The organism is Microbacterium gubbeenense DSM 15944, from assembly GCF_000422745.1.
GTDB classification, from domain to species: domain Bacteria; phylum Actinomycetota; class Actinomycetes; order Actinomycetales; family Microbacteriaceae; genus Microbacterium; species Microbacterium gubbeenense.
This window is the reverse complement of sequence record NZ_AUGQ01000007.1, coordinates 56,506-114,176: the sequence shown is the minus strand read 5'-3', so window position 1 is coordinate 114,176 and position 57,671 is coordinate 56,506. Positions and strand designations below refer to the sequence as shown.

Annotated in this window: 49 protein-coding genes (2 of these 49 only partly in view); 27 read left to right on the top strand and 22 right to left on the bottom strand. The window is 69.8% G+C overall.

Going from position 1 to position 57,671, the window contains the following annotated elements:
* On the bottom strand, positions 1-1,369 hold the 5' portion of the coding sequence (secA, locus tag G510_RS15680; RefSeq protein ID WP_084644240.1) for a preprotein translocase subunit SecA. The gene continues 1,349 nt to the left of window position 1, outside the view; 1,369 of the gene's 2,718 nt are visible here — the first part of the coding sequence; the start codon lies at positions 1,367-1,369; its stop codon lies off the left edge, out of view.
* 224 nt (positions 1,370-1,593) lie between these two features.
* Between secA and G510_RS0106475 the strand changes: the two genes are divergently transcribed.
* From G510_RS0106475 to G510_RS0106440, 8 genes are read left to right on the top strand one after another with little or no spacing between them, the layout of a single operon-like run.
* Positions 1,594-2,922 (top strand): uracil-xanthine permease family protein, encoded by a 1,329-nt coding sequence (locus G510_RS0106475; protein WP_029152974.1) that lies wholly within the window; start codon positions 1,594-1,596, stop codon positions 2,920-2,922.
* 9 nt (positions 2,923-2,931) lie between these two features.
* Positions 2,932-4,248: a coiled-coil domain-containing protein gene (locus G510_RS0106470; RefSeq protein WP_029152973.1), complete on the top strand. Its 1,317-nt coding sequence runs from the start codon at positions 2,932-2,934 to the stop codon at positions 4,246-4,248.
* Between the two features lie 35 nt (positions 4,249-4,283).
* Entirely contained in the window at positions 4,284-4,970 is a 687-nt protein-coding gene (locus G510_RS0106465; RefSeq protein ID WP_036322208.1) for a DUF1684 domain-containing protein, read from the top strand.
* A 35-nt stretch (positions 4,971-5,005) separates the two neighbouring features.
* Positions 5,006-6,541, top strand: a complete 1,536-nt coding sequence (locus tag G510_RS0106460; RefSeq protein ID WP_029152971.1) for an ABC transporter substrate-binding protein — start codon at positions 5,006-5,008, stop codon at positions 6,539-6,541.
* Positions 6,542-6,560: 19 nt separating this feature from the next.
* Complete coding sequence (locus G510_RS0106455; RefSeq protein ID WP_029152970.1) at positions 6,561-7,526, top strand: ABC transporter permease; 966 nt, start codon at positions 6,561-6,563, stop codon at positions 7,524-7,526.
* Positions 7,523-8,347 (top strand): ABC transporter permease, encoded by an 825-nt coding sequence (locus tag G510_RS15675; RefSeq protein WP_036322206.1) that lies wholly within the window; start codon positions 7,523-7,525, stop codon positions 8,345-8,347. Before G510_RS0106455 ends, G510_RS15675 begins: the two co-directional genes overlap by 4 nt.
* Positions 8,344-9,138 (top strand): ABC transporter ATP-binding protein, encoded by a 795-nt coding sequence (locus G510_RS0106445; protein ID WP_029152969.1) that lies wholly within the window; start codon positions 8,344-8,346, stop codon positions 9,136-9,138. The genes G510_RS15675 and G510_RS0106445 overlap by 4 nt, the downstream gene beginning before the upstream one ends.
* A complete protein-coding gene (locus tag G510_RS0106440) occupies positions 9,135-9,893 on the top strand; it encodes an ABC transporter ATP-binding protein (RefSeq protein WP_029152968.1) in 759 nt (252 codons plus the stop codon). Before G510_RS0106445 ends, G510_RS0106440 begins: the two co-directional genes overlap by 4 nt.
* Positions 9,894-9,903: 10 nt before the next feature.
* Here the strand turns inward: G510_RS0106440 and hpf are convergent, their stop codons facing one another.
* From hpf to mtrA, 5 genes are all read right to left on the bottom strand, one after another.
* Entirely contained in the window at positions 9,904-10,566 is a 663-nt protein-coding gene (gene hpf / locus G510_RS0106435) for a ribosome hibernation-promoting factor, HPF/YfiA family (protein ID WP_029152967.1), read from the bottom strand.
* 118 nt (positions 10,567-10,684) lie between these two features.
* Positions 10,685-11,335 (bottom strand): ComF family protein, encoded by a 651-nt coding sequence (locus G510_RS0106430; protein ID WP_029152966.1) that lies wholly within the window; start codon positions 11,333-11,335, stop codon positions 10,685-10,687.
* A gap of 80 nt (positions 11,336-11,415) precedes the next feature.
* On the bottom strand, positions 11,416-13,146 hold the full coding sequence (locus G510_RS15670; protein ID WP_036322204.1) for an LpqB family beta-propeller domain-containing protein: 1,731 nt from the start codon (positions 13,144-13,146) through the stop codon (positions 11,416-11,418).
* Positions 13,143-14,825: an MtrAB system histidine kinase MtrB gene (gene mtrB, locus G510_RS15665; RefSeq protein ID WP_051216491.1), complete on the bottom strand. Its 1,683-nt coding sequence runs from the start codon at positions 14,823-14,825 to the stop codon at positions 13,143-13,145. Before mtrB ends, G510_RS15670 begins: the two co-directional genes overlap by 4 nt.
* 8 nt (positions 14,826-14,833) lie before the next feature.
* The gene (gene mtrA, locus G510_RS0106415; RefSeq protein ID WP_029152965.1) at positions 14,834-15,514 is read right to left on the bottom strand and encodes an MtrAB system response regulator MtrA; all 681 of its coding nucleotides are present in this window, start codon (positions 15,512-15,514) and stop codon (positions 14,834-14,836) included.
* Positions 15,515-15,597: 83 nt separating this feature from the next.
* Between mtrA and G510_RS15660 the strand changes: the two genes are divergently transcribed.
* The 5 genes from G510_RS15660 to G510_RS0106390 are packed head-to-tail and all read left to right on the top strand — an operon-like array spanning position 15,598 to position 21,126.
* Positions 15,598-16,959: a DUF7847 domain-containing protein gene (locus G510_RS15660; RefSeq protein ID WP_157560451.1), complete on the top strand. Its 1,362-nt coding sequence runs from the start codon at positions 15,598-15,600 to the stop codon at positions 16,957-16,959.
* A gap of 14 nt (positions 16,960-16,973) precedes the next feature.
* The gene (locus tag G510_RS15655) at positions 16,974-17,606 is read left to right on the top strand and encodes a DUF4129 domain-containing protein (protein ID WP_157560449.1); all 633 of its coding nucleotides are present in this window, start codon (positions 16,974-16,976) and stop codon (positions 17,604-17,606) included.
* Positions 17,603-18,784 (top strand): DUF4350 domain-containing protein, encoded by a 1,182-nt coding sequence (locus G510_RS15650; protein WP_051216487.1) that lies wholly within the window; start codon positions 17,603-17,605, stop codon positions 18,782-18,784. Before G510_RS15655 ends, G510_RS15650 begins: the two co-directional genes overlap by 4 nt.
* Positions 18,781-19,812 (top strand): AAA family ATPase, encoded by a 1,032-nt coding sequence (locus tag G510_RS0106395; RefSeq protein WP_029152964.1) that lies wholly within the window; start codon positions 18,781-18,783, stop codon positions 19,810-19,812. Before G510_RS15650 ends, G510_RS0106395 begins: the two co-directional genes overlap by 4 nt.
* 3 nt (positions 19,813-19,815) lie before the next feature.
* Entirely contained in the window at positions 19,816-21,126 is a 1,311-nt protein-coding gene (locus tag G510_RS0106390; protein WP_029152963.1) for a DUF58 domain-containing protein, read from the top strand.
* Positions 21,127-21,211: 85 nt separating this feature from the next.
* Here G510_RS0106390 and G510_RS15645 read toward each other — a convergent pair whose 3' ends face one another.
* Positions 21,212-22,525 (bottom strand): MFS transporter, encoded by a 1,314-nt coding sequence (locus G510_RS15645; protein ID WP_245563244.1) that lies wholly within the window; start codon positions 22,523-22,525, stop codon positions 21,212-21,214.
* A 159-nt stretch (positions 22,526-22,684) separates the two neighbouring features.
* Between G510_RS15645 and G510_RS0106380 the strand changes: the two genes are divergently transcribed.
* Positions 22,685-23,110: a Fur family transcriptional regulator gene (locus G510_RS0106380; RefSeq protein WP_029152962.1), complete on the top strand. Its 426-nt coding sequence runs from the start codon at positions 22,685-22,687 to the stop codon at positions 23,108-23,110.
* Positions 23,111-23,178: 68 nt separating this feature from the next.
* Here the strand turns inward: G510_RS0106380 and G510_RS0106375 are convergent, their stop codons facing one another.
* Positions 23,179-24,174, bottom strand: a complete 996-nt coding sequence (locus G510_RS0106375; RefSeq protein ID WP_029152961.1) for a stage II sporulation protein M — start codon at positions 24,172-24,174, stop codon at positions 23,179-23,181.
* 54 nt (positions 24,175-24,228) lie between these two features.
* On the opposite strand from G510_RS0106375, the gene G510_RS0106370 reads away from it, so the two are divergent.
* A complete protein-coding gene (locus G510_RS0106370; protein WP_051216485.1) occupies positions 24,229-25,077 on the top strand; it encodes an RDD family protein in 849 nt (282 codons plus the stop codon).
* Between the two features lie 10 nt (positions 25,078-25,087).
* Here the strand turns inward: G510_RS0106370 and G510_RS0106365 are convergent, their stop codons facing one another.
* On the bottom strand, positions 25,088-25,294 hold the full coding sequence (locus G510_RS0106365; RefSeq protein WP_029152959.1) for a DUF3499 family protein: 207 nt from the start codon (positions 25,292-25,294) through the stop codon (positions 25,088-25,090).
* A 23-nt stretch (positions 25,295-25,317) separates the two neighbouring features.
* On the opposite strand from G510_RS0106365, the gene G510_RS15640 reads away from it, so the two are divergent.
* On the top strand, positions 25,318-25,776 hold the full coding sequence (locus tag G510_RS15640; protein WP_029152958.1) for a hypothetical protein: 459 nt from the start codon (positions 25,318-25,320) through the stop codon (positions 25,774-25,776).
* 10 nt (positions 25,777-25,786) lie between these two features.
* Here the strand turns inward: G510_RS15640 and G510_RS17480 are convergent, their stop codons facing one another.
* The 4 genes from G510_RS17480 to manA all read right to left on the bottom strand — a co-directional run bounded on the left by G510_RS17480 (position 25,787) and on the right by manA (position 31,692).
* Entirely contained in the window at positions 25,787-27,172 is a 1,386-nt protein-coding gene (locus tag G510_RS17480) for a DUF5719 family protein (RefSeq protein ID WP_051216484.1), read from the bottom strand.
* Positions 27,169-29,958 (bottom strand): glycosyltransferase, encoded by a 2,790-nt coding sequence (locus G510_RS0106350; RefSeq protein WP_029152957.1) that lies wholly within the window; start codon positions 29,956-29,958, stop codon positions 27,169-27,171. Before G510_RS0106350 ends, G510_RS17480 begins: the two co-directional genes overlap by 4 nt.
* Positions 29,959-30,088: 130 nt before the next feature.
* Positions 30,089-30,421 (bottom strand): WhiB family transcriptional regulator, encoded by a 333-nt coding sequence (locus tag G510_RS0106345; RefSeq protein ID WP_084644239.1) that lies wholly within the window; start codon positions 30,419-30,421, stop codon positions 30,089-30,091.
* A gap of 146 nt (positions 30,422-30,567) precedes the next feature.
* Positions 30,568-31,692 carry a mannose-6-phosphate isomerase, class I gene (manA, locus tag G510_RS0106340; protein WP_029152955.1) on the bottom strand — a complete coding sequence of 375 codons (1,125 nt, stop codon included), beginning with the start codon at positions 31,690-31,692 and terminating at the stop codon, positions 30,568-30,570.
* A gap of 23 nt (positions 31,693-31,715) precedes the next feature.
* Here manA and G510_RS18810 point away from each other — a divergent pair, with 23 nt between their 5' ends.
* From G510_RS18810 to G510_RS15620, 8 genes are all read left to right on the top strand, one after another.
* Complete coding sequence (locus G510_RS18810) at positions 31,716-33,089, top strand: O-antigen ligase family protein (protein ID WP_245563243.1); 1,374 nt, start codon at positions 31,716-31,718, stop codon at positions 33,087-33,089.
* A gap of 5 nt (positions 33,090-33,094) precedes the next feature.
* On the top strand, positions 33,095-34,420 hold the full coding sequence (locus tag G510_RS18805) for an O-antigen ligase family protein (RefSeq protein WP_029152954.1): 1,326 nt from the start codon (positions 33,095-33,097) through the stop codon (positions 34,418-34,420).
* Positions 34,421-34,484: 64 nt separating this feature from the next.
* On the top strand, positions 34,485-36,398 hold the full coding sequence (locus G510_RS0106325; RefSeq protein ID WP_029152953.1) for a glycosyltransferase: 1,914 nt from the start codon (positions 34,485-34,487) through the stop codon (positions 36,396-36,398).
* Positions 36,395-37,354 (top strand): glycosyltransferase family 2 protein, encoded by a 960-nt coding sequence (locus tag G510_RS0106320; RefSeq protein WP_029152952.1) that lies wholly within the window; start codon positions 36,395-36,397, stop codon positions 37,352-37,354. The genes G510_RS0106325 and G510_RS0106320 overlap by 4 nt, the downstream gene beginning before the upstream one ends.
* 110 nt (positions 37,355-37,464) lie before the next feature.
* The gene (locus G510_RS15625; protein ID WP_084644238.1) at positions 37,465-38,430 is read left to right on the top strand and encodes an amino acid ABC transporter permease; all 966 of its coding nucleotides are present in this window, start codon (positions 37,465-37,467) and stop codon (positions 38,428-38,430) included.
* A complete protein-coding gene (locus G510_RS0106310) occupies positions 38,427-39,203 on the top strand; it encodes an amino acid ABC transporter ATP-binding protein (RefSeq protein WP_029152951.1) in 777 nt (258 codons plus the stop codon). Before G510_RS15625 ends, G510_RS0106310 begins: the two co-directional genes overlap by 4 nt.
* Positions 39,204-39,232: 29 nt before the next feature.
* Complete coding sequence (locus tag G510_RS0106305; protein WP_029152950.1) at positions 39,233-40,246, top strand: ABC transporter substrate-binding protein; 1,014 nt, start codon at positions 39,233-39,235, stop codon at positions 40,244-40,246.
* A 115-nt stretch (positions 40,247-40,361) separates the two neighbouring features.
* The gene (locus G510_RS15620; RefSeq protein WP_051216482.1) at positions 40,362-40,817 is read left to right on the top strand and encodes an acyltransferase; all 456 of its coding nucleotides are present in this window, start codon (positions 40,362-40,364) and stop codon (positions 40,815-40,817) included.
* Positions 40,818-40,921: 104 nt separating this feature from the next.
* Here G510_RS15620 and G510_RS17475 read toward each other — a convergent pair whose 3' ends face one another.
* Both G510_RS17475 and G510_RS0106290 read right to left on the bottom strand, forming a co-directional pair.
* A complete protein-coding gene (locus G510_RS17475) occupies positions 40,922-42,703 on the bottom strand; it encodes a glycosyltransferase family 2 protein (RefSeq protein ID WP_051216480.1) in 1,782 nt (593 codons plus the stop codon).
* A gap of 56 nt (positions 42,704-42,759) precedes the next feature.
* Positions 42,760-43,833: a glycosyltransferase gene (locus tag G510_RS0106290; protein WP_029152949.1), complete on the bottom strand. Its 1,074-nt coding sequence runs from the start codon at positions 43,831-43,833 to the stop codon at positions 42,760-42,762.
* A gap of 131 nt (positions 43,834-43,964) precedes the next feature.
* Here G510_RS0106290 and G510_RS17470 point away from each other — a divergent pair, with 131 nt between their 5' ends.
* Both G510_RS17470 and G510_RS0106280 read left to right on the top strand, forming a co-directional pair.
* Complete coding sequence (locus G510_RS17470) at positions 43,965-45,644, top strand: glycosyltransferase family 2 protein (protein ID WP_051216477.1); 1,680 nt, start codon at positions 43,965-43,967, stop codon at positions 45,642-45,644.
* A gap of 10 nt (positions 45,645-45,654) precedes the next feature.
* Positions 45,655-47,706: an acyltransferase family protein gene (locus G510_RS0106280; RefSeq protein WP_029152948.1), complete on the top strand. Its 2,052-nt coding sequence runs from the start codon at positions 45,655-45,657 to the stop codon at positions 47,704-47,706.
* Positions 47,707-47,792: 86 nt separating this feature from the next.
* Here the strand turns inward: G510_RS0106280 and G510_RS0106275 are convergent, their stop codons facing one another.
* Complete coding sequence (locus tag G510_RS0106275) at positions 47,793-49,577, bottom strand: SGNH hydrolase domain-containing protein (protein ID WP_029152947.1); 1,785 nt, start codon at positions 49,575-49,577, stop codon at positions 47,793-47,795.
* On the opposite strand from G510_RS0106275, the gene G510_RS0106270 reads away from it, so the two are divergent.
* A complete protein-coding gene (locus G510_RS0106270) occupies positions 49,570-49,788 on the top strand; it encodes a hypothetical protein (RefSeq protein WP_029152946.1) in 219 nt (72 codons plus the stop codon). The genes G510_RS0106275 and G510_RS0106270 overlap by 8 nt on opposite strands.
* A gap of 131 nt (positions 49,789-49,919) precedes the next feature.
* Here G510_RS0106270 and G510_RS0106265 read toward each other — a convergent pair whose 3' ends face one another.
* The 6 genes from G510_RS0106265 to G510_RS17460 form a co-directional block, all read right to left on the bottom strand.
* The gene (locus G510_RS0106265; RefSeq protein WP_029152945.1) at positions 49,920-51,965 is read right to left on the bottom strand and encodes an acyltransferase family protein; all 2,046 of its coding nucleotides are present in this window, start codon (positions 51,963-51,965) and stop codon (positions 49,920-49,922) included.
* 45 nt (positions 51,966-52,010) lie between these two features.
* Positions 52,011-52,748, bottom strand: a complete 738-nt coding sequence (locus G510_RS0106260; RefSeq protein WP_029152944.1) for an ABC transporter ATP-binding protein — start codon at positions 52,746-52,748, stop codon at positions 52,011-52,013.
* Positions 52,748-53,518, bottom strand: coding sequence for an ABC transporter permease (locus tag G510_RS0106255; protein WP_029152943.1), 771 nt, complete (start codon positions 53,516-53,518; stop codon positions 52,748-52,750). Before G510_RS0106255 ends, G510_RS0106260 begins: the two co-directional genes overlap by 1 nt.
* Before the next feature lie 8 nt (positions 53,519-53,526).
* On the bottom strand, positions 53,527-54,669 hold the full coding sequence (gene glf / locus G510_RS0106250) for a UDP-galactopyranose mutase (protein ID WP_029152942.1): 1,143 nt from the start codon (positions 54,667-54,669) through the stop codon (positions 53,527-53,529).
* Between the two features lie 124 nt (positions 54,670-54,793).
* On the bottom strand, positions 54,794-56,023 hold the full coding sequence (locus G510_RS17465; protein WP_051216475.1) for a polysaccharide pyruvyl transferase family protein: 1,230 nt from the start codon (positions 56,021-56,023) through the stop codon (positions 54,794-54,796).
* Positions 56,024-56,027: 4 nt separating this feature from the next.
* A protein-coding gene (locus G510_RS17460) for an LGFP repeat-containing protein (protein ID WP_051216474.1) crosses the window boundary here: on the bottom strand, positions 56,028-57,671 show its 3' portion. Its footprint extends 183 nt past the window's final position; the window shows 1,644 of its 1,827 coding nt (coding positions 184-1,827); its start codon lies off the right edge, out of view; it ends in the stop codon at positions 56,028-56,030.

Sequence of the window (57,671 nt, the reverse complement as noted above, 5' to 3'; positions counted from 1 at the left end):
GGATCCCCTGCTTCTTCAGCAGCGTCGACAGCTTCTCGCTCTTCTCGACGCTCACGGTGCCGACGAGGACCGGCTGGCCCTTCTCGTGCCGCTCGGCGATGTCGGCGATGAGCTGGTCGAATTTGCCCGCCTCAGTGCGGTAGATGACGTCCTGCTCGTCCTTGCGGATCATCGGCTTGTTCGTCGGGATCGGGAACACGCTGAGCTCATAGGTCGACATGAACTCGGCGGCCTCGGTCTCGGCGGTACCGGTCATGCCGGCGAGCTTGTCGTACAGGCGGAAGTAGTTCTGCAGCGTGACGGTGGCGAGGGTCTGGTTCTCGGCCTTGACCGGAACGTTCTCCTTGGCCTCGATCGCCTGGTGCATGCCCTCGCTGTAGCGGCGGCCGGAGAGGATGCGGCCCGTGTGCTCGTCGACGATCTGCACCTCGTCGTCGATGACGACGTAGTCCTGGTCGCGGTTGAACAGCGCGATCGCCTTGATCGAGTTGTTCAGGAACGAGATCAGGGGCGTGTTCGCCGACTCGTAGAGGTTCTCGACGCCGAGGTGGTCCTCGACCTTCTCGATGCCGGGCTCGAGCACGCCGATCGTGCGCTTCTTGAGGTCGACCTCGTAGTCGACCCCCTCCTCGAGCACCATGGCGATCTTCGCGAACTCCCCGAACCAGCGGTTCGCCTCGCCGGCCGACGGGCCCGAGATGATGAGCGGCGTGCGGGCCTCGTCGATGAGGATCGAGTCGACCTCATCCACGAGCGCGAAGAACGGCGCGCGCTGCACCAGGTCTTCCTTGCGCCAGGCCATGTTGTCGCGCAGGTAGTCGAAGCCGAACTCGTTGTTCGTCCCGTACGTGATGTCGGCGTTGTACTGCTCGCGGCGCACGACGGGGGTCTGACCGGAGACCACGATGCCCGTCGACATTCCGAGGGCGCGATAGATGCGGCCCATCAGCTCGGCCTGGTAGCTCGCGAGGTAGTCGTTCGTCGTGATGACGTGCACGCCCTTGGCGGGGATCGCGTTGAGGTACGCGGCGAAGGTCGCGACGAGGGTCTTGCCCTCACCGGTCTTCATCTCGGCGATGCTGCCGTCGTGGAGGGCTGCGCCGCCCATCACCTGGACGTCGTAGGCGCGCATGCCGAGCGTGCGGCGGGCCGCTTCGCGGACGGCTGCGAAGGCCTCGGGCATCAGCTGGTCGAGCGACTCGCCCTTCTCGTGGCGCTCGCGCAGCACGGTCGTCTCGTTGCGCAGATCCTCGTCGCTCAGCTTCTCGTAGCTCTCCTCGAGGTCGTTCACGGCGTTCACGACGCGCTGGAGCTTGCGCCGGAGGCGCCCCTCGCCCGCGCGGAGCAGCTTCTCGAACGGATTTGCCACGTGTCACTCCCAGGTCGATTGCGGCGAGCGCGTGGGCGACTCGCCGGATGCCCCCGTCTGGCGGCGGAAGACATACCCGCCCATGTTATCGGCCGCGGCCTATGCGCGCGCTCAAGTGCGCGGATCCGATTCGGCGAGCCTCATCGCGCCTCGCTCCGCACCGCGATCGCCTGACCGGTAACGTAGACGCGGTCGCGCGCGCGGCCCGCACGCGAAGGGGATCCATGTTCGGTTGGACGCTGCACGGAAACGGCAAGGATGTCGCACCCGATGAGGTGGTGGCTCCCGGCGAGCGCCTCAACTGGCCCGCCACGATGGCGATGGGCGTGCAGCACGTCGTCGCGATGTTCGGCGCGACGTTCCTCGTTCCGACGCTGACGGGCTTCCCCGTGCCGACGACGCTGCTGTTCTCCGGCATCGGCACGATCCTGTTCCTCCTCATCACGCGCAACCGCATGCCGAGCTACCTCGGCAGCTCGTTCGCGTTCATCGCGCCGATCACGGCCGCGACCGCGTCGGGCGCCATCGGATCCGCGCTCGCCGGCGTCGTCGCCGTCGGCGTGCTGCTCGCGATCGTCGGCATCGTCGTGCAGGTCGCGGGGATCCGCTGGGTCGACGCGCTCATGCCGCCCGTCGTGGCCGGCGCGATCGTCGCGCTGATCGGCTTCAACCTCGCGCCGACCGCGTGGGGGAATTTCCAGGCCGACCCGGTCGCCGCCTCGATCACGCTCGCGGCGACGATTCTCGCCGCCGTCGTGTTCCGCGGATTCCTCGGCCGCATCTCCATCTTCATCGGCGTCGCGATCGGTTTCGTATACGCGGTGGCCACGGGCGCGTTCGAGGTGCCGAACGCCGTGACCGGCATCACGCCCTCGCAGGCGATCTCAGACGCCGCCTGGATCGGCGTTCCGCAGTTCCACGTCCCCGACTTCGCGGCGCCCGGCACGTGGTCCACGCTCGCGATGTTCCTGCCCGTCGTGCTCGTGCTCGTCGCCGAGAACGTCGGCCACATCCGCGGGGTGGCGACCATGACGAACGATCCCTCGCTCAACGAGCACACGGGCCGCGCGCTCATCGCCGACGGCATCGCGACCACCCTCGCCGGCGCGGCCGGAGGAAGCGGCACGACGACCTACGGCGAGAACATCGGCGTGATGGCGGCCACGCGCGTCTACTCGACGGCCGTGTACTGGGTCGCCGGGTTCGCCGCGATCCTGCTCGCCTTCTCGCCGAAGATCGGCGCCGTGTTCAATTCGATCCCGCCCGGGGTGCTCGGCGGCGTCACGACGGCGCTGTACGGCCTGATCGGCATCATCGGCATCAAGATCTGGGTCGACGGCCGCGTCGACTTCTCGCGACCGGTCAATCAATACACCGCGGCGGTGTCGCTCGTGATCGGCATCGCGGGCTTCACGATGCAGATCGAGGGCTTCGAATTCGGCGGCATCGTGCTCGGCACCGTCGCGGCGCTCGTCATCTACCACCTGGGCAACCTCATTGCGCGCGCCCGGAAGACCGGTGCCGACGACCGCGGCCCCGTTCGGGCACCATAGAATCGACCCATGGCGTTCTGGGGCAAGCGAAAGCGCGAAGAGCAGGAGCGGCAGGATGCCGCGGATCACGTGCTGTCGACGAAGGCGCAGAAGGCGCTCGTCGCCGCGGATGAGCGCATCCGCACGACCCGCGACGAGCTCGCGTTCGCATCGGCCGAGCTCGGGGACGCCGCGACGAAGGATCTGCGCGACGGGCTCGACGCGGTCGCCCTGCACATGCGGGAGGCCTTCGAGCTGCACCAGCTGAACCACGACCACATCCCCGACACCGCCGAAGAGCTGCGCACCCGCAACGCCCGCATCGCGCAGCTGTGCGAGTGGGCCGAGGATGTGCTCGACGAGCGCACCGAGGCGCTGAAGGATCGCGTCGCGAAGGTGCGCGAGGCGCCGCGCGTGCGCGAGAGCACGCGCCAGGAGGCGAAGCGGATCGCGGACCGGCTGCCCGCCGCCGAGCAGACCGTCGAGCGGCTGCGCACGCGGTACGCTCACGCCGCGCTGCAGCGCATCGGCGCGAACCCCGCCGAGGGGCGCCAGCTCGTCGATTTCGCGCTGCACTCGTGCGACGTCGCCGAGCGTCGCCGCGAGGCGGGCCGCAAGGACGATGCGCTCGTCGCGCTCGAGGCCGCGATCGAGGCCGTTCGGCGCGCGCAGGCGATCCTCGACGCCGTCGACGACTTCGAGATCGAGGCCATGCGAGCCCAGAACACGCTGTCGGAGGTCGTCGCCGACTCGCGCGGCGACATCGGCGAGGCGCGCACCGAGCGCCAGACCGAATCGGTCACCCGCGCCATCTCCGAGCTCGAGCAGGGCCTGTCTGACCTCGCGCCCGTCGGCACGCCGGGCGACCCGTTCGCCGAGCTCGCCCGCGTCAGCGAGCTGAACGCCGCCCTCGACCGGGCCCGGGAGCGCGCGCAGAGGAACATCCCCTCGATCGAGCACGTCGCGCACGACGTCGAGGCCGCCGACCGCGCGATCGGCGCCGCCCGCGGCCTGCTCGACAGCCACCGCGCCCTGATCGGCGCGGATGCCCGCACCCGCCTCGCGGAGGCCGAGCGGCTGCGCATCGACGCCGGCACGCTCGTCGCCGACGAAGACACCCGCGAACGCGCGCGCGACATGGCGCACCGCAGCTCGCAGCTCGCGCACGAGTCGCTGCAGCTCGCCCAGCGCGACATCGATCAGGCACGGCGCGACGACTGGGGCGGATCCGGGTGGGGCGGCGGAATGGGCGGTCGCCGCGGCGGCGGAATGGGCGGCGGCGACATGCTCGGCGGCCTGCTCGGCGGTGCGATCCTCGGCGGGCTCATCGGCGATATCTTCGATTGAGTCTGCGCCCAGAGACCGCCCATAGAATTATTCGTATGACTGCATCGACCGCGCGCGCCGACTGGCGCGAATGGCACACGAGCCGCATGGCCGCACTCGTCGGCCCGATGGGCAATCTCGCGCTCGTCGAAACCCGCTGGCTGCCGGCGGGAGAGACGCCCGACCTCGAGGCCGAGCGCGCCGATCTCGAGCCGACGAAGACCGTCACGGCCCTCGAGCGCGAGAACATCGACACGGGCGCGGTCGAGCACGGGCTGCGCGTGTGGGACGTCGCGAGCGACGCGATCACGCGGTTCACCGCCGTCGATGTCTACGACTACGACCCCGACTGGGTGATTGAGGCCTCGTACGAGAAGAACCCCGAGGGCCACTCCGTCGCCTTCGAGCACATCCGCGACAACGGCGGATCCCGCGACAAGGCCGTGCCCGGCACGATCACCGCGACGATCGCGGGCGCCGAGTACGCGCTCAGCGCGTTCGATGACGACGGCCGATTGCTCCTCGTCTTCGGCGATCCGACCAACGGCGACGAGACGTACGGCGCCGGCCGGTTCCTGTTCGTCGACGAGCCCGACGGCGACCGCGTCACGCTCGATTTCAACCGCGCGTTCGTCCCCCCGTGCGGCTTCAGCGACCAGTTCAACTGCCCCATGCCGCCCGTGCAGAATCGCCTGCACGTCGCTTTGCACGCCGGCGAGAAGCTGCCGCGCTTCACCGACTGATCTTCCTCCCACACAACCGCAGAAATAGGATCCCGATGCGCACCCTCAAGATCGCGACAGCGACCGTCATCGTCACGGCGGGCCTCGTCCTCGCTTCCTGCTCACCGGCGGCCGAGTCGCCCGAGGGCGGCCCGGAAGAGCTTCCGGCGGGCGCGCAGGTCGACGCCGACGCGACGATCAGCATCGGGTCGATGTACGAGCCGCAGAACCTCGACAACACGTCGGGCGGCGGTCAGGGCGTCACCGAGGCGCTGACGGGCAACGTCTACGAGGGCCTGTTCCGCCTCGCGGACTCGGGCGGGGTCGAGCCGCTGCTCGCCGCCTCGCACGAGATGAGCGAGGACGGTCTGACGTACACGTTCACGCTCCAGGAGGGCGCGACGTTCGCGAGCGGCAAGGCGCTCACGGCCGACGACGTCGTCTATTCGATCGAGAAGGTCACCGCCGACGATTCGCAGTCGGCCCGCAAGAGCCAGCTCGCCGTGATCGACCAGGTCACCGCGATCGACGATTCCACGGTCGAGGTGACGCTGTCGGAGCGGTCGATCTCGTTCATCTACAACCTCAGCTACGTCTGGATCGTCAACAGCGAGTTCGACGGCGATCGCAAGACCGAGGCCGACGGCACCGGCCCGTACGCGGTCGGCCAGTGGACCCGCGGATCCGCTCTCAGCCTCGAGCGCCGCGACGACTACTGGGGCGACCCGGCGAAGAACGCGGAAGTCGTGTTCCAGTACTTCAGCGAGGCGACGGCCCTCAACAACGCGCTGCTGACGGGCGCCGTCGACGTCGTCACGAGCCAGCAGTCCCCCGACGGCCTCGCCATGTTCGAGTCCGGCGGCGATTTCGTGATCAACGACGGCGAGTCGACGACGAAGCTGCTGCTCGCCTTCAACGACGCCGCCGCGCCGTTCGACGACGTGCGCGTGCGCCAGGCCGTCTCGTATGCGATCGACGACGAGAAGCTGCTCGACTCCGTCTGGGGCGAGTACGGCACGCTCATCGGCTCGATGGTGCCGCCGACGGATCCCTGGTACGAGGACCTCACGGGGCTCGACCCGTACGACACCCAGAAGGCCGCCGACCTGCTCGAGGAGGCCGGGTACGCCGACGGCTTCACGTTCACGATCGACACCCCGAGCTACGACCCGCACCCCACGGCCGCGACGTTCATCCAGTCGCAGCTCGCCGACATCGGCGTGACCGTCGAGATCAACACGATCTCCGCCGACGAGTGGTACACGAAGGTCTACCAGAACCGCGATTTCGAGGCGACGATGCAGGAGCACGTCAACGACCGCGACCTCGTCTGGTACGGCGATCCCGACTTCTACTGGGGCTACGACAACGCCGAGGTGCAGGAGTGGGTCGCCCAGTCCGAGCTCGTCGCGAGCGAGGCCGAGCAGACCGAGCTGCTGAAGCTCGTCGCCGAGAAGACAGCCGAGGAGGCGGCGAGCGAGTGGCTCTACCTCTACCCGCAGATCGTCGTCGCCACCAACGCGGTCACGGGCTACCCGCTCAATGGCCTGAACTCGCAGTTCTTCGCGTACGACATCGAGAAGTCGGTGTGATCTCCGCCGCGCGCCGCCCATGATCCGGTACCTGCTGCGCCGGGGGCTGTTCCTCGTCGTCTCGCTCGTCATCGCGAGCGTCGTGCTGTTCCTGCTCCTGCGAGTGCTCCCGGGGGATCCCGCGAACGCGCTCGTGGCGGTCGGCGCGACGGACGAGCAGATCGAGGCGGCGCGCGAACAGGTCGGGTCGAACCTCCCGCTGTTGCAGCAGTTCACGACCTGGATCGCCTCGGTCGCGTCGGGCGACCTCGGCACGAGCTTCGTGAGCGGCCTGTCCGTGGGCGACGAGGTGGCCGCGCGACTCCGGGTCACGCTGCCGCTGACGCTCATCGCATTCCTCGTCGCGGTCGTCATCGCGGTGCCCTGCGGGTACATCGCCGCGACGCGTGCGCGCACCTGGTACGGCGCGGCGCTCAACGCGGTCGCGCAGCTCGGCATCGCGGTTCCCGTGTTCTGGCTCGGAATGATCCTGATCGTGATCTTCGCGCTGAACCTCCGGATCCTCCCCGCGGGCGGCTTCCCGCTCGGCGGCTGGGCCGACGCGCCGACCGCCCTGACGAGCCTCGTCCTGCCGATCGCCACGGTCGCGATCATCATGAGCGCGTCGCTGATCCGGTACGTGCGCTCGGCCGTGCTCGACGTGGCCGGCAGTGACTTCGTGCGCACGGCGCGCGCGATGGGATCCTCGTTCGGCCTCGCCATGTGGCGGCACGGACTGCGCAGCGCCGCCGTTCCGGTGGTCGCCGTCATGGGCATGGAGCTCGCCTCGACCCTCCTTGGCGCCGTCGTCGTCGAGCAGGTCTTCGCCCTGCCGGGGCTCGGATCGCTGCTCGTCACCGGCATCGCCGAGCACGACTACCCCGTGATCCAGGGAGTGCTCGTCATCTCGACGCTCGCGGTGCTCGTGATCGGCTTCGCCGCCGACATCGCGCAGCGCATCATCGACCCGCGCCTGCGCGACCGGCTCTCGGAGGCGAGCGCATGAGGCGCCGCGCCCTCACCCTCAGCGTCGGGATCCTGCTCACGGCGCTCATCGCCGCGATCGCGGTCGTCTCGCTCGTGTGGCTCCCCCACCCGGTCGCCGACACGTCGGGCGGCCGGCTGACGCCGCCGGGCGTCGGCGGCTACCTGTTCGGCACCGACCGCCTCGGGCGCGACCTCACGAGCCAGTTCATGATCGGTGCGCGGATCGCGATGATCACCGGCATCGGGGCGGTCGTCATCGCGGCCGTCGTCGGCATCGTGTGCGGCATCGCGGCGGCATTCGCCGAGGGGTGGCTCGATGACACGCTCGCGGGCCTGCTCGACGTGCTCATCGCGTTCCCGACGCTGCTGCTCGCGATGCTGATCGTCGCCGCCCAGCCGGCCACGATCTGGACCGCGGTGCTCGCGATCGGTCTCGCGCAGAGCGCGATCATCGCCCGCCTCACCCGGATCCTCGCCAAACGCGTGCTGCAGTCGAGCTACGTCACCGCCGCGCGCACGTCGGGCACCGGATGGTTCGGCATCGTCGTGGGGCACGTGCTGCCCAACATCTGGACGACGCTGGCGGTGAGCCTCGCGCTGCAGTTCGGGCTCGCGGTGCTCGCCGAGGCGAGTCTGTCGTACCTGGGCCTCGGTGCCCCGCCGCCCAACGCGTCGTGGGGCCGCCTGCTGCAGGAGTCGCAACAGACGGTGCTCGTCGCACCCATGGGCGCCATCGTGCCCGGAATCCTCATCGTCGTGCTGGTCATCGGCGTGAACCTCATCGCCGATGGGCTGCGCGACCGCCTCGATCCGACCTCGCGAGAAAGGGCCGCCGCATGAGCCTGCTGTCGGTCTCGGACCTCACCATCCGCGCGGACGAGAAGATCCTCGTCGACCGTCTGTCGTTCGATCTCGACGAGGGCGAGCGGATCGGCCTGATCGGCGAATCCGGATCGGGCAAGTCGCTCACTACTCTCGCGATCATGGGCCTTCTGCCGCCAGGCCTCACCGCCGAGGGATCCATCGTGCTCGACGGCACCGAGATCGTCGGCGCCCGCGAGCGCACGCTGAACCGGATCCGCGGCCGCGCGGCCGCGCCCGTCTTCCAGGAGCCGCGCACCGCGCTCGATCCGCTCATGCGCGTCGGCGCGCAGATCGCCGAGCCCCTGCGTCGCCGGGGCGCCCGCGGATCCGCCCTCAAGCGGGCCGTCGGCGACCTGCTCGCGCAGGTCGCGCTGGCCGACGAGAACCGCATCTCGCGGGCGTTCCCGCACGAGCTGTCGGGCGGGCAGCGCCAGCGCATCGCGATCGCGATCGCCCTTGCGGCCGAGCCGAAGGTCCTGCTCGCCGACGAACCGACCACCGCGCTCGATGTGTCGGTGCAGGCAGAGGTGCTCGCGCTCATCGACGAGATCGCGACGGCGCGCGAGATGTCCGTGGTGTTCGTCAGCCACGACCTCGCGGTCGTCTCGCAGGTGGCCTCGCGTGCGCTCGTGATGCGGCGCGGCGAGGTCGTCGAGCGCGGCGAGGTCGGTGCGATGCTCGCCTTCCCGCAGCACGATTACACAGCGGGGCTCATCGCGAGCGCGAAGCGCTTCGAGGACGCGCTGGAGAGGCGGATGGGCTCATGACGCTCCTGGCACTCGAGGATGCGACCGTCGCGTACGGCCGGGGCGCCGCGCCCGCCGTCGATCGCGCGAGCCTCGCGGTTGAGCCCGGCACGAACCTCGCCATCGTGGGCGAGTCCGGCGCCGGCAAGTCGACGATCCTGAACCTGCTGCTGGGCCTCCGTACGCCCACGTCGGGGCGGGTGCTGTACGGCGATCGGCCGCTCGCGAGGCGCGACCGGGCGATGATGCGCGAGTTCCGGCGCGATGTGCAGTGCGTGTTCCAGGATCCGTACGCGTCGCTCGATCCGCGCCGCCGCATCGCGGCGATCGTCGGCGAGCCGATCCGCTCGCTCGGCATCGCGCGCGGCGACGAGCTCGATCGCCGCGTCGCGAGCGCGCTCGAGCGCGTCGGTCTGCCGGCGGACGCCGCGCGCCGGTATCCGCACGAGTTCTCCGGCGGCCAGCGCCAGCGCATCGCGATCGCCCGTGCGATCGTCTGCGAGCCGCGCGTGCTTCTCGCGGACGAGCCCGTCAGCGCGCTCGATGTCACGACACGGGTCAGAATCGTCGACCTGCTGGCAGACCTCGTCGCGTCGAGCGAGATGACGCTCGTGATGGTCTCGCACGACATCGGCGTCGTCGCGGAGCTCTGCGAGGAGACCATCGTGCTCGAGCGCGGCCGGATCGTCGAACGGGGCGCGACGAGCGATGTGCTCGGCGCGCCCCGCCATCCCTATACGCGGAAGCTCATGGGAGCTGTTCCGCGGCTGCCGTAGGACCTCAGGCTCAGCCGGCGAGCTGTCGCTCCGGCGGCGCCTCGGTCTCGAGCTCGATCACGCCGTAGTCCCAGCCGCGGCGGCGGTAGACGACGCTCGGTCGGTCAGTCTGCGCGTCGATGAACAGGAAGAAGTCGTGCCCGACGAGCTCCATGCGATCGACCGCATCGGAGACCGTCATCCACTCGGGCTCGAACGTCTTCGTGCGGATCACGACCGGCGAGTAGGCTTCTTCGCCCTCGTCGTGCGCGACCGGCACCGTGCCCGTCGCGACGGCCTCGAGCGTCTCGGCGTCGACGGGGGTGATGTCGATGCCCTGCAGCGACGAGCCGGAGCCCTTCGCGTGCCGCGCGCCGTGCGGGCGCTGGCGCTCCGTGACCCTCTTGTCCTTGGCGCGGCGCAGCTGGTTCGTCAGCTTGTCGAGCGCAATCTCGAGCGCCTGGAACTTGTCCTCTGCGCGAGACTCGGCGCGCGCGAGCTTTCCCTTTCCGGTCACGGTGAGCTCGACTTTTGCCTCCTCAACGCGTCCGTGGTGGTGCGCCGACTGGGTCACCTTGACGTCCAGAGACTCGGCGCGGGGGGCGAGGTTCTCAACGCGCGCAAGCTTCTCATCCACAACGGTGCGGAACCGCTCGGTGATGCTGACGCCCACACCGACGATGCTTGTGTCCATCTTGTGCCTCCCATTCCGGTCCGCCCGGAGTGAGCGAACCACGTCGCTTCTGGCCTCCCACCGTATGCCCACTTCGCGCTCGTGTCACCCATTTGGTCATGCCGCGTTCTCGGGCGTGTCATCGGCCGTTCACATCGGACCGCAATGGGGTCCTGGCGACCACCGCGGCGCCGACGACCTCCGCCCCCGCGGCCGTCAGCGCCCGGCACGCCTCGGCGAGCGTCGCGCCGGTCGTGGCGATGTCGTCGACGATGACGACGCGCGCCCCGGGATCCGCGCCCCGCGCCATCAGCGCGCCGCGCAGGTTCTCGCGTCGCTGCTCCCGGGTGAGCTCGCGCTGGTCCGCCGCTCGCCTCGACCAGACGAGCATGCGATCGGGCCGCACGCCCGCGCCGCGCAGCAGCTCCTCGACGACGCGATACCCACGGCGGCGCGCGCGGGCCGCCCCTCCCGGAACGGGGACGGCCAGCAGGCCGCGCTCGCCCGCCGCGGCCACTGCGAGCGCGGATCCGAGCGCCGCCGACAGAGGCCGGCGGACGTCGGTTCTGCCTTCTTCCTTGTACGCGCGGACGATGCGCGCCGCGGACCCCTCGAACCGCAGGGCGGCGTGGACCCGGAGCCCATCGAGATCGACCGTCTCCACGCGCGGCTCGAGCGCTGCGCGACAGGCCGCGCACAGCGCGACGCCGGGCGCTGCGCACGACGCGCACGAGGCCGGGAGGACGAGCGCGAGCGCCGCCGCCGCGGCACGCGCGATCCGATCCCTCATGCCGCCATCGTCGCGCGGCGCCGCGCCCGGTCGCTACAGCTGTGGACAGTTCGCCGGTCGCGCGAGGGCTGTGAGCGGGGTCACTGACCGCCCGCGACCGGCGGCGCGCCGAGCTGCGTCGCCAGCACGACGACGCCCGAGCCGGCCTGCTGCCACGTCGTCGCGTTGCGGACGTAGAGCGAGCCGTCCTTTGCCAGCAGCCGCTCGCGAGATTCCGGGTTGCCGTAGGTGATCGCCGTGGCGACGAACGACGCCGTCGGGTTCTCGGCCGTTCCGCCCACCTGCTGCTCACGGATGAGGGTGCGCTCCTCGCCCGCCATCATCGCGGCCACCACCGTGTCGGAAACCCACGCCGCCGAAGTGGCCGCCTCCGGCAGGTACGACACGATGCGCGCGCCTGTGAGCGCGACCGGAACGCTGGTCGTCTCGTCGCGACGGATCCCCGCGACGATGAGGACCGACTGGTTGTCGACGCGCCCAGCGATCGCCACGCGCGCGCCGTCGCGCGCCACCTCGATCGCCGAGATCTGCGTGAGCCCGTCGACGCCTTCGATCTCGTGCGCCTCGCCGTCCGCGTCCCACACGACGATCCGCTTCGGCTTGTCGGAGCGCACCGCCCACGCGTTGCCGAACGGATCGAGAGCGGGGTGCTCCCAGTCGGTCTCGTAGCTGAGCGCCTGGAACTCGGCGGTCTCGGCATCGATGCGCCAGATCTCGCCGCCCTCGGTCTGCACCACGGCGTGGCTGAGGTCGGGCGCGACCGAGATCGACCGGGCGGGGTCGTCCTCGCTGCTCTCCGGCGTGAACCGTGCGGTGATGGCGTCTGTCAGGCCCGTGATGGGCGTGATCTCGCCGTTCGTGAGGTAGCCGAAGTCGTTCTCGGTCATCACGAGGGCGCGCGCGTCGGGCTCGACCGATACGATCGCGTCGTCGGGGGCCGTGACCCGGTGGCCGTCGACCATCATCCGCACCTGATCGACGCCGAACGTCGACAGGGTCTGCTCGAGCTGCGTCTGCATGCGCGCGCGCCGGACGGGATCCGCCTCCTCGACCTCTGCGGAGAGGTCGACCGTCGCGGATCCGTTGTCGTCGACCGTGACCCGGTTGCGCGTGACGCCGGAGAACGCCGACGACACCGCCAGGTCGAGCCAGTCGGCGGGGCCGCCCTCGACGAGCTCGTGCACGACGCGGTCGACGAGCCCGCCCGAATCGGGGAACCACCGAAGGTCCGGCACGAGTCGGTCGCCGGGGCCTGAGAACATCAGCTTCTGCGGCGTGTAGATGCTGGAGAACGTGCCGCTCTGCACGACGACGCCGTCGGGAGCGGACGAGATCCGCCACTCGCCGTCGACGAGGGCGAGCTCGAACTCGAGCGAGCGCACGGCGGATCCCGTGAGCTCGTAGCGCCCCGTCTCATCGACGCTCGCCGTCGGCGCGACCCGCACGCTGACCTGCCCGCTCTCGCCGACATCGTCCGCCAAGAAGTCGCCGATCTCGCGGTCGTTCACGCGGTCGACGGTCACGCGCGCGTCCGGATCCCACGTCGTGCGGGCCGACGGAGTGAGGAACTCGCGCGCGACCTCCCAGTCGTTCGCGGGGCTCTCCCCCGCATCGAGGAAGCCCAGCACGATTTCGATCGGTTTCGCGCCGTCCTCCGGTCCGTCGGGGCTGAACTGCCACCGGATCGTCGAGGTGGGATCGTCCGCCTTGAGGCCCGCTTGGAAGGATCCCTCGATCGGCAGCCCCGCGCACCCGGCGAGGGCGAGGGTCAGCACCGCACCGAGTGCGATCGTCCGCAGCGTGCGCCTCATCGTTCCTCCTCCGGCTTGTGCATGACCACGAGAGTCTCGGTGTCGGTGCCGTTGCCGGCCCGCAGGTCGCCGGTCGTCAGCTCGTCGACGGGCTGCGCGGCGATGGGAGGCACGACCTCCTGCTCCGGACCGGGCACGCGCGGAAGCGTCACCACGAAGTGCGTGCCGACGCCGATCTCCGACCACACGTCGATCGCACCGTCGTGGAGCCGCGCGTCGCCGAGGGCGATCGCGAGGCCGAGCCCCGTGCCGCCGAGGGTGCGCTGCCGCGACGGATCCGCCCGCCAGAAGCGGTCGAAGACGCGCTCGACGTGCTCGGGCCGCATGCCGAGGCCCTGGTCGCGCACGCCGACCGAGACGGCCGTGTCGTTCTGCGCGACCGTGATGAAGACCGGCCGGTTCTCGCTGTGCTCGATCGCGTTTCCGACGAGATTGCGCAGGATGCGGCGGATGCGGCGCGGATCCATCGGGATGACGTCGTCGCCGTCGGCCCCGCGGAAGCGCACTTCGGTGTCGTTCTGCCAGGCGACCTGGCGCATCGACTCGGCGACTTGCTCGGCGACGCCGCTGAGGCTCGTCTCCTCGCGCTCGAGCTCGACGGATCCGGCGTCGTAGCGGCTGATCTCGAGGAGGTCGGTCAACAGCTGCTCGAATCGTCCGACCTGGTCGTGCAGCAGTTCGGCGGATCGCGCCGCGATCGGATCGAAGTCATCTCGATCTCCGTAGAGCACCTCGGCGGCGAGCTGGATCGTCGTCAGCGGCGTGCGCAGCTCGTGCGAGACGTCCGAGACGAACCGCTGCTGCACGAGCGAGAGGTCGGCGAGCTCGCGGATCTGGTTCTCGATGCTGTCGGCCATCTGATTGAAGGATCTCGACAGCACGGCGAGCTCGTCCTGCCCGCTCTCGACGAGGCGGGCGGACAGGTCGCCGTCGGCGAAGCGCGCGCTCGCGCGAGCGACGTCGACGACGGGGGCGACGACCGAGCGCATCACGAGCCAGACGACCGCGCCCATGATCACGACGAGAGCGATGCCCGTGAGCGCCAGCGCCCCCTGCACGAAGACGAGCGTCTCGACGACGTCGGTCAGCGGATACGCGAAGAACACCTCGTACGAGCCGACCGGCGGCAGTTGGATCTGCTGCCCGACGATGATCCCGGGCACGACCCTGCCGTCCACGCCCGTCAGTCCGATCGGCTGCAGCCACTGCGTCTCGGGCACGGTGCGCACCTGCTCGCGCAGCCCGTCCGGCACGAGCGACGCGTCGAACACGTCGCTGCGGGATTTGAACGCCGAGGGGGCATCGTCGCTCGTGAGCCCGGGAATCGGGCCTCCGACGATCAGGTGCGTCGACGACGACGCCGACAGGTCCTCGAGCATCGACTGCCGCAGCGACTGGATCGCGGCGCGGTCGGTCGCGGGCGCGGCGTCGTACAGGTTCTGCTGGGTGAAGTCGATCGCGCGCTTGGTGTCCTCTTCGACCTGCGCCGTGCGGGCGCCGTAGAGATCGGACTGGATCGCGAGCGCGGCCCAGACGGTCGCGATGATGACCGCCACCGTCGTCGCCGCGGTCGCGATCACGACCGTGCGGAACAGCAGCGAAACGCGCCAGGCCGTCACCGGGCGCTGGACGAAGCGGATCGATCTGGCGCCGTGCCGATCCGAGCGCGCGCCGACCATGGCGCCCGTCAGGCGACGGCGCCGGCGCGATAGCCGACGCCGCGCACCGTCATGACGACCCGGGGGTTATCGGGGTCGATCTCGACCTTGGAGCGCAGGCGCTGCACGTGAACATTGACGAGGCGCGTGTCCGCCTTGTAGTGGTAGCCCCACACCTGCTCGAGCAGCTGCTCGCGGGTGAACACCTGCTGCGGCTTCGACGCGAGCGCGACGAGAAGCTCGAACTCGAGCGGCGTCAGCGAGATGAGCTCGTCGCCGCGGCGCACCTCGTGCGCGGCGACGTCGATCGACACGTCTCCGATGCCGAAGCTCGCCTGCGTGTCGGGGGTCGGGGGGCGGAGCCGCGTGCGGATCCGCGCCACGAGCTCTTTGGGGTTGAACGGCTTGACGATGTAGTCGTCGGCGCCCGCCTCGAGGCCCGACACGACGTCGGTCGTGTCGGAGCGCGCGGTCAGCATGATGACCGGCACGCCGGACTCGGCGCGGATCTCGCGACAGATCTCGATGCCGTCCTTGCCCGGGAGCATGAGGTCGAGCAGGACGAGGTCGGGCTTCTCCGCGCGCCAGACGTCGAACGCCTTCGCGCCGTCGTAGCAGAACGCCGCGCCGAAGCCTTCGCTCTTCAGGACGATGCCGATCATCTCCGCAAGAGCAGTGTCGTCATCGACCACGAGAATGTGACCAGTCATGGTATTGAGCCTATCCGGCCGCGTCGCGGTTCGCGCTTCGGCGCGCTGTGTGTGGAACGATGGGGGCGGGAGGACACTACATCGTGACAGATCGCGTTTCTCAGGGCTGGACTCCGGCCCCCCGGCAGGGACTCATACCGCTGTACCCGCTCGGATTCGGAACGATCCTCGGCAAGTCGTTCGCGGTGCTCAAGGGCAACCCGCGGGTTCTGCTGCTGTTCGTGGTCGGCGTGCAGACGCTGTCGATGCTCCTCTACATGACCGCGCTCGGGCTCATCACCTTCGCCGCGTTCTCGCGCGCCGCGACGGTTCCCGAGTTCTCACCCGAGTTCAACGAGCTCATGGCGGGCGGCACGGCGATCGTCATCCTCAGCTCGCTGGTTCTGGCGGCGCTGCTGATGGCGGTGACGGTCATCGCACAGGGGATCGTCGTGGCCGAGGTCGCGCACGCCTCCCTGTCCGAGAAGTCAGGGCTCGCCGTGCTGTGGCGCCGGGTGCGCCCCGCGTTCTGGCGGCTCGTCGGGTACTCGGTGCTCGTCGGCATCGCCTCGATGGTCGCGTTCGTGATCCTCGCGGCTCCCGCCATCGTGCTCGCGGTGGTCGGTTCGAGCGTCGCGCTCGTGTTCGCCGTCATCGTCGGCATCGCGGCGTTCCTCGGCGGGGTGGTGCTGTACGCCTGGCTCGCCACGAAGCTGTACCTCGCGGCGCCGTCGATCGTGCTCGAGGGCATCGGCCCGATCCGCGCGATCTCTCGGTCGTGGGTGCTCACGCGCGGCCGCTTCTGGTCGACGTTCGGCGTGTTCGCGCTGCTCTTCCTCATCACGAACGTCGCCTCGAGCATCATCTCCAGCGTGCTGTCGATGTTCATGCCGCTGGTGATGGGCGTTCTCGCGCCGTTCGGGGCGGCGTCGAACGACTTCACCGCGCTCGCGGTCGTGAGCATCGTCGCGACGGTGCTCGTGTTCGTTCTGATGTTCGCGATCGCGTCGATCATGACGATCGTCATGGGCGCCGGCAGCACGCTCTGCTACATCGATGCCCGCATGCGCGTCGAGGGAATCGACCTGCGCATGCGCCGCTACGTCGAATCGGGCGGCGGCGACGATCCGTACACTTTCATCGCGGATGCGAGCCCCTCACCATACGCGGACGCGCGGTCGGCGGGGTACGCGCAGCCGGGTTATGCGCAGCCCGGTTACGCGCAGCCGGAATACGGACAGCAGCCCGGATATGCACAGCCTGGATACGCGCAGCCGGGATACGCGCAGCCGGATTACGCACAGCCCGAGTACGGCCAGCAGCCCGGCTACGCACAGCCTGAGTACACGCAGCCAGGTCGCACGCAGCCCGGATACGACGACGCTCCGGTGCCGCCGCGCCCCGCGCCCCCGCAGCCGCGTCCCGACGTGACGCCTCCCGACCAGCCGCCGGCACCGCCCGTATGATCCGTCTGGTCGCTGTGCTTCCCGACCCCGACGAAGCACGGGACTGGGCGGAGCGGGAACTCGAGAAGGCCGCGTATCGCGAGGCCGAGCCGACGCTCTTCGACCGCGTCGCGCAGGCGATCGGCCAGTTCTTCATCGACCTGTTCAACCCCCAGCTCGGGGGCGCGGCGTGGAGCCCCGTCTGGACGGCAGTCATCGTGGCCCTCATCGTCGCGATCATCGTCGTGGCGTTCGTGATCTGGGGCGCACCGCGCGGCGACCACCGCACGCGCCGCCCCGCGTCCGCCGGCGTCTTCGACGCCGACGAGCGCACCGCCGATGAGTTGCGCCGCGCCGCGCGCGCGGCCGCCGATGCGGGCGATTGGGACGGCGCGATCGTGCTGCGCTTCCGCGCGGTGGCGCGCGCCCTCGACGAGCGCGGCATCATCCACGCCCCGCCCGGCATGACGGCGCATGCGTTCGTGACGGCGGCGCGCGACTTCTTCCCGGCCCAGGCGGCCGACCTGGCCGCCGCGGGCGGGGTCTTCGATGACGTGCGCTACCTGCGCCGGCCGGGAACGCAGGGCTCGTCGGAGGCGATCGCCGCGCTCGACGAGGCGGTGCGCACCTCGCGTCCCGCGAAGATCGCCGAGGCGGCGTTCGCATGAGCCTCATCGCCACGACAGACACCTCGGAGCGGGCCCAGCGCACGTCGCGTGCGCGCCGCATCTGGAGCTGGGTCGCGATCCTCGCCGTCATCGTCATCACGGGATCCGTCGTGTACTCCTTCCAACCCGAATGGAGCGCGCCGGATCCCCTGGCGGCCGACAGCCCGCGCTACGACGGCGCGCGCGCCATCACGACGATCCTCGAGGAGCGCGGCACGACGGTCACCACCGCGGATGACGCGGACGCGGCGCGTGCGGCGCTCTCCTCGCGCTCGACGCTCGTGATCACCGACACGCGGAACCTCGACATCGAGACCCTGCGCGAGCTGGCGGACGACGCACGCGAAACGGTGATCCTCGACGGCGACATCGCCTCGCTCGATGCCGTCATTCCCGGGATCGAATACGCCGACGCGGGGTCGATGGACCCCATCGCCCCGATGTGCTCCTTCCCCGCGGCGGACAACGCCGGGGAGATCATCGCCGGAACGGCATATACGGCTCCGCCGGACGCCGCCGGCTGCTACCCGGTCGGCGACGGCTACGCGCTCGTGCGCGCGGAAGCGGCGAGCGGATCCGCCGTGACGGTGTTCGACGGCAACGCCGTGCTCGCGAACGAGAATCTCGCGCAGGCGGGCAACGCCGCCCTCGCGCTCGGCGTGCTCGGATCCACGGGCGACGTCGTCTGGTACTCGCCCTCGCCCGAGGACGCCGGCACGGCGGGGGCGGCGTCTTCGATCGCCGACCTCCTGCCGGGCTGGGTGACGCCCGCGATCGTGCTCGGGGTCCTCGCCGCCATCGCCGCGGGACTCTGGCGCGGTCGCCGGTTCGGCCCGCTCGTCGCCGAGACCCTGCCCGTCACGGTGCGCGCCGGCGAGACCCTCGAGGGTCGGGCGCGCCTGTACCGCTCGAGCGGTGAGCCCGCCCACGCGCTCGCCGCCCTGCGCCGCGGCGCCGAGGCGCGCATGACGAAGAAGCTGTCGCTGCCGCGCGATGCGTCGCCGGAGACCCTCGCGCGCGCCGTCGCGGGAGCGCTCGGCCGCGATCCGCGATCCGTCTTCGATACCTTGACGACCACGCCGGCCGACGATGCGGAGTTCGCCGAGCTCGGCGCACGGCTCCGCGAGGTCGAATCCGCCCTCGAGTCCATCGATCCCTGGGAGAAACGCTCACGATGACTGACCCCACACCCGCATCCGCCGCGCCGCAGCCCGCGGCTCCCGCGCCCCGTGCGCCGCATCAGACGCCCGCCGATCCCGACGCCGCGCGGTTGCGCGAGGCCGTCGGCCGCGTGCGCACCGAGGTCGGCAAGGCGGTGATCGGTCAGGACGGCGCCGTCAGCGGCCTGCTGATCGCCCTGCTCTCCCGCGGACACGCGCTGATCGAAGGCGTGCCCGGCGTCGCGAAGACGCTGCTCGTGCGCAGCTTCAGCAAGGCGCTCGGCCTCGACACGAAGCGCGTGCAGTTCACGCCCGACCTCATGCCGGGCGACGTGTCCGGATCGCTGATCTACGACGCAAAGGCCGGCGAGTTCGAGTTCCGCGAGGGCCCGGTATTCACGAACGTGCTGCTCGCCGACGAGATCAACCGCACTCCCCCGAAGACGCAGTCGGCGCTGCTCGAGGCGATGGAGGAGCGTCAGGTCTCCAGCGACGGCGTCACGCGCGCGCTGCCCGAGCCGTTCCTCGTCGCCGCGACCCAGAACCCGATCGAGCACGAGGGCACCTACACGCTGCCCGAGGCGCAGCTCGACCGATTCCTGCTGAAGCTGATCATCCGCGTGCCGGAGCGGGATGCGGAGGTCGACGTGCTCCGCCGCCACGCCGACGGATTCACGCCGCGCGACCTCGAGCGCATCGACCGGGCCGTGACGCCCGAGGAGATCCGCGAGGCACAGGATTCGGTGGATCGCGTCGCCGCGACCGACGAGATGCTCGCCTACATCGTCGACCTCGCCCGCGCGACGCGCGAGGCGGCGTCGGTCGAGGTGGGAGCGAGCCCCCGCGCCGCCACGGCGCTGCTGTCGGCGTCGAAGGCGTGGGCGTGGCTCGGCGGATACCCCGCGATCACACCCGACCACGTGCAGGCGATGCTGACGCCCGTGTGGCGCCACCGCATCCAGCTGCGCCCCGACGCCGAGATCGAGGGCGTGTCGGTCGACGCCGTCCTCGCCTCGGTGCTGCGGCAGACGCCCGTTCCGCGATAGACCGTGTACGTCACCGGCCGCTTCCCCCTCCTCGTCGCCATCGGCGTCGTGCCCCTCGTGCTGCTCAGCGCGGCGGGGTTCGGCGCGTGGACGGTGCTCGGAGGATGGGTGCTGTTCATCGCCCTGGTCGCCGCCGTCGACGTGGTCGCCGCGCCCTCCCCCGGATCCCTCCGCCTCTCGCGCGATGTGCCCGCGCGGGCGAAGCTCGGCGACGAGGTGATCACGCGCCTGCAGCTGGTCAACACGGGCGAGCGCACGGTGCGCGCCCGGGTGCGCGACGCGTGGCAGCCGACGGCGGGGGCGTCCGCGGCGCGCCTTCGCGCGTCCGTGCCGCCGCGGGAGTCCCGCACGCTCACGATCCCGCTGCTGCCGCGCCGGCGGGGCGAGCTGCGCAGCGAGTTCGTCACGATCCGCGTGCTCGGCCCGCTCGGCTTCGCTGGGCGCCAGCGGTCGATCCCCGCGCCGGGGGCGGTGCGGATTCTGCCGCCGTTCCGCGCGCGGCGCCACCTTGCGAGCCGCGTCCAGAGACTGCGCGAGCTCGACGGATCCACCTCGCTGCAGGTGCGGGGCCAGGGAACCGAATTCGATTCGATGCGCGAGTACGTCCGCGGCGACGACGTGCGCTCGATCGACTGGCGGGCGACGGCGCGCAGCACCTCGACGATGCTGCGCACGTGGCGGCCCGAGCGCGACCGGCACGTCACGATCATCATCGACACGGGGCGCACGGCGGCCGCGCGCGTCGGCGACGAGACGCGGCTCGATGCGACGTTCGAGGCGGCCATGCTTCTCACGGCCCTCGCGAGCCGCGCGGGAGACCACGTGCATGTCCTCGCCTACGACCGCGTGGTGCGGGCCCGGGTGACGGGCGTGGACGGAGCGCGCCTGTTGCCGGCGATGACCGACGCGCTTGCTCCGGTCGAGGCGCAGCTGATCGACACCGACTGGGATCACGCGTTCGGCGAGGCGCGTCGCCTCGCTCGGCGGCCGAGCCTCGTAGTGATCCTGACGGCGCAGGAGTCGCTGTCGAGCTCGCGCGACTTCGTGACGCGACTGCAGGGTCTGCCGGACGCTTCGACAACGGTCCTCGTCGGAACCGTCACGGACGCGGCGCTCGCGGAGACGGCGCGCTCGGACGGATCCGTCACCGACCTCTACCGGGCCGCCTCGGCGGAGGCGACGGTGCGCGACGCGGAGATCGTCGCGCACGCGATGCGCCGAGCGGGCGCCGAGGCGGTCTCAGACACCCCGGAACAGCTCCCGCCCCGCATCGCCGACCGCTACCTGCAGCTGAAGAAGGCCGGCAAGCTCTAACCCAAACCCTTCATTTCTGGCACATTTCCGTATGCAATTAGACGAAGAATCGTGCCAGAAATGAAGGGTTGTGCAGGGGGGAGGTTCAGGAGATGTCTTGGCGGGCGGTTTCCTTCGAGAACAGGGCCGCGGCCGACGAGATGACGCAGAGCACGAGCGTCACGACGCCGATGATGAGCGGCACGTGGTCGCTCGACGGCGGTGCGATGATCGCGAACACCGAGGGCATGAGGCCCGTGAGGAACAGCGCGATGTTCTGCGACAGCGCGAAGCCCGTGACGCGCGTCTCGGTCGGGAACATCTCCTGGAAGAAGCTCGCGTACGTGGCGTTGAACATCTGGTACATGATGCCGAACACGAGGATCGCGAGCACGAAGGTCAGCGCCACGTTGTGCGCCTGCACCACGAACAGGTACGGCACCGCGACGATGCCGCCGAGCAGCGGGCCGACGATCAGGAACGGGCGGCGGCCGATCTTGTCGGACGCCAGGCCGAACACCGGGATCAGGATGATCGCGACGATGTTCGCCACGACGGGGATCCACAGGTAGACCGCGGCGTCCATCTTCACGCCGTACGCCTCCTGCGTGGCGTAGGTGGTGCCGAAGACGACGACGGTCGTGCCGATGACGTTCGCGAGGCCCATGCAGACGGCCCGGAACACCGCGCCGCCGCTCGTGCGGAACAGCTGCACGATCGGCATCGTGCGGTTCTTCTTGTCGGCCTTGTCGACGAAGATCGGCGTCTCATCGAGCTTCGAGCGGATGATGAGCGCGACGATCACGACGACCGCGCTGAGGAAGAACGGGATGCGCCAGCCCCACGCGAGCAGGTCTTCGTGGGACAGGAACGTCGACAGCGGAATGAAGCTCGCCTGCGCGAGGATGCTGCCGAACTGGGTTCCCTGCAGCGCGAAGCTCATGAGGAATCCGCGCTTCTCCTTCGACGCATGCTCGGCGATCATCGTCGTCGCACCGCCCAGCTCGCCCGACACGGCGAAGCCCTGGATCAGGCGCAGCACCACGAGCATCGCGGGCGAGAGGACGCCGATCTGCGCGTAGCTCGGCAGGCAGCCGACGAGGAAGGTCGACACTCCCATGAGGAGCATCGCGAACACGAGGAGCTTCTTGCGGCCGTACCTGTCGCCGAAGTGGCCGAGCACGAACGCGCCGAGGGGGCGCGCGACATATCCCACGCCGTAGGTCGCGAGCGAGGCGATGATCGCAACGGCGGGGTTCTCCGACGGGAAGAAGACCGTCGGGAAGACCAGTGCCGCGGCGGAGGCATAGATCGAGAAGTCGTAATATTCGAGGGTGCTTCCCAGCCACCCGCTCACGGCGGCGCGGCCGCCCTGCCCCTTCTTCGCCTTCTTGGGGGCCCTCACATCGGCAGACGTCATCGTTCTCCTCGGCATCATCATCGACAAACGCAGGGTAAGCGCTTTCCCCATACGGTACGCCTCCGATCCACGATCGTCAAAACGTTTCATTTTCTCCCAGCTGGCGCACAGACAGCGACTCACAGTCATGAATCGTTCAGAACAAGTTAGAATCGGTTCATGCTCACTGCCATCGATGCGCCCGCTCGGCTCCGCGGCGCGGGCCTTCGGGTGACGACGCAGCGCACCGCCGTGCTCGAGGCGCTCGCCGAGACCGCGCACGCGGCCGTCGACGAGCTGCACGAACGCGTGCAGACGCGGATCCCCGGGGTGGCGCTGCAGACCGTGCACGGCATCGTCAACGACCTGACGAGCGCCGGGATCGCGCAGCGCGTGTCGCTCCCGGGCGCGACGAGCGCGCTCTACGAGATGGCGCGCGGCGACAACCACCACCACGTGCAGTGCGTCGTGTGCGGCCGCGTCGAAGACGTCGACTGCGTCGTCGGAGCCGCCCCCTGCCTCACACCGAGCCACACCCACGGTATGCGGGTGCTCGAGGCCGCGATCACCTTCCGCGGCGTGTGCGCCGACTGCGAACAGCGCTGAACCTGCCGCAAACTGCTCTGAATCGCGCCGAATAGAGCATCTTCCGGAAGGTTGAGGCGTCGGCGGGCTCAGCCCGCGACGAGCCGGGGCGTGCCGGCCTCGTACTCGGACAGGTCGCCGGTCTCCCCCAGCGCCGTCGCCCGGCGGCCGAAGAACAGCATGTAGAACAGGAAGATCCCGAGCGCGACCGCGCCGATTCCGATCTTCACGGCATGGGGCCAGGGCTGGCGGGTGACGAAGCCCTCCACGATTCCGGACAGCGCGAGCGCGAAGACGAGGCCGACGACGACCGTCGCGAGGGCGCGCCCCTCCGCCGCGAGCGCCGCCGCTCGGGTGCGCGCGCCGGGCGCGATCCAGGCCCAGAAGATCCGCATGCCCGCCGCACCGGCGACGAAGATGCACGTCATCTCCAGCAGGCCGTGCGGCAGGATGAACAGCAGGAAGTCGTCGCCGTGGCCGAACCAGTTCATGACGGCCGCCGAGACGCCGAGGCCCGTCGCGTTCTGCATGATGATGTAGACCGGCCAGATGCCGGTGATGCCGAACATGATCGCCTGTGCCGCGATCCAGGCGTTGTTCGACCAGACCATGCCCGCGAACACGCCCTCCGCGTGCTCGCTGTAGTACGCGACGAAGTCCTCCTCCGCGTACTGCTTCAGATCGGCCTCGTCGCCGAGCGCCGCCATGTACGCCGGATCCTGCTGCGCCCACCAGCCCACGAGCGCGACGATCCCGATGAACACGGCGGCGATCACGAGCGTCAGCCAGCGGATCCGGTACAGCGCCGCGGGGAGCTGCCGCGCGAAGAAGCGCGGGATCTGGCGCGCGACGTTGTCGGGCGCCCCGGTGAGCTTGAGGCGCGCGGTCGCGAGGATGTTCGAGACGTAGTCGCCGGCCGCGGTGCGCCCGACGGACGTCTTGATGTCGGCGAGGTCGGCCGACGCCGACCGGTACAGGTGCACGAACTCGTCGGTCTCGGGCCCCGTGAGCCTCTTCCGGCGCGCGAGCGCGTCGAGCCGATCCCACTCGGGGCGGCGCTCGTCGATCATCGCGTCGAGATTCATCGGCTCCAGCCTAATGTCGCCTGCCGCGCGCGGGCGGTCTGATTAACTGGTGGCATGTCGGAGACCACGCTCACGGGGCCGCGCGGACCTCGCGCGCTGGCGCTCGACGGCGAGGTGCTCACGGGCGAGGCGGTCGCCCTCGACCTCCAGCCGATCGGCCTCGGGCTGCGCGTGCTCGGCGGGCTCATCGACGCGGTGCTCGCCTGGCTCGTCTACCTCGCGATCATGATCTGGGGCGTGGGGTCGCTCTTCGACGCCGGCATCCTGACCGAGGGCACGCTCCAGATCTTCGCGATCGTGTTCCTCGTCGTGTGCTTCGCGGTCCTGCCGATCACGGTCGAGACCCTCACGCACGGCCGCAGCCTCGGCAAGCTCGCCGCGGGCGGCCGGATCGTGCGAGCCGACGGCGGCGCGACCGGGTTCCGCCACGCCTTCATCCGCGGCCTCGTCGGCGTTCTCGAGGTGTACATGTCGTTCGGCGGGATCGCGCTGCTCGTCGGCATCTTCACGCCGCGCGCCGAGCGCCTCGGCGACCTGGTCGCCGGCACGTACAGCGAGCGCGCGCGCCGTCCCGCGCTGCCCGCACCGGCCGCCTTCCTCCCGCCGGAGCTCGCGGGGTGGGCCGAGGTCGCCGATGTCGCGCGCCTGCCCGCCCGCCTCGACGCGCAGGTGACGCGCTTCGCCTCCTCCGCCGCGAAGATGCACGCGGGCGCCCGCGCGCGGATCGCCGCCGACCTTGCGCGCGATGTGACGCCGTTCGTCTCCCCCGTTCCGTCGGCCCCGCCGGAGGTGCTGCTGGCCGGCGTCGCCGCCGTGCGCCGCGAGCGCGAGCGCACGGTGCTGCGGACCGAGCGCGAGCGCGCCGCGCTCCTCGGCGGTCAGGATCCGTTCACGGGCGCATGACGCGCGCGGGTCAGTCGCGCAGGGACTCGTGCTTCAGGACCGCCCAGCCGGTGGGCACCGACATGCGTTCGGTGTGCTCGGCGCACAGGTCGTGGGCGTGCGGGTCGTTGTCGGCGCCGAGCGGCCCGAGCGCGGCCATGCGGCCCTCGTAGTCGAACGTCAGCGTCGCAACCGCCTCGCGCTGGCAGCTCACCTTCGAACAGATTCGATCCTCCACGCGTGCGAGCATATGCTGAATCCATGAAGTGGTCAGGTCGCGCGCGCCGCGAAGCGGAGGATCCGCCGGTTCCTCGGCTCGCCCGACACGGCCGACACGGGCGCGTCAATCGCAGCCAGCTGACGCGGCCGCCGCTGCCCGCCGTCGGATCGCGCTACGACCGCTTCACGGTCATGGTCACGGCGACCGCCGACGCCCTCAAGCAGACGTGGCCCGAGCTGCGCGACGTGCGCTTCGAGATCGGATCCATGCCGATCACCGCCGCCGAGGACGCCCTCCCCCGCTGGACGATCTATCGCGACCGCCAGCTGATCGTCATCCACCGCGTCGTGATCGAGCGGCTCGACCGCGCGCACGGGCTGCCGATGCACCGCGCCGACGACTTCCACAAGCGCCTGCTGACCGAGGGCGCCGTCTTCCGCGCGGCCGCCGACTACCTCGGCCGCGACCCGTGGGATCTCGGCGCCGACCCGTTCCACTGAGGAACGCTCCCTACGGGACGATCGTCACCGGCTCGGGCAGCGCGGGATCGGGATCGATCGGGAACCCCCCGATGGATCCGTCGACGCCGACGCTCGCGAGGCCCGACACCGAACCGCTCACGACGTTCACGGTGTAGGTCGCCTCGGCGGGCACGCTGATCGTGTCGGCGCGCCCCGCTGCGAGCTCGAGGGTCTGTGTGTCGCCGCCGCCGGTCGCGGTGATCTCGACCAACGCGCCCTCGTCCCCGAGCGCCGCGAAGCTCAGCGCCACGCTGCCGATGGGGCTCGCGGGCGCCGCGACGAGGGCGGATCCCTCGAGCGGCTCGCCCGGCGCGAACCACGCGTAGTCGTCGCTCGCCGCTTGGCGCACCGCCGAGACGAACGGGACGTCGCCGGACAGGCGCACGGCGTAGTTGCCGGCCTCGAGCCCATCGAACCCGACGCTCACGGGAACATCGGCCGTGAGCTCGGCGGTCGTGGAGAACACGGACTCGCCGGAGTCCTCCTCGACGACGTCAATGTCGACTGATCCGGACTCGCCGGAGGTGCCGAGCACCCGCACCTGGGTGGGATCCTCCCCTGCCTGCGCCGCCCGCTGGGTGACGTGCACGTGGGGAACGACGGCCTCCCGGGCCGGGAGCACGCCCGGCTGCAGGTCGACGCCGTACGGATCGAGCGTGCGCATCGTCGACGATTGCAGGCTCGTCCGGACGGGCGCGCCCTCGGCGATCACGCGGATGACGGGAGTCTCCTCCCCGCCCGCGATGCTCGCGACGGGCACGGCGCGCTGCTCGTGGGCCGGCACGGCGATCTCCCCGCCGGCCGGCGTCGTGCGCCCGTCGACGCCGTACACCGACAGCTGCACGGTCGCCGTGACGTCGCTCGGATTCGCGATCACGAGCACGTCGGTCGTGCCGGTCTCCACGGCCGAACCGGCGATCCACGACTCGGGGCTTCCGGGGCGGCAGGACGAGGCCGCGAAGCCGCGCAGGTCCGCCTCCTCGAGCGACGCCGAGGTCGCGGCGGCGACCGATACGGGGGCGCCGTCGACCGGATCCTGCGTGACGCTCGTGGCGGTTCCGACGTCGGGCAGCCCGATGTCCGCTTCCTGGACCGGGCCGTCGCCGGCCGCGGCGCCCGATGTCACCGCCGTGTCGGCGGCGGAGGCGAGCTTCGAGGCGTCCGCGGCGTCGCGGCCGAGCGCGAGAAGCGGTCCGTCGCACGCGAGCACCGTCTGCCCCGCCGCGGGCGTCACCTCGATCTGCGGCGCGGCCGGCGTTCCGGGCCCCGTCGCCGACACCGTGGGCCAGGGGGCGAAGCTCGCCGCGACGGCGGCCGCGGCGAGGACGACGCCCGCGGCCGAGCCGGCGACGATCCTGATCGTGCGGCGCGTCATGGTGTCTCCTTCCGCTCGTCGCCGATCGTGCGCGGCACGAGTTTCGCCTCGTCGCGCGTGCGGCGGGTCGAGATCGCCAGCAGCAGCGCGGCGATCAGGATCGCGACCTGGATGGCGCCGACGGTCCACGCGGTGGTCGTGTCGGATCCCGTGAGCCCGCCGCGCTCGGTGAGCTCGCCGTCGACGCGCCAGAGCACGCCGCGCTCGGTCTCGCCGACGCGCACGAAGCCGGCGCGCTGATCCATGGACGCCTGCGCGGTCAGCGCCATCACGCGCTGGTCGGTGTTCTGCGATCCGACGCTCTGGCGCAGCAGTACGAACGACACCCCGGCGTCGGCGAGGGGCTGCGTGATCGCCTCCGCGCTGCCCGAGATCACGCTCGCGGCGACCTCGGCGAGCCACTCGTCGTCGCTCGACACCGTAACGGCGGAGTTCGCGAGCACGGACGAGCCGCCGAGCGTCTCGCTCGATCCCCAGACCACGTGCGCCTCGGCGGATCCGTTCGTGAGCGGCTCGACGACGAGGGTGCCGATCTCGCGGTCTCCCGTCGCCTCGGCCGCGACGTACGCCGGAAGCGTCGTGAATTCGCCGGACGCGAGCGGCGTCGCCCCGCGATGCAGCGACGTCACCTGCGGCGCGATCGCGACGATCACGGCGACGACCGCGATGATCCCCGCGAGGCGGCGCACGGCCGTGCGGCGGACGGCGTCGATCGTGATCGCCGCGGCCAGCGCGAGACCGAGCCAGCCGAGGCTCAGGGCGCTGCCGGGCCACACGGGCACGGGCTCGCCCTCGGCGAACACGAGGCCGGCACCGACCGCGGCGACCGCGGTGATGCTGCCCAGGGCGGCCGCGGCGAGCGCGCCGACCGCGGCCCAGGAGCGCCCGGTCGCGGGGGCGACGAGCGCGATGACGGCGACCGGCACGACGAGCAGCGGCACCCACGAGGCGCCGTCGGCCGTGATGCCGAGGTCGGCGAGCAGCCGCGGCCACGCCGACAGGTCGACGAATCCGGCCGCGATCGACCACGCGTCCCCGTGCGCGAACGGCACGGGGGCGCCGGGATCGGCCAGCAGCGCCCACCCGGTGCCGCGCTCGACGTGCGCCGCGGCGACGGGGAAGAACATCGCGACGGTCGGCACGATGATCCACACGATGCGCGCGATGCCGCGGCGCCAGACGCAGATGGCGGCGACGAGCGCGGCGAGCCACAGCACGATGGCCGCGGGCCCCAGCGAGGGCGCGCACGCGAGCACGGCGGCGAGCAGGAGCGAGGCGGCCCCGGCCGTGGTCCAGGCGCGGTGCGCCGCGCTGGCGCAGTACGCGAGCCACGGCAGCAGCAGATGCAGGATCACCGCGGCGGGGCGACCCTCCGCGAGGGCGGACCACAGCGGCGGCGCCGCTCCCCAGAGCAGGGCGAGCGTGATGCGGGCGGCCGCGCCGTCGGCGACGCGCGTCGCGGCGAACCATCCCCCGAGCACGGCGAGCGGCGCCGCGAGGAGCCACAGGAGCACGAGGGCGTACGACGGGGCCGCCGGCCAGGCGGATCCGAGGATCGCCACGATGACCGAGAACGGATCGGCCGGCGCGACCTGGTCGATGCCCTCGGGGCGGAGGCCGTAGAACGCGTCCGACCACAGCCCGGCGACCGTGCCGCGCAGCGGCAGGAGCGCGCCTCCCGACATCGCGGGCCAGGTGAGGAGGGCGATGAACGCGCCGATGCTCGCGACGAGCGAGGCGAGGACGACCCACGCCCCGCCGCCCGAGAAGAAGCGCAGCGGCGCGCGAACGGGCGTGCGCGTGTCGTCGGAGGCGTGCTGGTGCGCGCGCAGCTCGGCGCGCGTTAAGCGCAGCGGATCGACCTGCGCCCAGGATCCGGTGCGGAACCGCCGCAGGCGCGAGCGCGAACGGGCGATAGACGGGATCCGCACGAGAACGGTGACGGCGGCCATCCACTCGGGCGCGACGCGGCCGGGCAGCTTCGCGAACAGGGCCACGATGGTGGCCCAGAGCGCGAGCGGCAGGAGCAGGAGCCACTGGAAGAAGACGAGCGCGGGGTGCGCGTAGGCGAGCCGGCGGTGAAGCCGTGCGACCCGCGACGCGTATGCGTGCGCGAGCGTCGGACGGTGCGCGGGCCACACCGCGACGCGGGCACGGGGGGCGAGTGCGAGGCGTCGCCCTGCGAGACGCGCGCGCACGCCGATGTCGAGGCCCTCGTCGATGCCGGAGAGGGCGCGGTCCGGCACGAGGTCTGCCACGACGTCGTGGCTGAGCAGCATGCCGCGGGCGTCGGCGCCGAGCACGTCATCGGCGTGGTCGTGCTGTCCTTGGTCGTACTCGCTGCGGGCGAGATCGACCGTGCGCCCCCACCGCGTCATGGTCGTGCCGAACGACTCGATGCGGCGGCGATCCGCGGCCTGCACGAGCTTGGGCGCCGCGACGGCGACCGACGGCTGACGCTCGAGCGCGGCGGTGAGGCTGGCGAGCGCATTCGGCTCGGGAATCGAGCCGTCGTCGATCAGCCAGGCGTGGGATCCCTCGGGAACGCGGTCGATCGCGGCCTCGATCGCCGCGGCGAAGGTCGCGCGCTCCGACACCGTGACGGCGGTCATCGCTGACGACGCATCGACGGCCTCGCGCACGGGAGATGGGTCGCCGCACACCACGATCGACATGCTGTCGACGGGCCGGGTCTGGGCGTCGAGCGCCGCGAGGGCGCGCGCGATCCGGGCCGCGGCCGAGGGGGAGGATCGCGTGACGAGAACGGCGTGAACTGGGGCGGGCATGACTCCGCAAGCCTATGACCGCACGAGCGCAGTACCGCTCACTGACACACCTGAGATGTCGCTGACAACGTGCGGCCGAGCACGACCGACGCCCGGGGGCGGCGCGGCCTCGATGCCCGGCGGCAGGCCGTCAGGACGCCTGCTGCTCGCGCTTGAGGCGGCGGCGTTCCCGCTCGGAGAGGCCGCCCCAGATGCCGAAGCGCTCGTCGTTGGCCAGCGCATACTCGAGGCACTGGGCGCGCACATCGCACGTTTCGCAGACGCGCTTCGCGTCCCGAGTGGATCCGCCCTTCTCTGGGAAGAACGCCTCCGGATCGGTCTGGGCGCACAGCGCCTCTGTCTGCCACGAGAGCGCGCCGTCGTCTTCGACGCCGCCTGCCATCGGGGCGCCGGGTACTCCGCGCTCGGCGGGGTCGACGAACCAGTCGGACGGCGCCTCTGGATTGTAAAACGGTGCGGTCATGGTGCTACTCCCCCTCGGTCGGCCTCGGATCAATGCCTTCCCTGGGTAATTACACCCGTGTGATTCGTTAATTTCAAGTCGATCATCGTAAGGGCCTCATCCCCGGATTGAAGGTTAGCGGCCCTTCGGCGTGTCTCGAGGAGGCGTCATACTCCCGAAAGAGCGACGAAAACTTCGCCTGACCCGGTGATTTCCAGCGCCGACTCCTCCGTGACGAACGCCGCGCGGCCCGGCATGATATCGATACTCCCCGAACCCGCCGTGACGCTCGCCGTGCCCGACACGCTGAGCACGATCGCGGTGCCGTCGAGGTCGGCCGCGGCGGATCCGCCGTCGCCGAGCGTCGCGCGCAGCAACCGGAAGTCGTCGATCTCGACGGGATACTCGTCGAATCCGCTCCCAGCGGAAACGGGCCGAACGAGCGCGACGGGCCCCGATTTTCGCTCCAGAACGCGCATCAGCTCGGCGACGTCGATGTGCTTCGGCGTGAGGCCGCCGCGCATGACGTTGTCGCTCGCGGCCATGATCTCCACGCCGATGCCGGATTGGTAGGCGTGCAGCTGGCCGGCGCGGAGGAAGAGCGCCTCGCCGTAGCCGAGCGTCATGAGGTTCATCAGCAGGCCGACGACGACGCCGGGGTCGCCCGGGAAGTCGGCGGCGTTGCGCCGCGCGTTGTCGAAGTCGGCGGCGAAGGCGTCGGATCTCGCGTCCGCAAGCGCGAGCGAGATCGCCTCGACGGTCTCCTGCGCGTCGCCCGACAGCAGCCAGGCGATGGCGTCGGCGAGCGAGGCGTCGTCGCGGATCCTCTCGAGAAGCGGCGATGCCGCGTCGCCGAGCTCGGCGAGCAGTTCGCGGGTGCGCTCGATGTCGCGCAGCCCGCAGAGGGCGACGAACTCGTCGCACAGCGACACGATCATCTCGGGCTTGTGGTTGTCGTCGGCGTAGTTGTGCGGCGCAGCCTCGGGCAGCTCGCGCTCCGCGGCCCAGCCCTCCTCGGCCTGCCGCTTCGTCGGGTGCGCTTGGATCGACAGCGACTGGCGGGCGGCGAGGATCTTCAGCAGGTACGGCAGGCGCGCGCCGTCCGTCTCGTCGCGGATCCACGCGTCGAGGGTGCGCCCGGATCCGTCTTCGACGTCGGCGGGGTCGGCCGGGTGGTCTCCGAACCAGACCTCGGCCTCCGGGCCGGATGCGGGGCGCCCCTCGAGGTCGGCGATGAGGTGTTCCGAACCCCAATCGAACGGGCGGGGGGCATTGCTCAGTCGCACCAGCATGCCTAAAGAATAGAGTTGATCACATGGCCCGCCTGACCCGACACCCCGTGGCGCACCCGCCGGTCGCGCCCGAACGCGAAGCGACGAGCCATCTCGCGATGCGCGCGTATGCCGCATTCGTGCTGTTCAGCGGCCTCGCCTACTCGTGGTGGTACAACCTGTTGGGCGCGATCGGAGCCGCGATTCTCATCGCGCTCGTCGTCGCGGGCTCGCTCGCCATCTGGATCCCCCGCGTCGCCCGACGCGGGTTCGCGTGGCAGCGCCTGCCCTGGGCGGCGCTCGGCTACGTCGCCCTCGCGGGCGCCTCGACGGCGTGGTCGGACTGGCCCGGCGCGACCGTCGCGACGTGGGTCGTGCTCGTGGCCTTCACCCTGCAGGGCGTGATCATCGCCGACATGCTGTCGTGGCGCGAGATCGTGCGGGCCCTCGAGGCGGCCCTGCGCTGGATCATCGGCGGGTCGATCGCCATCGAGGTGTGGGTCGCCGTGATCCTGCACCACCCGATCATGCCGAACTTCTTCCCGGTCGACGGCGACCCGGATCCGCACTGGTACTGGGTGCGCGGCAACCTGTTCGATTCGTGGCTCGTGGGCGAGAGGATCCAGGGCATCGTCGGCAACTCGAACCTGCTCGGCATGCTCGCGGTCATCGCGATCATCGTCTTCGCCGCCCGGCTGCGGCTCGCGGTGATCGAGCGGCTGCCGGCCGAGCGCATCGTCGCGCGGTCGCTGTGGCTGCTCGCCGCCGTGTGGATCCTGCTGCGCGCGGGATCCGCCACCAGCATCGTCGCGGGCGCGCTGGCGGTCGCGGTGCTCTGTGCGGCGCTCCTGATGCGCCGCGAGTCGTCGCCGTCGGGCCGCACGCGGATCTACGTGCTGTGCACGCTCGTCGCCGCGGGAGGAGCGGCGATCGCCGTGTTCGGCTACAACCGCATCGTGGCCCTGCTCGGCCGCGACGGAGGCCTGACGGGGCGCAGCGAGATCTGGGACCAGGTGATCGACCGCGCGCGGGACCGGCCGGCGTTCGGCCACGGGTTCTCGTCGCCGTGGGTGCCGTGGGACCCGGCCTTCGACGGGTGGATCATCGACCACGGCATCACCGTCTTCGAGGCGCACAACATGTGGCTCGACGTCTTCCTGCAGCTCGGCGCGGCCGGCATCCTCGTCATCGCGATCGTGTACGGATCCGCCGTGTGGCGCGCGTGGTTCCACGCTGTCGACCGGCCGCGCGGCGTCGGCGTCGAGACGCTGCCCTTCTCTCCCCTGTCGCTCGTGCCGCTGCTGATCCTGTGGGCGCTGCTCGCCCAGGGCATCGCCGAGTCGAACCCGATCATGCTGTGGGGCTGGATGCTCGTCGTGCTCTTCACGAGCAAGCTCCGGCAGCGTCGGACGCCGTGAACTCCATGCGCCGCGCGGCGCGCAGCGCGCTCGCCGACCTCCTGAGGTCGGCGCCGTTCGCGCGCGCTTACACGCTTGCGGCGCTCACGCTCGGGTTCCTCGCCGGGTCGATCCAGCGCGTCAACGGCCTCGTCACGGTCACGACGATCATCGGGGGCCTCGCGGTGATCGGCATCGCGATCCTGGCGGCGCGGCGCGACGAGCTCTCCCTGATCGGATTCGCCCCGACGAGCCTGTTCCTCTTCCTCGTGTGGTCGATCGTGAGCCTCGCGTGGGCGCTCGACGGCGCGTACGCCCGCACGATGGCGGCGTGGCTGGCCCTCGTCGGATGGGCCGCGATCGCCGTGACCATCGCGCACGTGCGCGACACCCTGCAGGTGGCGCGCGCCGTGGGCGACGTGTTGAGATGGCTGCTCGCGGCATCGCTCGCGATCGAGGTGTTCTCGGGCATCATCTTCGACGCCCCGCTCGAGGCGCTCGGAGTCAAGGGGCTCATCGCGTACGGCGGCCCCATCCAAGGATTGTTCGGATCGCGCAACATGCTCGGGTTCGTCGCCGTCCTCGCCCTGATCACCTTCGTGATCGAGTGGCGTGCGCGCGCGGTCGCCCGCCGCGTCGCCGTGTACTCGCTCATCCTCGCGGGCCTGCTCGTCGTGCTGTCGGGCTCGCCGACCGCGCTCGTCACGATCGTGGTCGTCGTCGTGGCGGAGCTCGCGCTCTCCTACGCCCGGCGCACGCCCCACGCCCGCCGCCGCGGCGTGGACGCGGTGATCGGCGGCGCGACGCTCGTCGGCATCGCGCTCGCGCTCGTCATGCACCGCCAGATCGCCGCGTTCTTCGCGAGCAGATCCGGCTTCGGCACGCGCACCCAGCTGTGGCAGGAGACGATCGAATGGATCGGGCGCCGACCAGTGACCGGGTGGAGCCTGTTCGGCACGTGGCATAACGAGCCGTTCCCGACGAACGTCATCAACCTCGCCCTGTCCTCCCCCAACTTCTCGGGCCTGAACGCCTATCTCGACGTCCTGCTGCAGCTCGGCTGGGTGGGGCTGCTGCTGTTCGCGCTGCTCGGCGGCGTCGCTCTCGTGCGCGCGTGGCTGGCGGCGGCCGATCGGCGCTCGGTCGTGCACGCGTGGCTGCCGCTGACGCTCGTGGCCCTGCTCGTCACATCCGTTTTCGAGAGCTATGCGCTCACCGGAATCGGCTGGATGCTGCTCGTGATGTGCGCGGTGCGGGCCGGACGCGAGCGGTCCTGGCGCCTGTCGATCGATCCGCGGGCGCCCGAGCCTCCCCCGGCTCGCCCTCAGGGCGGGAATCGATCCGCCAGGTAGGCTCGATTCGGTCGTTGCGCGAGCCGCGGCGCCGCCCCTCACGATCCCGACGGAGCACTTGTCTATGCCGTTCGTTCTGCAGAACGTGGTCTTCCCCACTGATCGCGACCCCGACCTCCTGCCCCTGTACCTCGACGCCGACTCCTGGTCGACGATCGACGAGAAGCCGGTGCGGGTCGCGACGGGCGCCCACATCGGGGACGTGCTCGGGCGCGAGAGCGTGCGCGTGCGAAAGGGGCGCCGCACGTCGTTCGCGAGCTACTTCAACGCCTTCCCCGCCTCGTACTGGCAGCACTGGACGGCGATCCGCTCGGTGACGCTGACGGTGCGGACGACGGGCGAGGCGACGGTCCTCGTGTACCGCTCGAACGGATCCGGTGTGCAGCAGCGTATCGACACGGCCGAGGTGACGGGCGAAGCGACGACGTCGTCGTTCGAGATCCCGCTCACGCAGTTCTCGGACGGCGGATGGATCTGGTTCGACATCGTTTCGGGCCGGCAGGACGTGATCCTCGACGGCGCCGAGTGGACGACCACGCAGCAGCCGGCGCGCGCGGGCAAGGCCTCGCTCGGCATCACGACCTACAACAAGCCGACGTACTGCGTCGAGACGCTCGAGGCGCTCGCCGCGAGCCCGGGCGTGCTCGAGGTCGTCGACCGCATCTTCCTCATCGATCAGGGGAACGATCGCGTCGACGCGCAGCCGAACTTCGATGCGGTCTCGGGTGCCCTGGGCGATCAGCTCCAGCTGATCACGCAGAAGAACCTCGGCGGATCCGGCGGGTTCGCGCGCGCAATGCACGAGACGCTCCAGCGCCCGGAGAGCGACTTCGTGCAGCTGCTCGACGACGACGTGCGGATCGAGCCCGAATCGATCCGCCGCTCGGTCGTGTTCGGCCGCTTCGCGACGAAGCCGGTCATCGTCGGCGCGCACATGTTCGACCTGCTCGATCGTCCGAAGCTGCACGCGTGGGCCGAGGTCATCGACGAGGCGCCGTTCATGTGGCGCACGCTCTACCAGGAGCAGATGCCGCACGACTTCGGCGAGCAGAACCTGCGGCAGGCCAAGCAGCTGCACATGCGCATGGACGCCGACTACAACGGGTGGTGGATGTGCCTCATCCCGACCTCGGTGATCGCCGAGGTGGGGCTGCCGCTGCCGGCCTTCATCAAGTGGGACGACGCCGAGTACGCGGTGCGCGCACGCGCGAAGGGCGTGCCGACCGTGACGCTGCCGGGCGCGGCGCTCTGGCACGTGTCGTGGGTCGGCAAGGACGACTCGATCGACTGGCAGGCCTACTTCCACGCGCGCAACCGCATTGTCGCGGCACTCCTGCACTCGACGGTTCCGAACGGCGGCACGCTGCTGCGGCACAGCCGCCGGATGGACCTCAAGCACCTGATGATGATGCAGTACTATCCGACCGCGCTGCGGAACCTCGCGCTGCGCGACGTGCTGTCGGGCCCGGATCACATGCGCAAGACGCTCGCGACCCGCATGCCGCTCGCGCGCAAGATGGCGCAGAAGTTTCCGGAGACGGTCGTGCACAAGGATCCGGACGAGGTGCTGCACTCGCGCCGCGGACGCCAGGTGTTCCAGCTGCACCGCCGGCACGAGTTCGACAGCCCGACGGGCATGCGCCTGAGGATCTTCACGGCGCGCGCGCTTCTCAGCCACCTGATCCGGAAGCCGGCCCCGGAGAACGTCGCGACGCCCGAGGTCGAGTTCGGCAAGGAGGACGCGCACTGGTGGCGCGTGCCCGCGTTCGACTCGGCGCTCATCTCGGCGGCCGACGGATCCGGAAAACAGATCTACACGCGCAACCGCGGCACGTTCCGCGGCATGCTGTACGACTCGATCCGCCTGCATCGCAAGCTGAAGAAGCAGTGGCCGCGGCTCGCCAGGGAGTACCGGGAGGCACTCCCGGAGCTCGTGGCGGACAATGAGTGGGTGGAGAGTTTCGAGGCAGACGCATGAGCACTTCGTTCGACCCCGCATCCGCGACGATCGTGATCGTCACCTTCAACCGTTCGGCGCTGCTCGGCCGCGCCCTGGCATCGATCGGCACGATGGATCCGAAGCCGGGCCACGTCGTCGTGATCGACAATGCCTCCCCCGATGACACGCCGGAGGTCGTCGAGCGCCTGTCGCCGGAGACCGGAACCGAGGTCGTGTACCGCCGGTTGGAGACCAACACGGGCGGTGCGGGCGGCTTCAGCGCGGGCATGGAGACGGCGTACGAGCTCGGATCCGAATGGATCTGGCTGATGGACGACGACGTCGAGGTGCTGCCCGACGGGCTGGAGCGGATGGGCGCGTGGGCGCCGAAGTTCCGCCACATCCAGGGCCGCCGCTACGACTACGACGGCTCGGAGTTCTACTGGCAGTACCGGGTGTCGACGTCGCTCGGCATCCCGATCCCGTTCGCGCCGGCCGGATTCGACGACTCCGGATACCGCGAGATGAACTCGGGCTGCTTCGAGGGCATGTTCATCCACCGCTCGCTCGTGAAGGAGCTGGGGCTGCCGGATCCGCGGTTCTTCATCTACTGGGACGACACGATCTACGGGTACCTGGCCTCGCGCCGGACGCCGTGCGTGATCGTCGACGAATTCGTGCTGCAGCGCACGCGCGAGATCAAGCAGTGGGACATGGGCACGCGCCACCTCAATGCCTCGAGCGACATGTACCGGTACTACATCATGCGCAACCGCGGCATCATGGCCCACTACTACCGCGCGCACGGCGACTACCGGCCCCTGATGTTCGCGATCGGCACGGCGGCGACCTTCTCGAAGGAGCTGATCCGCCTCGCGTTCGTCGAGCGCAGGATCACGAAGAAGGGGTGGGGAAACCTGTGGCGCGGCATGCGCGATGGGTTCGCTCTCGCGAGTGACAAGTCGTTCGAGATCATGGCGCCGCTGGCCGACTGATAGGCGGTTCGTCGCGACGCACTTCGCAATATGCGGCAATACGTCGTCACGGCGATTCTTAGTTCGTCACTGACTTAGGCGGCGCGGCGGGCGGCCCTTAGATTTCAGGCATGCCCCCGCTGACCCGCACCGAACCCGCGCACCCCGGCGCCCTCGACGTCGTCCCGCTGCGCCACTGGTGGCGGTGGGTCTTCAGCGCCATCGCCGTCTTCCTGCTCGCGCAGCTCGTGTGGACCTTCTTCACGAATCCGCAGTGGCGATGGCCGGTGTTCGCGGATCACTTCTTCAACGAGGCGGTGCTGCGGGGACTGTGGCTGACGCTGTGGCTGACGGCGGCCTCAGCCGTGATCGGCTTCGCGCTCGGCGGTCTGCTCGCGCTCGCAAGGCTGTCGGGATCCCCCCTGCTGAACGGTTTCGCGTGGGGCTTCATCTGGTTCTTCCGTTCGGTGCCGCTCGTCGTGCAGCTGGTGGTCTGGTACAACCTCGGCTACCTGTTCCCCACGCTCGGCATCGGGTGGCCGTTCACGTATGACTTCTGGGTCGTCGAGTTCGACACGGTGCGGCTGCTGTCGTCCACCGTCGCCGCGATCCTGGGGCTCTCGCTGCACCAGGCGGCGTACTCGGCCGAGATCATTCGCGGCGGCCTGCTGTCGGTCGACCAGGGTCAGCTCGAGGCAGCGCGTGCGCTCGGCATCCCGCAGCTGCGGCGGTTCCGGCGGATCGTGCTGCCGCAGGCGGCGCGCGCGATCCTGCCGAACGCCTTCAACGAGGTCATCGGCCTGCTCAAGGGAACGTCGGTCGTGTTCATCGTGGCGCTGCCCGAGCTGTTCTACACCGTGCAGGTGATCTACAACCGCAACCAGCAGGTGATTCCGCTGCTGCTCGTCGCGGCCGTCTGGTACACGATCTTCACGACGCTGCTCAGCATCGCCCAGTTCTACGTCGAGCGCAGGTTCTCCCGGGGCGCGGCGCGGGAGCTGCCGCCCACCCCATTGCAGAAGCTGCGGCGCGCGTTCCGAACGGCGACGGCCCGCGTCCGCTCTCAGACCCCACAGACCTCGGGAGAACCCGCATGACCGCTTCCGCCCGGGCCGGGCTCGTCGAGATCACCGGCCTCCACAAGTCGTACGGCGAGCACGAGGTGCTGCACGACATCACCCTGCGCGTGGAACCGGGCCAGGTGGTGGCGCTGCTCGGGCCGTCGGGATCGGGCAAGTCGACGCTGCTGCGCGCGATCAACCACCTCGAGACGATCGATCAGGGCTCGGTCACGAGCGACGGCGCGCACATCGGATACGAGCGCCGCGGCGACAAACTGCACGAGCTGCCCGAGAAGAAGGTGCTCGAGCGGCGCACGCGCGTGGGGATGGTCTTCCAGAACTTCAACCTGTTCCCCCACCTCACGGCGCTGGAGAACATCATCGAGGCGCCGATCGCGCTGAAGCGGGCGAAGCGCGCCGCGGCGATCGCCCGCGGCCGGGAGCTGCTGGAGCGCGTGGGACTCGCGGATCGCGCGGGCCACTATCCGCGCCAGCTCTCGGGCGGGCAGCAGCAGCGCGTCGCGATCGCGCGGGCGCTCGCACTGGATCCGGATGTGCTGCTCTTCGACGAACCGACGAGCGCGCTCGATCCGGAGCTCGTGGGCGAGGTGCTGCGCACGATCCGCAGCCTTGCGCACGGCGGCACGACCCTCATCATCGTCACGCACGAGATCGGCTTCGCGGCCGAGGTATCCGACCACGCGGTGTTCCTCGACGGCGGCCGGATCATCGAGCAGGGCCCGCCGTCGCGGGTACTGCGCACCCCCGAGCAGACACGCACGCAGGAATTCCTCGACTGGGTCATCTGATCCCTCTCACCGAACGCAAAGGACACGCCATGACCCTCACGATCCGCCCGCGGCGCGCGGCAGCCGCCCTCATCCTCATCGGCGCCGTCGCCAGCCTTGCGTCCTGCGACGCCGTGGTCACCGACGGCGACGCGGCGTCGGCCGACGCTGCGAAAGCGCCGGCAGCGAGCGAGGGCGAGAGCCCGTTCGACCTGACGACCGCGAACGCCGAGAACCGTCCGCACATCGACCCGGTTCCGGAGGCCGTCGCGGCGCTCGAGGCGAGCGGATTCGAGCCGATCCAGGACGACAAACTGACGGTCGCGGTGAGCGCGGGATCGACGCCGCTGGGGTTCCTCGCCGAGGACGACAACCGCACGATCCTCGGCATCGAGCCGGACATCGCCTCGCTCGTGGCGGACGGACTCGGCCTCGAGTTCGCGCCCGAGAACGTCGCGTGGGCCGACTGGCCGCTCGGCGTCGAATCGGGCAAGTACGACGCCGTCGTCTCGAACGTCACGGTCACGGAGGAGCGCAAGGATCTGTTCGACTTCGCCACGCACCGCAACGACGTGATCGCGTTCCAGGTGCAGGCCGATAGCGGCATCGATTCCATCTCCGAGGCGAAGGACGTCTCGGGTCTGCAGGTCGTGGTCGGCAGCGGCACGAATCAGGAGAAGATCCTGCTCGACTGGTTCGCCGAGAACGAGGCGAACGGCATCGATCCGGGTGAGCCGGTGTACTACGACGACAACGCCGCGGCGCAGCTCGCACTTGCATCCGGACGCGTCGACGCGATCTTCGGGCCGAACCCGACGGCCGCCTACGCGGCGGCGGTCAGCGGAGAGTCGAAGGTCGTGGGCACCATCAACGGCGGTTTCCCCGAAACCGCGCAGATCGGCGTCACCACGGCGAAGGGCAACGGCCTGATCGACCCCGTCGCGATCGTGCTCAACTCGATCATCGACGACGGCACGTACGACGAGGCTCTCGAGCGCTGGGGCCTCGAGGATGAGGGGGTCGAGGAGTCGCTGGTCAATCCTCCGGGGCTTCCGCGCCCATAGCGTGCGGGACCGGGGCGCGCGGGGCCGCGGAGCAAGCCGCTCGCACGACCCGCGCGACTCGCCGCGCGAGTCCGCCGACTCTGCCCGGGGCCGCACGCGCTGGCAGACTATTGCCATGCTGAACATCGCGGACGACGCGAAGGTCGACTCGGACGTCGTCTTCAACCACTCCGATCGCGTGACGATCAGCGTCGGGGCGGGCTCGCGCATCTATCGCGGCAGCGAGTTCACGGGCGACATCTCGATCGGTGCGGACGTGTTCATCAATCGAGATTGCTACGTTCGCCCCAACACGACGATCGGCGATCGGGTCAACATCGGCCCGTTCGTGAGGCTCGTCACCGACACCCACGACATGGGCTCGCACGAGCGCCGGGCGGGCGCGGTGCGTCACGACGCGATCAGCGTCGGTGACGGATCGTGGATCGGTGCGAGCACGACCGTTCTCGCCGGCGTGACGATCGGTGCAGGGTCCGTGGTCGCCGCGGGATCCGTCGTCACCGGAGACGTGCCGGACGACGTCGTCGTCGCGGGCGTTCCTGCAAAGATCGTGAAGCGGCTCTCGACATAGCAGCGGCCCGATGAATTCGTCGCGTAGGACGAGGTTCCCGCGGTCGCGTACTTACGCGCCGTCATCCTGATGACGACGCGTCGCACGCCGTGTGCATCACCTGGTCAGGAACCCACCTCGGGATACCGCCACCCGCGCCACTGCTCGAACGCGCCGTTCACGAGCTGCGAGGCCGTGCGCTCCCATGTGTGCTTCGATGCGTGTCGGATATAGAGGTACCCCAGGCTCTGGGTGCGGTACCCGATGCCGCCCTGCGTCTCGACGCGGATCAGCACCGAGCGGTCCGTCGAGTTGGGCGTCGGGCGCCAGCCGCCGAGTGCGTCGAAGGCCGCGCGTGTGAGAAGCATCGCTCCCCCGGCGAGCTGATCGTGGTACCGCTCGGTCGCGAACGTGCGGTGCACGGTCTGGCCGACCTCCTCGAAGAAGAGGTACTCGGTCGTCTTGCCGACCACATCCGCGCGCGAGTAGAGGTGCGCGAGCACGAGGTCCGAGATGTGGTGCTCGCTGTACCAGTCGTCGTCGTCGAGCTTCGTGATGAGGTCGCCCGACGAGCGGCGCACGCCCTCGGCGAGCGCGCCGCCGAACAGCACCGTGTCCGGCACCTCGACGATCGTGTAGTCGAGGCCCGCCAGGTCCACGCCGTCGAGCGCGGGCGCGGGCACGCCGTGCACGACCACGATCACCTCGAAGTGCGCGTAGGTCTGCTGCGCCATCATCTTCAGCACGCCCGGAACCAGCTCGCTGCGCATCGTCGAGAGGATGACGCTGACGCGCGGCAGGTACCGTTCCCCCGTCGTGCGGGTGATCGCCGAGGCGAGCCGGAAGAACCCGGCATGCTCGCGCATCGCGATGCGCCGCGCCTCGACCTGGCGCAGCTCGCGCTCGAGACCCATCGTCTGCGCGTACGGGCGGCGGATCACGTCGACGAGCGCCGGCGCGAGCGCAACGGGTGCGATCTCGACCGACGCCGGAAGCGAGTGCAGGATCGTGTCGGTCGCCGCGATCTCCGCGAAGCGCGCCGCAAGACCCTCGGGAACGACGGCGATTCCATCCAGCGAGATGCTCTCCACCCCGCGGAGCTCGCGCACCGTCGCGGCCGTCAGCGGCCGGCCGAGGTCGAACTCGATCGGCGCACCCCTGTCGTCCTCGATCGCCACGATGAGCGCGCGGTCCTCGAGCAGCACGAGACGCCGCGCCGGCCGCGACCGCTTGAACAGCAGCTCGCGACCGATGGGGTTGTGCACGTTCAGGTCGAGCGTCGGGAGCTCCGTGCGCGGGTACCCGCGCGCGGCCTCGTCGGTCGTCAGGTGGTGCGTCGCGATGTCGTCCGCCAGGCGGCGCGGTCCGCCGATGAGCAGATCCGCCCGCTTCAGGCCGACGCCCTGCAGGCGCTCGATCATCGGCTCGATCGGCGGCACCGAACGCGTCGGCAGCAGCGAGAGCACCTCCTCGTCCGCTCCCGCGGCGACCGCGACGAGCGGGAAGCCCGCGCCCGCGAACGGGGTGTTCGGCATGAACAGCGGGATCAGTGCGTTGGCGATCTCGTGCACCGGCGTCGCGCGCTCGAGCGCGACGACCGCGCTCGAGCCGCCCTTCGACTGATCCGCGTCGAACGAGAAGCTCTTCAGGCCGCGCACGTGTCCGAGCCTCCCGCGCCAGCGCGGCGACGGCGCGTCCCAGCGCTCGATCCTCAGCCGGAGCTCGCTCGTCTTCTGCGCGGGATTCCGCGGCAGTGCCAGCGCGCGCAGCAGGTCGGCGTCCGGGATCTCGATCGTGAACACGTCGACGGGTGCCGCTTCGACACCGATCCGCTCGGCGACGGCGACCGGCGAATCGAGCCGCACGGCGTCGGTCGCGGTGGAATTGTGACGATCGGCTCGGCGCATCCGATTCTCCCTGGATTGAGGCGGTCGGGGCGCCCACAGGCTACCCCGCGATAATGTTACGAACGCTCAGCCAGGCGCTCGATGAGGTCGGCATACTGCGCGGCCATGCGCTCGGGCGGGCGAGAATCGGCGAAGGCCCTCGCCGCGGACCGTGCGACACGCGAGCGGTACCAGTCGTCCGCGAGCAGCTCCGCGAGCGAGGCGTCCGCGTTCGACCGGTCGAAGAACCGGATCCACGCCTCCCCGCCGAACTCCGCAACGAGATGCGGTTCGTCGGGCAGGATGACCGGCAGCGAGTACGTCGCCGCCAGGAACATGTTGCCCGAGTTGAGGATCGCGCGGTACGGCAGGACGAGCACGTCCGCCGCACCGAACCAGGTCGCCACGTCCTCCGGGAACACCCGCTTGAGGTGCGTCGTGAGCGGCACGGGTCCGTTTTCGAGCGCGTCGAGGATCTCGTCGACATCGCCCTGCGGGCGTCCCGCGAGCAGCAGCTGCAGCTCGGAGCCCGATTCCGACGCGATCCGGGTCGCCGCCGCGAGGTGCTCGAGGCCCTTGTACGGCCGGATCCATCCGAAGAACAGCGCCGCGGGACCCGTGCCCTCGACGCCGAGCGCCGCGCGGGCGGCCGTGCGCTCCACGGGATCCCCGTAGACGCCGTCGTAGCTCGCGTGCGGGATCTCGACGATCTTCTCGATCGGCAGCGCGTACGACTGTGCGGCGATCTGCGCGGTGTGCGGCGAGATCACGTGGATCGCATCCGCGAGCAGCCCCAGCTTCTCGTGCAGGTAGATGTTGGTCTTCGGGTACAGCGTGTCGTGCGGCAGCACGTTGTGGATCGTCCACACGACCCGCCGCCCCCACTGCTTGGCGCTGTAGAGCGCGTCGAGGAACAGATCAGTGCGACGCCGCGCGTCCACGGCGTTGACCGCCCATTCCGTCACAGGGCTCGTCCACTGCACGTGGATCACGCCGCGGCGCTCCGGCGACGTCAGCTCGATCACGGCCTGGTCGAAATCGGGGATTCCTGCCATCTCGTATCCGCGCGCGATGACCTCCGACTGGAGGATTTGCACGTAGGGGTTGTCGTGCCACCCGGGAAAGTTGAAGACACGTCGATCGACAGGCATGGCCACGAGTCTATTCGGCGACCCGCGGCCGCATCCGTAAGCCACGCGATGCGCCTGAACGATCCCTGAGCGTCCGCGCGCTTCGAGTGTTCTCATAGCCCTGTCAGAACGCGCTGGCTAGACTGCGGAACGTGACTGCCGCCGATTCTCAGACCGCCACGCCCCCGATTGTCTCCCGCAACCGCTGGCGAGACGTCTTCGACGGCACACTGCCCGAGGGCTGGGAGCCGACGCTCACGGTCTCCGTCATCATCCCGTCGTTCAAGAGCAAGACGCTCGAGTTCACGCTCGCGTCGCTCGCGGCACAGGACTACCCCGAGGACCTGCTCGAGGTCGTCGTGCTCGACGATGGCGGCGGCGAAGAGCCGGTCGAGCTCGGCGAGTTCGTGCCGAAGAACACGCGCGTCATCCGCATCCACGAGGTGAGCGACGGCTGGGGCCGCTCGAACGCGACCGACATCGGCATCAAGTCGACCACGGGCGACATCATCTACTGGTGCGACTCCGACATGATCCTCTTCCGCGACAACGTGCGCCAGCACGCCAAGTGGGGGCACTTCATCCCCGAGGCCGCCACGATCGGCGAGAAGGGCTTCATCGAGGACTGGACCTACACGCCCGAAGAGGTCTACGAGAAGGTCAAGGCCGGCACGATCGGCGATGACTACGACCGCAGCGACCTGCACGAGCACTGGTCGAAGCAGATCTACCGCGACACCGACGACCTGAACACGTCGGACGGACGCAACTACTCGACGCACATGGGCGCGTGCGCGACCGTGACCCGCGCCGTCTACGACCGCACGTTCGGCCAGGACACGCGCCTGCACCTCGGCGAGGACACCGAGATCGCCTACCAGCTCTGGCAGGCGGGCGCCGTCTTCATCCCCGCACACGACGCCGTCGGCTGGCACATGGGCCGCGGCACGATTCAGGATCACGCGGCCAAAGTCGCCTGGCACAACGACGTCCATTTCGCGCAGCGCATGGCGATCCCCCGCTACCGTCGCAAGGCCGACAACCGCATCTGGGAAGTGCCGCTGATCAAGGTCGTCACCGAGGTGACCGCCGAGAACGCCGTGTACGCGCGCCCCGCGATCGACCGGATCCTCAACAACACGCAGACCGACGTGCACGTCGTTCTCGTCGGCCCGTGGTCCGAGCTGCACGACGGGCGCCGTCGCATGCTCGCCGACCCCATGAACGAGCTCTATCTCGTCAAGGAGTGGTTCCAGACCGATAACCGCGTCATCTTCGCCGAGGAGAGGCCCGAGAGCGTCTTCCCCGCGCCGTTCCGCGTCGACATGCCGATTACGGTCGAGCTGTCGAGCGAGAGCCTGCAGGAGATGTACGTCATGATGGACAAGCCCTGGATCGGCGCCATCCGCTTCTTCACTCCGGGCCACGACAACGACGAGGCCGTCACCGTATGGAACTCGGCCGTCGTCGAGCGCGCGCGGCCGTACGTCGCCGATGGCCGCAGCCTCGAGGACGTCGTCGCGCAGATCGCCGGCTTCGAGTGGCGCGCGAGCGAGTCGGCCCACATCTCCGACATCCGCGAGAACGACGACCTCGGCGCCCGCGTCGTGCGCGTCGAGCCCCGCGTCGCGCAGCTCGAGAACGAGCTCGCCGACATGCGGATCCGCGCGGAACGCGCCGAGGAGTCCGTTTCGACGACGCGTCTGGTCGCGCGCGGGCTCAACGCGCGCACCGGCGGACGCGCGGGACGCGCGGTGCGCGGCATCAACGGCAAGCTGGGCGGGATCCCCGCCCGCGTGGTGCGGAAGTTGCGCGGGCTCCTCGCCCGCTGACCCGGAGCGCATGACGGAGACATCCGTGCGCGCGCGACGCGACGCGCGCAGCGTGACCCGAGGGTTCCGGCCCGACATCCAGGCGCTCCGCGCGCTCGCGGTGATGAGCGTCATGCTCTATCACCTCTGGCCGAACCGCCTCACCGGCGGCTTCGTCGGGGTCGACGTCTTCTTCGTGATCAGCGGATACCTGATCACCTCCCACCTCATTCGCGAGCGCGCGAAAACCGGCAGGATCGCGCTCGGAAAGTTCTGGGCCCGTCGCGCCGCCCGATTGCTGCCCGCATCCCTGCTGGTGCTCGCGCTCGTCGGCATCGCCACCCTCATCTGGGTGCCGAACGCCCTGTGGCCGCAGTTCTTCGGCGATGTCACCGCCTCCGCGCTGTACGTGCAGAACTGGCACCTCCTGTTCGCCAGCGTCGACTACCTCGCAGCCGACAACATCGCCTCCCCCGTGCAGCACTTCTGGACGCTGTCGGCGGAAGAGCAGTTCTACGTGATGCTGCCGCTGCTGATGGTGCTGTCGATGTGGCTGTTCCGCAAACTCCCGTGGCGCACGGTCACGCTGGTCGCGATCGCCGTCGCGACCATCGCCTCCTTCATCTACAGCGTCGTGCAGATGCAGGTCGCCCCGAGCTCCGCCTACTTCTCGACGTTCACCCGAGCGTGGGAGTTCGGCGCCGGCGCCTTGCTCGCGTTTGCGCCCGCCGTCACGCGCTCTCGGCCGGGCACCGTCATCGCGGGCATCGGCGTCGCGATGATCCTCATCTCGGTCGTCGTGTACACGGGCGAGACGCCCTTCCCCGGCGTCTCGGCACTGCTGCCCGTGTTCGGCACTGTTCTCGCGATCTGGGGCGGCGCCCCGTCGCTGCTCGCGCCGTTCGGCCGGATCACGCCCATCTCGATGCTGGGCCGCGTCTCCTACGCCGTGTACCTCTGGCACTGGGCCTTCATCGTGATCGTGCCGTACGCGACCGGCGTGCCGCTCACGACCCTGCACAAGCTCGCGATCGCCGCCGTCAGCATCGCGCTCGCGTGGCTGTCGACGAGGTACGTCGAGGATCGCGTGCGCACGTCCGACAAGCTGCTGCACGGCCGCCGGCCGCGCACGATCGCGATCTGGAGCGCCGCCGGCATGGCGTGCGTGCTCGTCATCTCGCTCGGCTCCACGGCCCTCCTGCGCCAGAGCGAGCAGAGCACCCTCGAGGCGCAGGAACAGCTCATCGAACAGCAGCCCGACTGCTTCGGGGCACAGGCAATCGACCCGGAGCTCGCCCCGTGCGAGAACCCCGAGCTCGATGACGCGCCCCTCGTTCCCGCGCTGAGCGAGATCGAGCAGGACGACGCGAACACCGCCGAGTGCTGGGCCGGGCCGGAGATCGCCGACCTCAACATGTGCTCGTTCGGCCCGAAGGACGCCGACATGCACCTCGTCGCGATCGGCGACTCGCACAACAACGCGATGCTCACCGCGTACGAGGCCGCCGCCGACGAGCTCGGCTGGCGCATCGACGTCGCGGGGCACGCGGGCTGCTCGTGGACCGACGAGGATCTGAGCCTCGCGACCGACGAACAGACCGCGTCGTGTGCGTCGTGGCGCCAGTCGGTGAACGAGTACGTGCAGACCGCGGACGACGTCGATGCATACATCGTCGCGAGCCGCGGGGGCGAGACCGACGCGGATGACGACAAGGTCGCCGGCATGGTCTCCGCGTGGGCCGCTCGCCCCGACACGAGCGTTCCGGTGCTCGCGCTGCTCGACAACCCGTACTTCGGCGAGTCGCCCGTGACGTGTATCTCCGAGGATCCGTCGACGGCGGTCGAGCGCTGCGCGAAGCCCCAGGACGAGGTGCTGCTCGACGATGGCAAGCAGCGCGCGGTGGATGAGGATCCGAACGCCACGCTGCTCGACCTCACGCGGTACTACTGCGCCGACGGCGTGTGCCCGCCCGTGATCGGCGGCGTCGTCGTCTACCGCGACTCGCACCACATCACGGCGACGTACGCCTCGACGCTCGGCCCGTATCTTGCGGCCGAGCTGCGCTCCGCGCTCGGGCGCTGATCGGTCACCGCCACGAGAACTGTCGTCGCGTCGGTCAGCTCTGCGCGAGCAGGTTTTCGCCGTCTGCCTGAATAAGGCCGCACCGATCAGGGCAGAACGTCGACCAGCTCGCGCTCGAGGTACGGCCTGAGGGTCCCGATGAACGTCGCCGTCATGTGTGCGTTGTCGCGGTAAACCGCAACACCGCCGACGACCGGGTTGCACCGGTCGGGCGCGCAGATGAAGTCGTTGACGTCGATCGTCACGGCGTTCGGATCCTGTGCCACGGCATCGTCGAGGCCCGTCGTGTCGGCGATCGCCTCGTCGCGCGGAACCGAGCAGTCGCCGTCGTTGAGGGCGCGCGCGTTCCCGAAGCACGGCGACTGCACCGACGAGAGGATCATCGGATTGTCGTGGAGGGCGATGATCGGCACGTTCTCGGCGTCGGGACGCTTCGACCACGCCTCGAGCAGCTTCTCCGTCTCGAACTCGGCCTGGTCCGTGCCCTCCAGCACGGCGAACGCCGAGTGCGACGCGGCCGCTACGAAGATCGCGTCGTAGCCGCCCTCGTCGACCACGGCGTCAGCCTCTTCCCGCCAGGAGGTGCACCGGTCCTGCAGCATCTGGGAGAGGTCCGCGAGCTGCGCGTCCTCGCCCATCCAGCGGCACCAGCCGCGCGCGGCCATGTCGACGCGCCAGCCCTGATCCTCGGCGATCTGCTCGATCGCATCCGTCATCACGGCGAGGTGCGAGTCGCCGAGGGCGAGGATCCGCATGTCGCTGTCAGGATCGCCGAGCGTGCACATGTCGAACGCGTCGTCGCCCATGTCGCTCCAGCATTCGGAGCGCGTCGCGTCGTCGGTGCGCCGCAGCGCCTCGACGGGCAGGACCCCCGTCGGCGGCATGCGGCTCGCGTGCGCTGTGAAGTCGTGGCATTCAGGGCGGTCCGGATCCAGCGCCGCGGCGCCCGAGCAGGCCTCGAGCGGCACGTCGGCGCTGCGCATGATCGCCGCGTGGCTCGTCGTCGCGGGCACGACCGCGATCGCGATCGCCACCACAATGGCCGCGAGCTGCGTCCAGACGCCGCGGTTGGCGGCCCACCGAGTGGGAAGCCGCAGCAACCAGGTCGTGAGCATCGTCGCCACGTACGCCGCCGCGAGCACCGCGATCGCGCCGAGCGGGCCGATCACGCCATCGGTGTTGCCACGGTAGGTGAGGTACGCGATCAGGATCGGCCAGTGCCACAGGTACAGGCCGTACGAGATTCGGTCGAGCTGGACGAGGCTGCGGTGCGACAGCACGCGCGAGGCCGAGGCCCTGTGGGTCGAGCCGGCAGAGAGCAGGACGACAGCGGCCCCGAGCACCGGCAGCAGCGCGGCCGGACCGGGATACGCTTCCTTGCCCTCGAACACGAATCCCGAGGAGATGATCATGGCGAGCCCGATCCAGCCCGTGATGCCGCGCCACGCGGCCGGGATCACGATGCCGCGCTTCCACAGGCCGGCGACAATCCCGCCGAATCCGAGCTCCCATGCACGGGCGAACGAGTCGAAGTATGCGCGGGTCGGATCGAACGCGTTCAGCTGCCACGCGTAGACGAACGAGCAGGCCGTGCCCACGATGACGGCGACCCAGAAGATCCGCACGCGCGTCGCGCGGCGCCGGCTGAGCAGCGTGACGATGACCGCGATGAGCGGCAGCACGACGAAGAACTGCGCCTGCACCGACAGCGACCAGAAGTGCTGCAGCGCGCTCGTCTCGGATCCGGCTGCGTCGTAGGTGAGCTGCTCGGAGATCAGGTGCCAGTTCTCGTAATAGAGAGCCGTGGCGATGACCTCGCGGAGCGTGCCGAGCTGCGCCCACGGCTCGTATACGACGAACGACATGACCACGACGGCGACGAGTACGACAGCCGCGGGCGGGGTGAGCCGGATGAAGGTGCGGGCCCACCGCGCGACGACGCCGAGCGGCCGTCCCGCCCCGAGCGAGCGGGCGGGCGAGGGTCAGGGTGAGCAGGAATCCCGAGACCATCAGGAAGACGTCGACCCCGCCGGAAACTCGCCCGTGACCGAACAGGTGGAAGACGACGACGAGGGTCAGTGAGACGCCGCGAAGGCCATCGATCTCCGTGATCCGAGCTGGCTTCGTTCGCGCGCGCCTCGTGGTCTGCTCAATTGTCACCGTCATAAGTGTCGCGCAGAGTCGGTGGGAGAACCATCAAGAACGCTCCGTTCTCACCGGATCAGTCGCGCGAGCTCGCCGTCGAGATAGGGAGCGAGGGTCGCCGCGTAGGTGCGGGTGAGATGCGCTCCGTCGCGCGTCACGACCACCCCGCCCTGCACCATCGAACACACATCCGGGGTGCACTGCAGGTCGCTGAGATCGATCAGGTGGGCGTTCTCGGTCATCTCGACGGCCTCGTCGACGCCCGTGTCGAGCAGCGCGCGCGTGCGCGGCAGCGCGCACTCCCCCGCATCGATCGCTTGCCGATCGGTGAGGCACTCGAGCATCTCGCTCGGGAAGATCGGGTTGTCCCGCAGCGCGATGATCGGGGTCGATGTCGACGAACGGTGCGACCAGGCCGCAACGAGCACCTCCGCGTGATATTCGTCGTCCGTCACGCCGGCCGACGTCGACGCGAACCTCGACTTCGACGAGGCGGTCGTGAAGATCGCGTCGTACTCGCCCGACGTCGCGCGTTCGTCGATCGCCCTGCGCCAGTCTGCGCAGGCCTGCTGATCCGCATCGCTCTGCCCGTAGACGGGTGCGTCGGGCGATACCCACTGGCATCCGGCCCGCCCCGCCGCATCGATGCGCCACCCGCGCGCCGAGGCGATCTCCTCGTAGACGTCGAGCAAGACGTTGTTATGCGAGTCGCCGACGGCGAGGATCCGCTTCGCGTACCCGTGCTCGTCGCCGAGCGCGCAGACCGCCACCGTGTCGCTGCCGAGGGGCGCCCAGCACTCTCCCCTGTTCGCGTCGTCCGCGCGCAGGTTCTCGAGCGCCGGCTGCAGCTCGCCGTCGTACATCTCGTCCGCGCAATCGGTGCGGTCGGGATCTAGCGAGGCCGCGCCGGCGCAGCCGGCCACGGCGACGGGCGACCGCTGCGTCGCCGCGTGCGCCAGGAGGGCGCCCGCGGGAGCCGCAGCGACGATGATCGCCACCAGCGCGAGCGCGATCGACCGCCGCGGATCCGTCGCCCACGTCGTGGGCGCCCGCAGCAGCAGACGCGTCAGCATCGTCGCGGCGAGCGCGCTCGCGAGCACGACGAGCGCGCCTTGCCAGTCGATCGCCTCGCGCCCCTGGAGCGTCAGCAGCGCGATGAGGATCGGCCAGTGCCACAGGTACAGCCCGTACGAGATGCTGTCGAGCCAGCGCAGCGGCCGGCTCGTGAGGAGCGCCGAGGGCGAGCGCCGTCCGCCCGCGGACGAGAGGATCACGAGGAGCGCCCCGCCGACAGGCAGCAGCGCCGCCGGCCCCGGGTACATCGTCCCGCCGTCGAACACGAACCCGCTCACGATGATCATGGCGAGCCCCGCCCACCCCGCGAACGCCTTCATGCTCGCCGGAAGCGCGCGCCCCGCCATCGCGATGCCCGCGACGAGTCCGCCGAGCCCGAGCTCCCAGAAACGGGCGAACGAGTCGAAGTACGCACTCTGCGGATCCGCCAGATTCTCGCGCAGCGCGTACGCGAACGACGCGGCCGTCGCCACCGTCAGGAGCGCCCAGAATGTGATGACCCGAGCACGCACCGACCGGATGAGAAACACGATCGCAGCGACCACGATCGGAAAGACCAGGAAGAACTGCGCCTGCACCGACAACGACCAGAAGTGCTGCAGGGGGCTCGTCTCGGGGCCGGCCGCACCGTACTCCAGCTGGGAGGTGATCAGCTGCCAGTTCTCGACGTACAGCGCGGTGGAGACGACCTCGATGAGGTTCTGTTCGCGCAGCCAGGGCGAATAGACAGTGAACGAGAGGATCGTGACGGCCACGAGCACAACGGCCGCGGGCGGGGCGAGCCGCGAGAACGTGCGCCCCCAGCGCGAGGCGATGCCGAGTGGACGATCCGCGCCCAGGGCGCGCGCGAGCGACAAGACGAGCAGGAACCCGGAGATCGTGAGGAAGACGTCGACGCCGCCCGAGACGCGGCCGTGGCCGAACAAGTGGAAAACGACGACGAGCGTCAGCGCGATTCCGCGCAGCCCATCGATCTCGCCGATCCGCGATGGCGCGGATACGCGCGACCGCGGCGGCGGCGCCTCCACGTCAATGATCACCGTCGTAGTCTGCCAGTACAGCGAGATTCTGGCGCGGAACTGCCCTCAGATGTCGCTGTTGTACGTCGTCAGCACCTCGCCGATCGACGCGTCCATCGCCAGCCGGTGGTCACGGATGTACAGTCCGCGCTCGCAGAATCGGCGCAGGTCGGCCTCGCGGTGGCTCACGAAGAACAGCGTGCGGCCCGCGGCCAGCATCTCGTCGATGCGCCCGTAGCACTTCTCGCGGAAGGCCTTGTCTCCGACCGCGAGCACCTCGTCGACGAGCAGGATCGGGTGATCGAGCCGCGACACGACCGCGAACGCGAGGCGCACCTTCATGCCGTTCGACAGGTGCCGGTAGGGCGTGTCCTGGAAGTCGTGCAGCTCGGAGAAGTCGATGATCTCGTCGTACCGCTCGGCGATCTCCGCCTTGCTCATGCCGTGCAGCCCCGACGTGAGCTTCACGTTCTCGCGCACGGTCAGATCACCCACGAACCCGCCCGTGATCTCGATGAGCGGCGCGACGCCGCCGTTGACCCGCACGGTTCCCTCGTCGGGCAGCAGCACACCGGCGACGAGTTTCAGGAGCGTCGACTTGCCCTGACCGTTGCGCCCGACGACGCCGATCGACTCGCCGGGGCGAACCTGGAAGCTCACGTCACGCAGCGCCCAGAACTCGTCCTTGGGCGTGCGGTGCTTGGGATCCGCGAACATCGACTTGATCGAGCGCCGGCCCCGCCTCGAACGGCGGAACCGCACGCCGAGCGAATCGACCTCGATCGCATACTCCTGCTCGCCCATCACAGCTCCTTCAGAAGGGGGCGCTCGAGCCGGCGGAACACGAGGATCCCGACTCCCAGGAATACGACGCACATGAGCGCGCTCATGCTGACCGCGAACGTGTCCCAGAGCTCGGGGAAGAACGCGGCGCGGTACATCGTGAAGATCCCGGAGAGCGGGTTGAAGGCGCCGAGCTCGCGGAAGACGTCGGGCAGGTCGCCGACGCTGTAGATGATCGGCGTCGCATAGAACAGGGCGCGCAGCACGAGCCTCGTCGTACGCTCGAGGTCGCTGAACATCACGCACAGCGGCGCGACGATGAGACCGAGGCCGGTCAGCAGGACCACCTGCATCAGCACCGCGAGCGGGAACCAGAGCACGCCCCAGGTCAGCGTCGCGCCGCCGAAGACCGCAAACAGCACGAGCACGGGCAACGAGCAGAGGAATTCGACGCCCTTCGAGACGATGATCCGGCCCACCCAGATCGACCGCGGGATCGCGGTCGATCTCACGAGCTTCGCGTCCTTATTGAACGCCTTCGTGAAGTCGCTGACCGACGAGTTGAACCACACCCACGGCAGGAGCGCGCAGATCAGGAACACGATGTAGGGGTCGGCCCCGACGTCGCGCTGGAAGATCTGCGTGAACACGAACCAGTAGATCGCGCTCATCACGAGCGGATCGAGAACGCTCCACAAATACCCCAGCCAGCTCGTCGCGTAGCGCACCCGAAGGTCGCGCGACGACAGAAGCCACAGGGAGTGAAGGTAGCGCCGCCGCGGGGTCGTCATGCTGGTGTCTACGCGAGCTTGTTATTCCACATCGACAGCGCCGACCCGATCGCCATGTGCATGTCGAGATACTGGTAGGTGCCGAGCCGGCCGCCGAAGTGCACGTCCTGTTCGCCCTTCTGCAGATCGCGATAGACCATCAGGCCCTCTCGGTCCTCCGGCGTGTTCACCGGGTAGTACGGCTCATCGGACGCCTCGGCGAAGCGCGAGAACTCGCGCATGATGACCGTCTTGTCCTGCGCGAGCAGCTCCGTGCGCTCCGGGTGGAAGTGCTTGAACTCGTGGATGCGCGTGTACGGCACGTCGGCGTCCGGGTAGTTCATGACGGAGGTTCCCTGGAAGTCGTTGATGTTCAGCACTTCCTGCTCGAAGTCGAGCGTGCGCCAGCTCAGCGCGCCCTCGGCGTAGTCGAAGTAGCGATCGACAGGCCCCGTGTACACGACCGGGATCTGCCCGACGACAGCGGCCTTGTTGAACGGCTGCGACGCGTCGAAGAAGTCGGTCTCGAGCTGCACCGTGATGTTCGGGTGGTCGGCCATGCGCTCGATCCACGCCGTGTAGCCGTCGGTCGGCAGGCCCTCGTGGGTGTCGCTGAAGTACCGGTTGTCGTAGGTGTACCGCACGGGGAGGCGGCTCACGATATCGCCCGAGAGCTTCTTCGGGTCGGTCTGCCACTGCTTGGCGGTGTAGTCGCGGAAGAACGCCTCGAACAGGGGGCGGCCGACGAGCGCGATGCCCTTCTCCTCGAAGTTCGCGGCGGACTTGACGTCGAACTCGCCCGCTTGCTCCTTGACGAGTGCGCGCGCCTCGTCGGGCGAGTACGCGGCCTGGAAGAACTGGTTGATCGTGCCGAGGTTGACCGGCAGCGGGTACACGACGTTCTTGTGGTTCGAGTACACCTTGTGCACGTAGTTCGTGAAGGTGGTGAAGCGGTTCACGTACTCCCACACCGTCTCGTTCGACGTGTGGAACAGGTGCGCGCCGTACTGGTGCACCTCGATGCCCGTCTCGGGCTCGGCAGCACTGTAGGCGTTTCCGCCGATGTGGTTGCGGCGGTCGATCACGGTGACCTTGCGGCCCGCGTTCGCGGCACGTTCAGCGATCGTCAGGCCGAAAAAGCCCGAGCCGACGACAAGAAGATCGGTATCCATAGTGCCCATTCTTTCAGAGGCGGCCCGGCTTTCCTGGAAGACGCGGTCAAATGTCACAGGAAGATCACGCCGGGTGTGTTCTCAACAGGGTACGCCGGCAGGAGGAACGCAGTGTATCCCGGTGCTATCCGCGGCGCCTGAGTACGCGAGGCAGACGGCTGGCCTTCGGTGGCGCGACCGCTTCCTCGTCGCCGAGGTGAGCGCGTCCGTCATCTTCGATCTTCTCTCCGCGGGCGATCAATCGGGCGAGCGAGACCTTACCCGTGGCGGCGACGCGGGCGATCACCGAGAGATCCGCCTTTCCTGCCACGCGGCGCACAGCGCGCGACAGGCGCGCGTCCGTCTCGCCGTGCGGTTCGGATCCGTCGAGGTGCGCGCGCACGGCCGCGTTCAGCGCCGCGCCGTCCGGCACTGCGCTCGTCGAGCACAGCTCGAGCACCCGCACGAGGTCGTCGGGCTGCTGCGCGACGAGTTGGTCGACGCGCAGCAGCGCCTGCGCCGCACTGTCGCTCGCCTCGCGCCCGACGGCGAGCGCAAGGGCCTCCCTCGCGCGCCACGACTCGCGCCGCAGCTCCGAGTAGTCGGCCGACGAATTGTCAGGCGAGGTAGCGGATCCGCCCCAGAGGTCGCGCGGGAACGCCTGCGCGATCGCGTCGATGTCGGCCTCTGCGGCAGCGACCGGGCCGAGCTCGATTGCCTCGTCGACCGATCGGGCGAATGCAACGCCAGGACGCCCCGTGCCGGCGTAGTAGTCGAGGTACTTCAGTGGATGCTCGGCCTCCGGGACCAGGGGACGCGACGGGATCCCGTAGGCATCGGCGAGCACGAGTGCGTGCAGCGAGCTCGCCACGACGAAGCCGCTGCCCGCGATGCGCCCCGCGATCGCCAGCGGGTCGCCGAGCGGGCTGAGCACCTCACTTCCCGACACGCGGTCGAGTTCGTTCAGATTCGGCACGACGAGCATGCTGCCGGATCCCTCGGGCGCGACCGACGGGAAGAGCCTCGGAACGAGGAGTGCGGGATCGCCGTACACCTTGGGCACGCGGACGCCGTGCCCGAGCAGGATCGCGCGGGTGAGCGGGCCGCGCACCGAGCGCACGTCGAGCGGGTACCGCACGCGTTGGCGCACGTTGCCGTTGATCCCCGTACCCCAGATGACGTCGCCGGGAAGGGAGTACTGCAGCACGCTGCCCACGGAGATCAGGCGCGCGTCGCCCTCACGCGCACCGGAGCCGACGAGAGCGCCAACGAGCAGCGGGCCGATCTCGTCGCCGAAGTTCCGAGGCGCATCGGGACCGTCCGGGACCCAGCGCGGAACGCGCACGCCCGCGATCAACTCTTCGAGGAACGCCACAGCGCTACCGGTAGAGCACGCGCGGCGTCGAGCCGCTCTGGTGGCGGACCGTGCCACCCTCGAAGCTCTGAGTGCAGGCATTACCGCCGCACCGCGGATCCGACGAGGGGTAGCCGAGCCTGCCCTCTCGCCCCCCGGCGCGCCCCCAGCCGTCGAAGATCGCGCCGCGCACGTAGTGCGTGCCCGCGTTCGAGGCGTAGATTCGGCCGTCCTCGAACACCTGCAGGCACGCGCCGTCGACCAGACCGCAGCGCGGGTTAGAGATCGGGTACCCGAGCGTGCCGTGACGGTCTCCGGTCTGCGCCCACTTATTGCGGATCGCGCCGCGCACGTAGTGGGCGCCGTGTCCGGACATGGCGTACATGGTGCCGTCCTGGAAGTGCTGCAGGCACGCGCCACGGGTGAGGCCACACTGCGGGTCGCTCGTCGGATAGCGCAGCACACCGTTGCGCGATCCCACCTTCGCCCAAGCGTCGCGGACCGCGCCGCGGACGTACACGGCCCCGTGCTTATGCGTCCAGTAAATGCTGCCGCCCTTGAAAACCTGGTAGCAGCCAACGCCCGACGTGCAGTTCTTCTTGTCGATCGGCTTGCCGAGCATGCCGCTCGCGCCGCCGAGCGACTTCCACTTCACGGCCGTCGCGCCGGTGACCGAGTATCCCGTGGTTCCGCCGCCGGGGGATCCCCCGTGCGTGCCTCCGAACCAGTCGGTGTAGTAGTTGTAGAAGTTGCGGTTTCCGTACGCCGAGCACGAGTCTCCGACGCCGTATCCGGCGCGCATGGCCGCGCGGTTCGGCTGATAGGGCGTGTAGTAGTACAGCGCCGCGGTCGCCTTGTTCTCGATGCGCACGGGGCCGGTGCCGCAGGACGCGTTCGGGTGCCAGCGCACCTGCGACGTCTTACCGACGGGGTACCAGCTGAAGTAGCTGTCCTTCGTGTACCGCTGCAGCTGGTAGGCGGCCATGTACATCTGGTTCTGGAAGCCGAAGTAGGTGCTGTCGCACGCCGCGTGGTCGGGGCACGCGTAGCCCATCGCGATGTCGTAGCGGAACTGGCTCGGCCACGTGTGCGTGACGAGGCCCTGCTCTTTCTGGAGCATGACGATCAGCACGCGCTCGCTGACGTTGCAGGCCTTCGAGACCTTCGAGATGATCTGCGCCGCCGTGTCGCGGCTCGAGCCCTGGTAGGTGTTCGTGCAGTACGAGTTCGGCGCCTTGGTGCGGGTCTTCATCGAGAAGTCCTTGAGGCACGTGTAGTTCGAGTCGCAGCGCTTGACCTTCTGGTTGAAGAAGCCCTGGATCTGATTCGCCGACATCGTGCCCGACGTGTACATCTTGGCGTCGCTGATGATGTTTCCGGCCTTGAAACCGTTGAGCGTATCCGCCGTCAGCAGGCCGGCCTGCGTCTCGGAGTACGCGCCCGGATCCGCCTCGTCCTCGGTGGTGTCGCCCGCATAGTCGCCGTTGTCGGGCAGCAGGATGCCGGTGAGATCGACCTCGCCCGGGTCCGTCGTCATCGTCGGAGTCGGGGTGGGTGCAGGAGTCGGGGTGGGCTCCTGCGTGGGCTCCGCGGTCGGGGCCTGTTCGGGCGCCGGTTCCGGCGCGTCCGTCGGCTCGGGAGTCGGCGTCGACGTGGGTTCCGACTCCGG

Bases quoted from the DNA above. Each gene is read 5' to 3' on its own strand.
- G510_RS0106475 (WP_029152974.1), top strand. From the start codon at position 1,594: ATGTTCGGTTGGACGCTGCACGGAAACGGCAAGGATGTCGCACCCGAT.
- G510_RS0106345 (WP_084644239.1), bottom strand. From the start codon at position 30,421: ATGACCGCACCGTTTTACAATCCAGAGGCGCCGTCCGACTGGTTCGTC.
- G510_RS0106395 (WP_029152964.1), top strand. From the start codon at position 18,781: ATGACTGACCCCACACCCGCATCCGCCGCGCCGCAGCCCGCGGCTCCC.
- G510_RS0106255 (WP_029152943.1), bottom strand. From the start codon at position 53,518: ATGACGACCCCGCGGCGGCGCTACCTTCACTCCCTGTGGCTTCTGTCG.
- G510_RS17475 (WP_051216480.1), bottom strand. From the start codon at position 42,703: ATGCGCCGAGCCGATCGTCACAATTCCACCGCGACCGACGCCGTGCGG.
- G510_RS0106270 (WP_029152946.1), top strand. From the start codon at position 49,570: ATGACCACGACGGCGACGAGTACGACAGCCGCGGGCGGGGTGAGCCGG.
- G510_RS0106280 (WP_029152948.1), top strand. From the start codon at position 45,655: ATGACGGAGACATCCGTGCGCGCGCGACGCGACGCGCGCAGCGTGACC.
- G510_RS15620 (WP_051216482.1), top strand. From the start codon at position 40,362: ATGCTGAACATCGCGGACGACGCGAAGGTCGACTCGGACGTCGTCTTC.
- G510_RS0106325 (WP_029152953.1), top strand. From the start codon at position 34,485: ATGCCGTTCGTTCTGCAGAACGTGGTCTTCCCCACTGATCGCGACCCC.
- G510_RS0106310 (WP_029152951.1), top strand. From the start codon at position 38,427: ATGACCGCTTCCGCCCGGGCCGGGCTCGTCGAGATCACCGGCCTCCAC.
- G510_RS0106350 (WP_029152957.1), bottom strand. From the start codon at position 29,958: ATGCCCGCCCCAGTTCACGCCGTTCTCGTCACGCGATCCTCCCCCTCG.
- G510_RS0106440 (WP_029152968.1), top strand. From the start codon at position 9,135: ATGACGCTCCTGGCACTCGAGGATGCGACCGTCGCGTACGGCCGGGGC.
- hpf (WP_029152967.1), bottom strand. From the start codon at position 10,566: ATGGACACAAGCATCGTCGGTGTGGGCGTCAGCATCACCGAGCGGTTC.
- G510_RS15650 (WP_051216487.1), top strand. From the start codon at position 17,603: ATGAGCCTCATCGCCACGACAGACACCTCGGAGCGGGCCCAGCGCACG.
- G510_RS15625 (WP_084644238.1), top strand. From the start codon at position 37,465: ATGCCCCCGCTGACCCGCACCGAACCCGCGCACCCCGGCGCCCTCGAC.
- G510_RS15645 (WP_245563244.1), bottom strand. From the start codon at position 22,525: ATGACGTCTGCCGATGTGAGGGCCCCCAAGAAGGCGAAGAAGGGGCAG.
- G510_RS15675 (WP_036322206.1), top strand. From the start codon at position 7,523: ATGAGGCGCCGCGCCCTCACCCTCAGCGTCGGGATCCTGCTCACGGCG.
- mtrB (WP_051216491.1), bottom strand. From the start codon at position 14,825: ATGGTCGGCGCGCGCTCGGATCGGCACGGCGCCAGATCGATCCGCTTC.
- G510_RS0106455 (WP_029152970.1), top strand. From the start codon at position 6,561: ATGATCCGGTACCTGCTGCGCCGGGGGCTGTTCCTCGTCGTCTCGCTC.
- G510_RS0106305 (WP_029152950.1), top strand. From the start codon at position 39,233: ATGACCCTCACGATCCGCCCGCGGCGCGCGGCAGCCGCCCTCATCCTC.
- mtrA (WP_029152965.1), bottom strand. From the start codon at position 15,514: ATGACTGGTCACATTCTCGTGGTCGATGACGACACTGCTCTTGCGGAG.
- G510_RS0106465 (WP_036322208.1), top strand. From the start codon at position 4,284: ATGACTGCATCGACCGCGCGCGCCGACTGGCGCGAATGGCACACGAGC.
- G510_RS0106460 (WP_029152971.1), top strand. From the start codon at position 5,006: ATGCGCACCCTCAAGATCGCGACAGCGACCGTCATCGTCACGGCGGGC.
- G510_RS0106370 (WP_051216485.1), top strand. From the start codon at position 24,229: ATGTCGGAGACCACGCTCACGGGGCCGCGCGGACCTCGCGCGCTGGCG.
- G510_RS18805 (WP_029152954.1), top strand. From the start codon at position 33,095: ATGCGCCGCGCGGCGCGCAGCGCGCTCGCCGACCTCCTGAGGTCGGCG.
- G510_RS0106290 (WP_029152949.1), bottom strand. From the start codon at position 43,833: ATGCCTGTCGATCGACGTGTCTTCAACTTTCCCGGGTGGCACGACAAC.
- G510_RS18810 (WP_245563243.1), top strand. From the start codon at position 31,716: ATGGCCCGCCTGACCCGACACCCCGTGGCGCACCCGCCGGTCGCGCCC.
- G510_RS15640 (WP_029152958.1), top strand. From the start codon at position 25,318: ATGAAGTGGTCAGGTCGCGCGCGCCGCGAAGCGGAGGATCCGCCGGTT.
- G510_RS0106375 (WP_029152961.1), bottom strand. From the start codon at position 24,174: ATGAATCTCGACGCGATGATCGACGAGCGCCGCCCCGAGTGGGATCGG.
- G510_RS15670 (WP_036322204.1), bottom strand. From the start codon at position 13,146: ATGAGGCGCACGCTGCGGACGATCGCACTCGGTGCGGTGCTGACCCTC.
- G510_RS0106445 (WP_029152969.1), top strand. From the start codon at position 8,344: ATGAGCCTGCTGTCGGTCTCGGACCTCACCATCCGCGCGGACGAGAAG.
- G510_RS0106430 (WP_029152966.1), bottom strand. From the start codon at position 11,335: ATGAGGGATCGGATCGCGCGTGCCGCGGCGGCGGCGCTCGCGCTCGTC.
- G510_RS0106380 (WP_029152962.1), top strand. From the start codon at position 22,685: ATGCTCACTGCCATCGATGCGCCCGCTCGGCTCCGCGGCGCGGGCCTT.
- G510_RS0106470 (WP_029152973.1), top strand. From the start codon at position 2,932: ATGGCGTTCTGGGGCAAGCGAAAGCGCGAAGAGCAGGAGCGGCAGGAT.
- G510_RS0106320 (WP_029152952.1), top strand. From the start codon at position 36,395: ATGAGCACTTCGTTCGACCCCGCATCCGCGACGATCGTGATCGTCACC.
- glf (WP_029152942.1), bottom strand. From the start codon at position 54,669: ATGGATACCGATCTTCTTGTCGTCGGCTCGGGCTTTTTCGGCCTGACG.
- G510_RS17480 (WP_051216484.1), bottom strand. From the start codon at position 27,172: ATGACGCGCCGCACGATCAGGATCGTCGCCGGCTCGGCCGCGGGCGTC.
- manA (WP_029152955.1), bottom strand. From the start codon at position 31,692: ATGCTGGTGCGACTGAGCAATGCCCCCCGCCCGTTCGATTGGGGTTCG.
- G510_RS0106260 (WP_029152944.1), bottom strand. From the start codon at position 52,748: ATGGGCGAGCAGGAGTATGCGATCGAGGTCGATTCGCTCGGCGTGCGG.